Raw genomic sequence first — 55644 nt, forward strand, 5'->3', positions numbered from 1 at the left:
TTTTCAAGCCATGTTATAGATTTTATATCTAAATGGTTAGTAGGCTCGTCTAGTAACAGAATATCTGGATGTCCAAATAAAGCTTGAGCTAAAAGCACCTTAACTTTTTCTGAACCATTTAAATCCTTCATTTTTTTACTGTGTAAATCTTCAGTTATTCCTAAGCCCATTAATAAAGTTGCAGCTTCACTTTCAGCTTCCCAACCATTAAGTTCTGCAAATTCCCCTTCTAGTTCAGAAGCTTTTATTCCATCTTCATCACTAAAATCTTCCTTTGCATATAATGCTTCTTTCTCATCCATAATTTCAATTAATCTTGCGTGACCCATCATTACTGTTCTTAAAACTTCTTCTTCATCAAATTGAAAGTGATCTTGCTTTAAAACTGCAAGTCTTTGTCCTGGAGTTATAGATACATCACCTGTATTAGGCTCGATTTCTCCAGATAATATCTTTAAGAAAGTGGATTTTCCTGCTCCATTTGCACCAATTAGTCCGTAACAATTTCCTTCTGTAAACTTAATATTAACATCTTCAAAAAGCTTACGTGAACCATATCTTAAACTTACGCCTGTTGTACTTATCATTTTCTTCCCTCCATATATCAAGAAAAAAGTTTTACCTTTTATTAATAGGTAAAACCTTTATATATCTCTTTAGTTAAACACATAGTTCTTATTATAACACAAAACTTTATATTATACTACAATAATCTTAAAAATTATAAATCAATAATTTTTCAACAAACTTTTATTTTAATTTGACTTTTTAGGTTTCTTTTGAAAATTAGTGTTTGTTTTTCTATTATCTTTCCTATTTTCAGCATATGCTGGTCTAGTATTTTTTTTATCTTTACCCGCTTCAAAATTTTCTGTTTTTTTTCTTTGTTCACTGGAATTGCTTTTGAAAGAAGGTTTTTTGTAGTCTGTAGACCTAGGCAATGAGCTATCGCCAGCTTTATATTCGCCATCAAATAATCTTCCATAAGAAAGTTCTTTATAATTAATCTTTATATTAAATTTATTTTCAAAGCTTTTAATTATGGGGATTTCTTTTTCAGTAACAATTGAAATAGCCATGCCTTTATTCCTGACTCTTCCTGTCCTTCCACTCCTATGTAGATAATCTCTAGGATCCTCAGGGATATCTATATTGAAAATATGAGTAACCCCTTCAATATCAAGACCTCTAGCTGCTAAATCTGATGCCACTAATAAATTTATTTTGCCACTCTTAAAATCTTCCATAACCTTTTTTCTTTCATTTTTAACAAAAGAGCCATGGATTCCATCTGCTTTTAAGCCATGATATTTAAGTTTTCCAGATAAAATCTCAATTTCATCTGTTTTATTAATAAATGCTATTGCCTTTTTAGGTTTTAGTGCAGCCATAAGCTTTCTTAAAAGCAGTACTTTATCTCTTCTATCGCACACCATAAAAATATGATTTATATTTTCATTTACTACAGAAGCTATCTTTTCTTTAATAATTTTAGGTTCTTTCATTAACTCTTTTCCCTTTACAATTACTTCTTCAGTAACTGTAGCGGAAAACATTAGAAGTTGTCTTTGCTTCAAGGTAGTTTTTATCACAGCTTTAATGGTTTCATAATTGTTTTCATCAAGCAATCTATCACATTCATCTATTACAATAGTTTTAACAGTATGAGCGGATATTTTTTTAAGTTTAATTAGTTCCAAAATTCTTCCTGGTGAACCAATTATAAATTGAGGTTTTTCTTTAAGATTTTCAATTTGTCTTTTTATATTTACATTCCCAATTATTACTGCTGAAGTTAGATTAAGTTTAGAATTTTCTCTAATAGTTTCTATAACTTTATTTACTTGAATAGCTAGTTCATGAGTTGGGGTCAACACAATAATTTGGTTTTCTCTTTTTTCATATTCTATCTTTTCTATTAGTGGTAGAAGATAGGCTAAAGTTTTACCACTTCCTGTTTCTGACTCTCCAATAATATCAGTCCCTTCAAGAACTAATGGTATAGCAGAGTTTTGAATTTTAGTTGGTATTTTAATATTTTGCTTCTCAAGGGCTTTAACTATTTCATTATTTATATTTAAGTCCAAAAAACTGGTCATCTTATCATCTCCAAATTTTATATTTTAATAAAATTATCTTTAAGTGCTTTATAAGAAAATTATTTGCATTTTTTAATAGTTTTATTAAGTAAGTATTTTGTTCAATATATTGTCAATAATTATAAGTATAGAAGAACATTAGTTTGATATCAACCATAAAATATGGTATAATTTATTTGAATGAGAGGTGTTTTCATGATTGAAATAAAAAGTAATAAACAAAGCGAAATATATGAATTCATTAAGCAACAAGTTTCCTTAAAGGGATACCCTCCTTCTGTTAGAGAAATTTGCGAAGCTGTTAATTTAAGTTCTACTTCTACCGTTCATGGCCATCTTTCCAGATTGGAAAAAAAAGGTCTTATTAGAAGAGATCCAACTAAGCCAAGAGCAATTGAAATTCTTATGGAATCTCCAATAAAAAAAGAAATGGTAGATATCCCTATAGTAGGAAAAATTACAGCTGGGGAGCCAATACTTGCACAAGAGTCCATTGAAGATTTTTTCACACTACCTCTTAACTTTGTAAAAAGCACTGCTGAACTTTATATGTTAAAAGTTTCTGGTGAAAGCATGATTGAGGCAGGTATCTTTGATGGTGATCTAGCAATTATTGAAAAAACCTCTACTGCTTCTAATGGAGACATTGTAGTTGCACTGATTGAAAATGAAGCTACTATTAAAAGATTTTTTAAGGAAGATGGATACATACGATTACAACCTGAAAATTCTTCTATGACTCCTATTTTAGTTAAGGATTGCAAAATTCTTGGAAAACTTGCAGGGTTATATAGAAAATATTAAGAAGCTATTAAATAGCTTCTTATTTTTCTATACCCTAGTTATTTTTAGTTATCCATTTAGCACTTTTGAAAGAGAAATTAAAATTCCAATCTTAGCATGATCGAAAGTTAAACCTCCCTGAAGGTAAGCAATATAAGGTTCTCTTATAGGTGCATCTGCTGAAAGTTCTATAGAAGACCCTTGAATAAAAGCCCCTGCTGCCATTATAACTTGATCATTATATCCTGGCATATCCCATGGCTCACACTCTACAAAGGAATCTATTGGAGAACCTGCTTGAATTCCTTTGCAAAACTTGATAAGTTTTTCTTTATCCTTGAATTTAATAGCTTGTATAATATCACTTCTTCTATCATCATGTTTAGGTAACACTTCAAAGCCTGCAAGTTCCATTATTCTAGCGCAGAATATGGCTCCTTTTACTGCTTCAATTGCAACATGAGGTGCAAGAAATAACCCCTGATAAAAAGTTCTCATTACACCAAAGGTAGAACCGCACTCCCCTCCAATTCCAGGTATAGTAAGTCTATAGGAGGCTTGAGTTACATACTGCTCTTTTCCTGCAATATATCCTCCCGTTGGAGCTATTCCTCCTCCAATATTTTTAATCAAGGAACCAGCAATTAAGTCCGCTCCAACATCAGTTGGCTCAATAGTTTCTATAAATTCACCATAACAATTATCAACAAAACAAATTATATTTTCATTTATGCTCTTAACTGCTTTGATAATTGGTTCTATGTCCTCTACTAGAAGAGATTTTCTCCAGCCATAACCAGTAGATCTTTGAATATGTACTAACTTTATACTTTTATCTTCTCTTAAAATTTCCTTCATTAACTCTATATTAACTCTTTGCTTCTCATCTAATTCAATTTGTCTGTAGTTCACTCCATATTCCTTAAGAGAACCAATATTGGTATTTCCACTAATACCAATTATGTTATGAAGAGTATCATAAGGAGTTCCACACACACTTAACATAGTATCATTCGGTCTTAAATTTCCAAAAAGTGCAGCTCCTATTGCATGAGTTCCATTAACAAAATGGGGCCTAACTAAAGCAGCTTCTGCATGGAAAATCCTTGCATACACCTTATCTAAAGCATCTCTTCCTATATCCCCATAACCATAACCAGTAGAATTAGTAAAGTGCATATCACTGATTCTTTCTTGTTGAAAAGCACTTAATACTTTTAATTGGTTGTATTCTCTAATACTATCCAATTTATTGAATTGCTCTTGTACATCTTCTATAGCTCTTTCATACAACTTTAGTATATTATCATTTATCTTATATTCTTTTAGTAAAAACTCTTTAGTTAAACTTAACATTTCACTTACTCCTTTTGTAGAATTTCTTAAATATACTATCATATTACAGTACATTAATCAAATTATAAAGAAAAACTTAAAAGTTAATTTATATAACAATAAAAAATACACCAAAAGGTGTATTTTTTATTTAAACTTATTCTTCACTTTGCTCATTCGTGTTATTGAATAGTATTGGTCTTAATGGTGTAATAGTAGAAACTGCATGCTTATAAATAAGCATTTGTTGTTTTCCGTCTCCATTAGAAGTAACGTTTAAAACTACTGTAAAACTGTCAAAGCCTGATACAGTACCTTTAATTTGAAAACCATTAGTTAAATGAATTGTAACAGGAATTTTATTTTTTCTAGCACCATTTAAGAAAATATCTTGTAAATTATTTGTAGATTTACTCATACCCGCACCTCCAAAACTATAATGAAATTATTCTATAGATGATGAAAAAATCCTCTTTATTTTGAAATTATTTGTATATTTTCCAGAAAATCATTATATATAAAATCCACAATAGCATCTTCATCGGAAAATTCATCTTTATTTACCCATTTTACTCTTGGATCTTTTCTAAACCAAGTAAGCTGCCTCTTAGCATAATTTCTACTAAATTGCTTTATCATCTCTATAGATTTTTCCAAAGAAATTTGCCCATCTAAATAATATAGTATCTCTTTATAGCCTATACCCTTCATAGATTGCATATCAGAAGTATATCCTTCTTTTTGTAATCTTATAACCTCATCTATTAAACCTTTTTCTAACATGATGTCTACTCTTTTATTAATTCTATCATATAGCTCCTCACGATTCATGTTAAGTACATAATAGTGAACATTGTAAGGAATGTTATACAAATCTTCTTCCTTTGCAAACTGTGATATTGGCTTTCCCGTAACCTTGTAAACTTCTAATGCTCTTATGACCCTTTTTAAATCATTAGGATATAGCTTATTATAGCTATCTAAATCTATATCCTTAAGAAGATTATGCACATAGATGTTCCCTTTTTCTTCTGAAAGAGTTTCAAGATGTTTTCTATATTCTTCATCTCTATTTGTATTAGCAAAATTATAATTGTAAATTAGGGAATTGATATAGAATCCAGTTCCCCCAACTATCATTGGAAGATTTCCTCTACTTTTTATGTTCTCTATGTCTCTCTCTGCTTTTTCCTTAAACATAGCCACGCTAAACTCTTCCTTAGGATCCACAACATTAATCATATGATGAGGTATTCCCTGCATTTCCTCTTCTGAAATCTTGGCAGAACCAATATCCATTTTTTTATAAATTTGCATGGAATCCGCTGATATTATCTCTCCCTTAAGTTTTTTAGCTAGATTAATTGAAATATTGGTTTTTCCCACTGCTGTAGGACCAGCTAAAATAAAAATATCTATCATAAAACTACCTCACCTTGCTTTATTGTATTCTTTTAAATCTCTTCTCTAGTTCTTGCAGCCCTATTTTAATTATAGTGGGTCTTCCATGAGGACAAGTGAAAGGGTCATTAATATATCTTAATTCTTCGATTAAAGTCTCCATTTCTTTTTCTGAAAGCTTATTATTTGCCTTAACAGCTGCTTTACAAGCAAGGGATGCAATTTTGTCGTATTTTACATCTACAGTTCTTCCTGTGCCTAGAACTTTAAGGTTTTCAATAATATCATAAAATAGCCCCTTAACATCAGGTTTTCCCAGGAGCATTGGAACTTCTCTTATGGATACTGAGTTTCCACCAAAATCCTCAATAGCAAAGCCACAGGAAGTGAATACATCCTTATTTTCTATATAATAACCATAATCCTCAAAGCCTAATTCAATAACTAAAGGAGTTAGTAGTATTTGACTTACTACCTGTAGTTTCAGTATAGCTTCTCTATACCTTTCAAAAAGTATCTTTTCATGAGCAGCATGCTGATCTAGTAGGTAAAGTTCATCTCCATATTCACCAAGAATATAGGTACTATTAAATTGTCCAATTAATCTAAGGCTAGGAAACTTAGGAACTTTTACTTCCTTAAACTGTTGCTGGACTTTTATTTCTTTCGCATACTCTATATTTTCATTAGGCTTTTCATATATTTCTATACTTCTTCTTTGAGGAGCTTCCTCTTCATAGCTAGAAGTTTTTGCAGCTTCTTTATAACTTTCCTTTTCTGTAACACTATCACTAACCTCATTATTTATGGCAAAGCTATTTTTATTAATAGCTTGAAAGTCTATAGGAAATTCTACAGCAGAAATTTGCTCTACCTTTTCCTTTGAACTCCTATCAGTATATATGTCTTCTTCAATATCAAAGCTATTTCTTAAGCTTTCCCTCAAGACCTTGTGAACTCCATCAAATACTAACTTAAATACAGCCTTTTCATCAAAAAACTTAATTTCAGCTTTAGTAGGATGTACATTAGGATCAATGAAATCTGGAAAAATATCAATATAAACAAGAAAGAATGGAAATTTATTAACAGTTATAAAGGACTTAAAAGCATTTTCAACTGCAGCAGTAATTAAACTACTCTTTATTAGTCGCTTATTAACAAAAATACTTTGTCTATTTCTACTACCTCGGCTTATTTCCCTATTTCCAATAAATCCATAAACTGATATTATATCGCTATGATTTTCAAAAGGAATTATGTTATTGTATACTTCTTTTCCATATACAGCTCTAATTGTATCCTTGGAATTTTGTGTACCTAAACTTGCGAAAACCTCTTTCCCATTACTATATAATTTAAAGGTTACTCCATGGTTTCCTAAGGCTAGTCTTAAAACTAAATCATTTATTATACTATTTTCTCTTTGAGGAGATTTTAGGAATTTCTGCCTTGCTGGTACATTATAAAATAGGTCTCTTATTTCAATAGTAGTACCAATATTAGCTCCTATATCTTTTATATATTTAATTTCTCCACCCTCTAGATACATTTCTTTTCCATATTGAAACTCTTCAGTTTTTGATACAATTCTAACCTTGGAAATAGCAGCAATACTTGCTAGAGCCTCTCCTCTAAAACCAAAGGTGTTAATAGCAAAAATTTCTTCAATATCACTTATTTTGCTAGTGCCATGGGGCATAAATGCCTTTTCTATATCTTCAGGATGAATTCCATCACCATCATCACTTATTCTAATAAGACTAGTTCCACTATCTTCAATCTCTATGATTATATTTTTACCATTGGCATCAATACTATTTTCCACTAATTCTTTCACAACGGAGCTTGCACGTTCAACCACCTCACCAGCAGCTATTTTATTTGCAGTATCCTGTGATAATAAGTTAATACGTTTCATAAACCCACTTCCTTTTATAAAGGATTATAAGGCTAAATTTTTTTAGCCTTATTAATTAGTTCATATAATTTATTAAACCCTTCCATTGGTGTCATATTTAATACATCAACAGCTTTTATTTCTTCAAGTAAATTTTTTGTAGCAATATCTTCAAAGCCAATTTGAACTAGCTCTATTTTCTCTTCTTTTATAAGTGTAGTTGCCACTTCTCTCTCTACCTGTGCACTGTGTTTATTATTTTTCTTACTTGATTCTATGTTAAAGTTATTATTTGAGCTATAAGTTGTTGTCTCTTGGGTTTTAACACCAGCTAATAATTCTATGTGATTTGACGATTTATCAATAGTATTACTCGAAGTTTCCTTATTATTTTCCTCAAGAGTTAACAGAATTTCTCTAGCTCTATGAATTACCTCCATTGGAAGTCCTGCTAACTTTCCAACTTCAATACCGTAGGACTCATCTGCTCCTCCCCTTACAATCTTTCTTAGGAACACAATGCTATTATCCACTTTTTTTACTGCAATGGAATAATTCTTAACCCCTGAGATTTCTCCCTCTAGTTTTGTTAACTCATGATAATGAGTAGCAAATAAGGTTTTGCATCTTATTGATGAAGTTTTACAAATATACTCTATTACTGACCATGCAATACTAAGACCATCATAGGTACTTGTTCCTCTACCAACTTCATCTAAAAGCACTAAGCTTCTTGTGGTAGCATTTTTTAAGATATTTGAAACTTCCCACATTTCTACCATAAAAGTACTCTTACCGCCAGCCAAATCATCCGATGCTCCGATTCTTGTAAAGATTTTATCACAGATAGATATATTAGCAGATTTTGCTGGAACAAAAGAACCTATTTGAGCCATAATAGTTATTAATGCAACCTGTCTCATATAAGTGGATTTACCAGCCATATTGGGCCCAGTTATTAAAATTAACTGATTATCCTTAGTATCCAAATCAATATCATTATCTACAAAAGTATTTACCGGAAGCATTTTCTCAACTACAGGGTGCCTTCCCCCTTCTACTGAGATTATTCCCTCATTATTAATCTTAGGCTTACAATAGTTGTTTTCCTTTGATATTATAGCTAATGAATACAAACAATCTAGTTCAGATATTAGTTTTGCTGTAGTTTTCATTCTATGATTTTGTATTTCAACACTCTCTCTTATTTTCACAAACAAATCGTACTCAAGAGCCATTAATTTATCTTCTGCTCCTAAGATTTTATCCTCCATTTCCTTTAACTCTGGAGTTATAAATCTTTCTGCATTGGATAAGGTTTGTTTTCTAATATATTTTCCTTCTGGAACAGAAGAAAGATTCGCTTTAGTTATTTCTATAAAATATCCAAAGACTTTGTTATAACTTACCTTTAAAGATTTAATACCTGTGGCAATTCTTTCACTATTCTCAAGAGCTGCTATCCACTGCTTCCCATTTGTTTTAGCCACACGTAATTCATCTACTTCTTTATTATATCCATCTTTAATGATGTTTCCTTCCTTAACAGAAAGTGCTGGATTTTCTAAAATTGAAGTCTCAAGTAACTCATATACATCTTGTAAATCATCTAAAGTGCTATGAATATTTTTTAACAATTTGCAATTAGTAGAACTTAAAAGCTCTTTTACTGATGGTATCTTACCTACAGATTGCTTTAAAGCCACTAACTCCTTTGCATTGATACTTTTTGAGCTTATCTTCCCTACAAGTCTCTCAATATCATATATTTGTTTTAAAACTTCTTTTAAATCTTCTAATAGGGGCAGATCATTAACTAATTCTTCAATTGCCTCTTGTCTATGCTCTATTTCTTCCTTCATTACTAGAGGCTTTTCTATCCAATTTTTCAGCCTTCTAGCTCCCATGGAGGTGTTTGTTTTGTCTAAAATCCAAAGTAAGGTTCCTTTTTTAGATTTTTCTCTTAAACTTTCCGTTATTTCCAAGTTTCTCTTAGAATTTATATCAATAGTTAAGTAATCGAAAATGTTATATAATTCAATTTCATCAATATGTGTTAGAGGAATCTTCTGAGTTTCTAAAATATAATTTAACAATCCGTTACAAGACTTAATAGCTGGTACTCCTAGATTTATATCCTGAAAGTTTTTAAACTGAAGTTTTAGATTATCAATGTTTGAGTTAAACTCCTCACTATGAAACTTGGAAAGAGAAATTGAAAATCTTTCTTCTATAGTTTCAGCAATACTACTATTAAAATTGTGTGGAATTAAAATTTCTTTAGGCTCAAACTTACAAACTTCATCAATAATAATATTTTCTTCAAAGTTTGTTTCACTGCAATAAAATTCCCCAGTAGAAATATCACAAAAGCATATACCTACCTTATTATCATCACTTATAAACAGTGACATTATATAGTTATTTTTAGTTTCTTGTAAGAAGCTACCTTCAGTATATGTACCTGGTGTAACAATTCTTATTATATCTCTTTTTACTATTCCTTTTGCAGTTGCTGGATCTTCAACCTGTTCACAAATAGCAACCTTGTAGCCTTTAGTGATCAGTTTTGATATGTAGCCCTCAGCAGCATGAAAAGGAATTCCACACATAGGCGCTCTATTTTCTAACCCACAATCTCTACCTGTTAAAGTAAGTTCTAATTCTCTCGAGGCAACCTTAGCGTCTTCAAAGAACATTTCATAAAAGTCACCCAACCTAAAGAACAAAATGCAATCTTTACATTTTTCTTTAACCTCTAAATATTGTTGCATCATAGGAGTTAAAGCCATGTTATCTCTCCTTTATATAAATATAGACTAGTTTGTTTTATAAAAAAAGCGACAAAGTCGCTTTTTTATACTGTTTTTTATTATACAATGCTAATAAATTCTCTTTTATTAGCTACGTTATGAGGTATATACTTACCCCCTTATTATATAACTAAATTTGCTCACCTATAAGTGAAAAGGACTGAGCTTTAGTAATTTTAACATTAACTAAATTTCCAATACTAGCTTTATCTCCAGTAAAATTAACTAGTTTTCCTGTTCTAGTTCTTCCTGTAAGCTTAGTTTCGTCACTTTTGCTTACCCCTTCAACAAGCACTTCTACCGTTCTGCCATCATACTCTTTGTTTTTCTTTGCACAAATCTCATTCACTGCTTCAACTAGTCTATTAAATCTTTCTTTTTTAACACTCTCACTTACTTGGTCAAGCATTAAGTCAGCTGGAGTACCTTTTCTCTTAGAATATAGGAAAGTGAAGGCTGAATCGTATTCGACTTCCTTTACTAAGCTTAAAGTATCCTCAAAATCCTCTTCTGTTTCTCCTGGGAACCCTACAATTATATCAGTAGTCAAAGCTACATTTGGAATAGCAGCTTTAATCTTCTTGATTGATTCTAGGTATTGTTCTCTATCATAATGTCTATTCATCTTCTTTAAAAGTCTTGAGGAACCAGATTGTACTGGCAAGTGAATTGATTCACAAAGCTTATCACATTCAGCAACAGCCTTTATTACATCATCGCTTAAATCCTTAGGATGAGAAGTCATAAACCTCACTCTTTCAATTCCTTGAATTTCATTAATTCTTCTTAGAAGCTGTGCAAAATCTATAGCAGGTTCCAAGCCTTTACCATAAGAGTTAACATTTTGCCCAAGTAAGGTTACTTCCTTATATCCAGCAGCAACCATATCCTGTATTTCCTTTATAATTTCTTCTGGTTTTCTGCTTCTTTCTCTTCCTCTAACATGTGGAACTATGCAATAAGTACAGAAGTTGTTACAACCATACATGATAGTAACAAAGCCTTTAATGGTGCTAGCTCTATCAATTACAGCTCCCTCAATAATATCAGCTTCCTTATCCCAAACCTCAACAATAGGTCTTTCTCCACCTAAAGCTTTAGTTAAATACTCAGTGAACTTATAAGCGTTATGAGTTCCTATAATAATGTCCACAAAAGGGAACTTAGATATTATGTTTTCAGCCATACCTTCTTGTTGCATCATGCAGCCTGTAATTGCGATAACAACTTCTGGTCTTTCCTTTTTAAGCTTTTTTAATGCCCCAAGATTTCCTTCAACCTTTTGCTCTGCATTTTCTCTAACACAACAAGTGTTAAAAATTATTATATCTGCATCTTCTTTAGAAGTTGTTCTCTTATATCCTAATGGCTTTAAACCGCCTGAAAGTTTTTCTGAATCTTCTTCATTCATTTGGCAACCCCAAGTTTCTATATAGTACTTTAAATCTTTTTTCATTAGCAGTTCCTCCTCCATTTTAATTATAACCATCTATTTATTATATATAATATTCATCAATATTCAAAGTTTTTTTTGTTTTTTCAGAGGATTTTTTCATTTTCTTATAATGTAGCCACAATTTCAAATTTTTTTTATAACTTAATATATATTTCGCCTAAAGTAAAACTATATTTAACTTTTTAAGACTTTGTGTATTATTCACTTATAAAGGTAAGTAAAAATAGCAAGAATATTTTATTAGGTTAATGAATCATCACATAAAACCTATTCTTTAAGGTAAAAATATATAAAAAGAGGAGGGTTTTCTATGTATGATGCTAAAAAAGGAAAATTAGATGCTACTGAATGCCTAAAAGGAGATTGTATAAAAGATCGTAGCTATTTTACTAATATAGAAAACACCATTTCTATGGGCATCAAGTCATCCTTAGTTCCTATAGAAAATTTAATACAGGACTTCAATAGTAATTCATAGGAGGATTATCACAATGAAATTTTCAAACAGAATTTTATCAATGGAATACTCACCAATTCGTAAACTTGCACCCTATGGGGATGCAGCAAAGAAAAAAGGTATCCATGTTTACCACTTAAATATAGGTCAGCCGGATATCGAAACTCCTGCACAGTTTATGGAAGGTGTTGCTAACTACAAAGATGCAGTATTAAAGTATGCTCAATCCCAAGGATTAGATGAAACAATTGAAAGCTTTATAAAATATTATAAAGAATGGGACATAAATTTTGAAAAAGATGAACTTATTATCACTAATGGAGGATCAGAAGCAATATCTCTTGCACTTACTGCAATTTGTGATATTAAAGATGAAGTAATAATCCCTGAGCCATTTTATACAAACTATGTTGGGTTTGCTCACACAGTTGGTGCAAAAGTTGTACCATTTATCACTAAAGCTGAAGAAGGCTTTCACTTACCTGCAAAAGATGTTATAACTAGCAAAATCACTGATAAAACAAGGGCTATCATGATTTCCAATCCTGGTAATCCAACTGGAGTTGTTTACACTAAGGAAGAAATTAGAATGATTGCTGACATTTGTAAAGACCATGATTTATACTTAATTGCTGATGAGGTTTATAGGGAATTCGTTTATGATGGATTAACTTATACTTCAGCACTTTACATGAAGGATATTGAGGACAGAGTAATCTTAATTGATAGTATTTCTAAAAGATATAGTGCTTGTGGTGCTAGAGTTGGTCTAGTAGCTTCAAAAAATAAAGAATTAATTGCTCAAATCATGAAAATATGCCAAACAAGATTATGTGTTCCAACAATTGAACAATTGGCAGCAGCTAACTTGATAAACACTCCTAAAGAATACTTTGAAAAGGTTTTAGCTGAGTATGAAGCCAGAAGAAACATACTTTATGAAAAACTTTCAAAAATTCCAGGAGTTGTTTGCAAAAAACCAACTGGAGCCTTCTATGTGGTAGCAAAACTTCCTATAAATAATGGAGAAGATTTTGCTAAATGGATGCTAACTGATTTTAGCCACAATAACAAAACTGTTATGTTCGCTCCAGCAGAAGGTTTCTACGCTACAGAAGGTTTGGGCATAGATGAAATAAGACTTTCCTACTGCTTAAACACTGAAGCACTTGCAGATGCCATGGATACTTTATCTATAGGCTTACAAAAATATATGGAACTTCATAAATAAAAGAAATAGCAAGGTTTTTCCTTGCTATTTCTTTTATTTACAAATTCTAAATTATCTTTGTTAAAATAATTACTAGATTGTTTTGAAATTTCATAAAAGCACCCTTAGATACAAAATAATGTATCTAAGTAGTGTATATAAGTTTCAATATTGATTCGAAACTATAAGAAAATTTAAACAATTCATATTAAAGAGAATGAAAAATAGAATTAGATATATTTATAGAGTATTTATATCGCATTCTATATATTAAAATTAATTTATTTTATAAAGCTCATATATTGTTTGATTTTTTACAAATCCCATTGATTTATATAATTCCAAAGCTACTATGTTATTTTCATTACATTTTAAATATATTTCCTTGTAGTTCTGATTATAAGAAAGATTTAGAAGATACTTTAAAAGTGTTTTTCCAAACCCCTTACCTCTATATTCTTTCAGTATTCCAAAGTTTACAATATAAGCTTTACAATTATCTACTATAATTTGTCCATAACCAATAACCTTTTCTTCATATTTTACAAAAATACAACCATCCTTAATATAATATTTTTGATTCTCTTCAAAATATATATCTCCTTCATTAATAGGATACCTGCTTATGTCAGAAAATACTTTGTTTTGAACTTCACACCGTAGTCTTTCATCCTTATTTTTTGTAAATGTAAAAAATGAAATTTTTTGAGCAGTTTCCAAGTCATATAAGCTATTCAACTGTATTTTCATCTCTAATATGGTTTTTCTTTGCTCAAAGCCTAGATTTCTTAAAATATAATACTCAATTTCTGAATTGGCACAATTATAAGTAATGATAGATTTTCTTTTAATAACACTTAAAAGCATATTATAATATTCTGCAGTATTATAGTTATTCAATACTTTAATAGAATTTATTTTGTATCTATTTCTATCTAATTTATCAAACCATATAAAACCTACATATTCATTTTCCACTTTTAAGAATTTAATATTTTTCCAAAACATTAATCTTTTTAATAGACTATTAGAGTTAAAAAGGCGAACTAAATTATATTTCCACCTATATTCATCATAAACCTGAAGATTTTCTATTAAGTTCATATTTATATTATTTAAACCTTCCAACTTATACATAGATTCCTCTTATTAAATAAATATTTTAGTCTATATATATTATACTACAATTATGTAAATAATAACCATATTCTATGAACCTTATTTAAAATCCTATTCTTAGAAGGTTAAAAATAATATCCTATCATCACTTGTTAAAACACTTATTTTCTCTTGTTAGACTTGTGAATCTGGTCTAACAAGAGAAAAATAAATATTTGATTTTATTTTAAAAGTGAAAATAACTTATTCAAAATAAAGAAGAAAACTGTGTATTCACAAGCCCTTTTAAATAAATAGCAACTACGTACATTTTTCATACATTCTCTGAAATCCAATATTCCCAAGTCATTTCAGATGCTTTTTTCAGAAAAAAAAGTTGAATTTCCTGTACAATAAAAAAAGCCATCAAAATGATGACTCTTATATATTTGATGCTTTAACAGAAACAGGATGTTCAAAAATCCCTCTTTTAACTTCTGTAGCAGTCATGTTCTTTGCATTTAATAACTCTGTTAAATAATTGCATGCATCCCAAGGATTTATTCTATCTCCACAAGTAAATACATCAACAGCTGCATATCCAAGTTCTGGCCATGTATGTATTGTTAAATGTGATTCAGAAATAATTACTACCCCACTCACTCCTTGTGGACTAAATTTATGAAAGGCAACCTCTCTTACTTCAGCTCCAGCTTTTAGTGCAGATTCTACCATGTTTTTTTCTATTAACTCTTTATTATTTAATATTTCAGCATCGCAACCATATATTTCAGCTAAAATATGGCGTCCTAGTTCATTCATCAACAGTATACCTCCCTTTACAAATTTAAACAGATAAATAAATTCTATCAAAAATACACAAAAAGTCAATATTATTCAAAAATCCTTAAATAATCACGTGTTTTTTGGCAATTTAAATTTTATTATGTTGCTTTAGCTACATAGTTATGATGTATTATAAAAGTAATAACTTAATGCTATTACTTTCATAATACTATTATGCACAAAGAGAAGCTATTAAATTTCTTCTAAAGCCTTAATACTTAGGGATACTTTTTTCTCATCTTCATTTACATCTATTATTATTGCTTTAATTTCTTCCCCTACTTTTAATACATCTTCAGGTTTTTCCACTCTATTTTTACTTATTTGAGATATGTGAACTAATCCGTCAATTCCAGGTTCTAATTCTACAAAAGCTCCAAACTTAGCGAATCTTACAACCTTACCTAACACTATGTTACCAACTGGATATTTTTCTTTAATATTGCTCCAAGGATTTTCAGATAACTTTTTCATACTTAAAGATAGCTTTTTATTTTCCTTATCTATACTTAGAACGTATACCCTAACTTTTTCTCCAACCTTTAGTAAATGACTTGGATTGTTAACCTTATTCCAAGACATTTCAGAACTATGAAGTAATCCATCAACTCCATTGATTTCTACAAAAGCACCAAAGTTGGTTATTCTTCTTACTAAACCTTCAACTACTTCTCCTTCTTGAAGATTATTCCAAGTTTCAACTTCTTTAATTTCCTTTTCGCCTTTTAAAATGCTTCTTCTAGAGGCAACAATTTTCATTCCATTTCTTTGTCTTTCAAATTCAACTAATTGTACTTGAATTGTACTTCCAATATAAGCTTTTAAACTATCAACTCTATTTAATTCTATATGGGATGCTGGAATAAATACTCTTATTCCTTTATAACTTCCCACTAATCCACCTTTAACTTCTTCTTTTACTTGAATTTCAATAATATCTTTATTTTCAAAAGCTCTGCTTAAATCTTCATAAATTTTTTGTCTTTCCACTTCAATTGTTGAAAGCACTACTAGTCCATCTGTATTTTTTCTGTTAATAACCTTAGCTTTTATCTTATCTCCTACTTTAAGAAAGTCTTTTAATGAAGCATTTTCCTCTTTAGTGTATTCACCTAAAGGTAAAATAGCTTCAGATTTAGTGCCAATAGTTAAATAAGCTTCTTTTTCATTTACCTTAAATACTTCCCCTTCAAGGATTTTACCTACACTAATATTTACATTATCCCTTGAGTATTGCTCATAAAGTTCCATTTCTTCGCCGTTTACATTTTTTTCATCTCTCATTTTTTCAATAGCCTCCTTAATTATCCAGTCAGGTGTTGACGCCCCCGCTGTAACTCCTATTTTTTTTATATTTTGATTTTTTAAAATTTCACTAGGTAACCCTTGTAAATTTTCCACATGATAGGTGTTCTCACAATTGTTTTTACAAATTTCATATAATTTAGTTGTATTTGAGCTATTATATCCACCAATTATTATCATAGCATCTACTTCTTTTGATATTTCATCAGCAGATTTTTGTCTAACTTCTGTAGCACTGCATATAGTGTTAAATGCAATTAACTCCTTTGCAAAACCTATAATTTTACTTAATACCTTTTCCCAATTACTTTGTTTTTCAGTAGTTTGAGACACCACACAAACCCTTTTAGGTATATCATGAATATTATCTCCGCTCTTAGAAATAATAGCTGTATTATCACACCATCCATTGATTCCAATTACTTCTGGATGGTTCTCATCTCCAACTATAATAATTGCGTACCCCTCTTTATAATATTTCTCTACCTTTTGCTGTATGTTGCTTACATAAGGGCAAGTGGCATTTTCTATAATAACTTTATGATTCTTTAACTTTTCTATAACGTCCTTTGATACACCATGAGACCTTATAATAATTACATCCTCTGGGCTTAACTTGTCAATTTCCTCTAGTTCAACTGAGTAAATTTCTTTATCCTTTAAAAAATTAACCACATCATTATTATGTATTAATGGCCCTAAGGTATATATAGGCTTATTGTACTTTTCTTTTAGCTTTAAAGCAGAATCCACTGCTCTTTTGACACCAAAACAAAAACCTGCCTTATCTGCTAAGGTTATCTCTTTCATCATATCACTTCCTAGTGTGAAATAGTTTAGGCATTGGAAAATAAATAATAAGTCAAAGATGATAAGTATATTTTGAGCTAGACTATTAAACAGTTTCTATTTATAGTTGGGCTATTAATAGGTTTTGCTGACACAGTATAGCACAAAATAGGCAATCATACTTACATATTTATTTTTTAAAGATGCCTCAATTAATTTAAAATACCATCTATATATGTGGATATTATATCAACCACTCCATTAATATCAATATTAGAAGAATTTATCTCAATGGCATCTGCTGCTTTAGTTAATGGGTCAGCCTCTCTATGAGTGTCCATATAATCCCTTTTAATTATATCATTTAGTATAGTTTCGTAATCAACCTCTATTTCTCTTGTTCTTAACTCCTCATATCTTCTTCTAGCTCTTTCTTCTGCACTAGCTGTTAAGAAAAACTTTAAATCTGCATTGATTAAAACCACTGTACCAATATCTCTTCCATCCATAATAACACTATATTTTCTTGATATATTCCTTTGTAACTCTACTAACTTTGCTCTGATTTCTGGTATAGCTGCATACTTTGATACATTATTGCTAATTAGTGGCATAGTAATTTCACTAGTTACATCTACCCCGTTAACTATTAAATTTTCTTTTTCAAAATGCATTTCAAGAGAATCAACAAGCTCACATAACTCTTTAACCTGATCTGGATTTATTCCCTCATTCATTGCACAAAGAGTAACAGCTCTATACATAGCTCCGGTATTGATATACATTAAATTATATTTTTCACCTACTATTTTCGCTATAGTACTCTTACCCGCACCTGCCGGTCCATCAATGGCAATAGACATTTTCATTCATATCGTCCTTTCTCCTACTGGTTTAAGTCCTTTCTTAAAGATTTAGCATTATTCAAATAAACAAATTTGATCTGGTCCTTATCTTCGTTAGAAAGGATTAACACTCTTATGCATAGCTTTAAATAATTATCTACTTTCATTTCATTAAAATGCATAAGAGAGAGTTTTTTCATATCGAAATATTTTCTAACAAAAGCTCCTGGATATGCCTTTGTTATATCATCTGTACAAGAAAATATCATAGTATGTATTTTTTCTACATTTAAATTGTTTACCCTTATAATTTCATTTATTAATTCAATGGTGTTTTTATTAATTTCTTCCTCTGAATTATTTAAAATAGTTGTAGCACCTCTAATTGAAATCATTTAATCACCTAACTTACTTCCTGCAATATAACCTGTAGATAGCGCAATCTGAACATTATATCCTCCAGTATAAGCATCTACATCTATAACTTCTCCAGCAAAACTCAAGTTTTCAATTATTTTAGATTTCATAGTAGATGGGTCTATTTCCTTTGTGCTCACTCCTCCAGAGGTTACTATAGCCTCAGCCACTGGTCTCAATCCTTTAACTGTAAGAGTCAAGTTTTGGGTCAAATGAACAAGGTTTTTTCTCTGTTCTCTGGTTATGATGTTAACCTTTTGATTTTCATCTATTCCGCTTAATCTAATAATAACTGGTATAAGTTTACTTGGAAAAAGATCATTTAAAGAATTCTTAAAATCCTTATTAGCGTAAAGTTTGAAATCTTTTTGTATTCTCTTATCAAGTTCTTCTTCTGTTAATCCTGGTTTTAAATTTATGGTTACCTTATAAGGACCTTGTTTTTTAACTGCACTACTTGCGCTTAACACCAAAGGACCTGAAATACCGAAATGTGTAAAGACCATTTCTCCTAAGTCTTTAAATACAGCTTTATTACTTTTATTCTTTAAAGATATTTCCACATTTTTCAAAGAAAGACCCTGTAATTCCTTAACCCAAGGCTCTTCGATTTCCATTGGCACTAATGAAGGCTTCAATTCAACGATTTTATGTCCTAAATCCTCTACGATTTCTAACCCTTCCCCAGAGGAACCTGTTTGAGGGTAGGAAACACCACCGGTACATAAAACAAAGTGATCTCCATAAATTTTTTCACCATTTTCCAAAATTACAGACTTTATTCTATTATCTTTTTCCTCAAAGTTCTTTATTTTTGAATCTAATATTATTTTAACATTTTTGCTTCTTAATTCAGACTCCAGAACCCTAATAATATCTGAGGATTTATCTGATTCAGGAAATACTCTATCTCCTCTTTCAACCTTTAACTTAACACCGTTTCTTTCAAAAAACTTCATTGTATCTTCATTTGTAAAAGTATATAGTGAGCTATATAAGAAACTAGGGTTAGTTGGTATATAATCAAAAAATTCACCAATATCTTTACCATTGGTTACATTACATCTACCTTTACCAGTTATGTACAGTTTTCTTCCTAGTTTATTATTTTTTTCAACTAAAATAACTTCATTGTTATCACTAGCAGTGATTGCCGCCATCATTCCTGCAGGACCTCCACCAATAACTATGACCTTTGACATAAAATCACCACCTAATATTTATAAATCCTATTTTCAACCAATTCCCTATATTATAATTTAATACAAATTCTAGAAATATTCAACTTTTAATTACTTAAAATGTATAAATACAAATAGCATCAACACTATAATAGTATACATCAATATGGTTTTAGTAATGTATTAAACTTAAAAAAAGAGAGAATTCTAAAGAACTCTCTCTCATTTATTTAATTAATTAGGATTAGTAATTTCCTTGTGCGTGCATAGCTTCAGCAACTTTAACAAATCCAGCTACGTTAGCTCCAGCAACTAAGTTGTATCCAAAGCCATAAGCTTCTGATGCATTTTTACAGTTGTTGTAGATGTTAATCATGATTTGGTGAAGTTTTGCATCAACTTCTTCAGCAGTCCAAGCAATTCTCATACTGTTTTGTGACATTTCAAGAGCAGAAGTAGCAACTCCACCTGCGTTAGCAGCTTTAGCTGGTCCTACAATAACTCCGTTGTCTAAGAAGTACTGAACAGCTTCGTTTGTACATGGCATGTTAGCAGCTTCGCAAACATATTTAACTCCATTAGCTACGATTTGTTTAGCATGCTCTAATTGAACATCATTTTGAGTAGCAGCTGGAATTACGATATCAACTTTAACATTCCATGGCTTTTGTCCTTCGAAGAACTCTACGCCATACTTGTCTGCATAATCTTTAACTCTAGCACCTTTGTTGATTTTTAACATTTCAACTAGGTAATCTATTTTCTCACCAGTTATTCCAGCTGGATCGTATATGTATCCGTCTGGTCCTGATAATGTAACAACTTTACCACCTAAGTCAGCAACTTTTTTGCAAACTCCCCAAGCAACGTTTCCGAAACCTGAAACAGCTACTGTTTTGCCTGCAAAATCAGTTCCTTCATGTTTTAACATTTCTTGGCAGTAGTAAGTTACTCCAAATCCAGTTGCTTCTGGTCTTATTAAGCTTCCGCCATAAGATAAGCCTTTTCCTGTAAGAACTCCATTTTCAAAAGCTCCTCTTATTCTTCTATATTGTCCATAAAGGTATCCGATTTCTCTTCCACCAACTCCGATATCTCCTGCTGGAACATCTACGTCTGGTCCGATATGTCTGTAAAGCTCAGTCATAAAGCTTTGGCAGAATCTCATGATTTCAGCATCTGATTTTCCTCTTGGGTCGAAGTCAGAACCACCTTTACCTCCGCCTATTGGAAGACCAGTTAAAGAGTTCTTTAATATTTGTTCAAATCCTAAGAATTTGATTATTCCTAAATAAACTGATGGATGGAATCTTAAACCGCCTTTGTATGGTCCAATAACTCCATTGAATTGTACTCTGAATCCTCTGTTTACTTGCATCTTGCCATTGTCATCCATCCAAGATACTTTAAACATGATTTGTCTTTCTGGCTCACAGAATCTTTCTAATAAGTTAGCTTCTACATACTCAGGGTGTTTTTCTAAAACTGGTCCTAAAGAATGTAAAACTTCTTCTACAGCTTGAATAAACTCTGGCTCGCCACTGTTTCTTTTTTTAACATTTTCCAATACTTGTTCGATATAAGCTTTAATCTCCACGCTTACTACCTCCTAAAAAATTGAAGTTAAAATTTCAATTTATTTTGCTCATGCAAAATAAACTTCTTTTTAATTGTACTTATTCTATGTAGTTGTTGTTTTTCCTTCTTATTCATAAAAAGTTTAAATTTAAAGTATTCGAAGAAGTAAAACGATTTCATAGCTACACATACATAATATTCTATTATGATTTATAAATCAACCTATATTTTAAAATTTATTTTCATCTTTATTTTTATAAGAATAAATCTGATATTCTTGCCAAATTCCCTCTAAATCATTGAAAGTTTGTGAGATTTTTTCCTTTTTCCTTAAACCCACTGCAATAATCAGCGCATTAATAACACTTAATGGCGCAACTAAGGAGTCAACAAAAGATGCCATATTACTTTCAGCTATAAGTGCATAGTCTGCTCTTGCTGCAAGTGGTGATAAAACACTATCAGTTATTGCAATAACATCTGCATTTCTTGACTTGGCAAAAGTTAGTACTTCAACAGTTCTCATAGCATATCTTGGGAAGCCAATTCCTATAACACAATCATCTTCAGATAAATTTAGCATTTGCTCGAAGATATCACTCATTCCATAGGAAACAATCTTAACATTATCGAGAACTAGGTTTAAGTAAAATCCTAAAAAATCTGCTAGAGCTGTTGAACTTCTAAGACCTACTATATAAATCTTTTTAGCATTTACTATACTATCAACTGAGTTCTCAAAGGCTGAATAATTTATTTTCTCTAAAGTTGCTCTAATATTTTCTATATCAGATTTCAACACGCCCTTAAGAGCATTATCTTGGCTTATAAAATCATTAGATAATTCTATTCTTTGTACTGTGGTTAATTTATTTTTTATCAATTCTTGTAGAGCCTTTTGTAGTTCTGGGTATCCCGCGTAATCCAGTTCATTTGCAAACCTTACTACAGTAGATTCACTTACCCCTACACTACTTCCAAGTTTAGCAGCAGTCATAAAAGCAGCTTTATCATAATGCTTTAAAATATACTCTGCTATAAGTTTTTGCCCCTTACTTAACCTTGGGAATTTAACTTGAATTATTCTCATAAGATCAAGATTATTATTTTCCATAGTAACACTCCTTTATAACGGGAAACAAATGAAATCTCCGTTTCATTTGTCATAAAATTGAATCATTCAATTCATTTTAGCATATATTGACATGGTATTCAACGAATAATTCATTTGTTTATATATTTTATACTAACTTTCCTCTTTGTAAATTGACAGAACATGGCTATTGTTTTTTTCATGCATCCCGAAAATTAAGTTTAAACCACTTAAGTTTTTATTTAAAAAGTCAACAATTTTATACATTTCATCATATTCTTTAAATTCCTTAGTTGCAATTAGCTGTAATTTATCCTTCATTTTAATCACCTTTCATGAGTTATTGTTTTTATATACCACTATTTCTTTTCTATTATTATAAGATAGGGAGCTTTAGGATCTCGATTAGCAAAACTATGAATCATTACCCCAAAGGTATTTTTAGGAAGACTAGTTACAAACTTAAGTAAAGCTTCACTTTCCTTTTGTCCTTCAGCATGACCTACATAAACTGCTATAGTAACAAATCCTCCACTTTTTAATAGTTCAAGTGAAGCATTAATACTTTTTAAAGAAGAGTGGCTTTTTGTGGTAATGCTCTTATCTCCCCCAGGTAAAAAACCTAAATTGTACATTGCTACATCAATTTCTTCCTGTATATACTGTTTAACATTTTCGTGAGAATCATGTATTAATGTAACATTAGCCATATTCCTTTTCTTGTAGTTATCAATAGCTTCTTCTTGTATATCAAAAGCATACACCTTTTTAAATCTTTCACTTAAAAAGTCACAATCAAACCCATTACCCAAGGTACAATCTACAGCTATATGTCTTGCTTCACTGTAAGTATTAATAATGTTCTGTGCTATTTTACTGATATCCCCTACATATTTAAACACTGCTCTCACCACCGCTTTTCAAAAACTCTAGTTCTTTCTCACTAAGGAATCTCCACTTTCCCTTAGGTAAACTTCCTAATTTAATACTACCTATTGAAACCCTCTTTAGTGCTATTACAGGGTGACCAATAGCATCACACATTCTTCTGACTTGTCTATTTTTTCCTTCATGTATTATAATTTTTAATTCACAGCTATTATCATATCTTTTTATGATTTCACAGTTCCCTGGCGCCGTTACATAATCTCCAATATTAATGCCTTTCTCAAACCTATGAATTTTCTCATTATCAGGTATCCCTTTTACCCGTGCTATGTAGACTTTATCTATTGCCACTCTAGGGTGAATTATTTTATTATAAACTTCCCCATCATTTGTTAACAAAATTAGTCCAGAAGTATCATAGTCTAACCGTCCTATAGGGTAAACTCTCTCCTCTACTTTCACTAAGTCTAAAATTGTATTTCTATCTTTCTCATCCTTAACGGTTGAAACATAGCCTTCGGGTTTATTTAACATGATATATACTTTGTTTTCTTCTGGTTTTACTATTTTATCATCAACGCTAACTACATCAATTTTACAATCTATTTTAGCACCTAGCTCATTTACAACTATATCATTAACCTTTACTCGTCCAGAAGTTATAATTTCTTCACATTTTCTTCTCGATGCAACTCCGCATCTGGCCATATATTTTTGTAGTCTTTCTTCCAAGATACCACCTCAAAATAATTGATTATGCATAAACACTTAATAATCTAAGTTAATAACTTTCGTGTCCTATTTATATAGTTTGCATAATTGGAATTATAATTATAATTGGAATAAAAATCAAATAATTTCTTATAAAAGAAAGTACACCTTTAAGATTATGAAGGAATAACCTGAAAGGTGTACTTTTTTACACTACTATATTTAGTTATCTAAACTGATTCACCTTTGTGCTAGGATGCTTATGCATGTATCCATTTTCTAAACTTCCTTTTGGCTGTGCAGTATCATTAATAGATGTAGCCTTAGATTTCTCTTGACCCTGATTTTGTAATTTTTGTTGCTGCTTTTGTTTGTTTTGTGGCATATGAATCACCTCCCTTGTAATATAATTATCTATTTGAGAGAAACTATACTTATAACATCTTACAAATTATTTCCATGGAAATAATTTGTAATTTTCCCTCATTGAGAAATTTATCCAGTGATGCTATATTAGGTTTAAAAGAATATTGCCCTATATAGGCTCCATTAGTAGTAGGATTTTAACTTCTTAGAACTCAGCTAAAAATACTTGTTAATGTATACTTCCCTTTAATGGGTATTCCTATTACTAAACTAAAAAGGAAGTCTATAAATATATAAATAAAGGAGACATTATAATGAAAAATTCAATTTTTTATATGCCTACTAAAATCATAACGGAAAAAAATGCAATAAAAAATCATAGTGCCGGTCTATGCCAATTAGGTAAGCGCACATTAATTATAACGGGGAAAAATTCTTCCAAGAATAATGGATCATTACAAGATTTAGTGGAAGCTCTGCAATCACTAAATATATTTTATATGGTTTTCGATGATGTGGAGGAAAACCCATCTTTAGAAACCGTAGACAAAATCACCGTCTTAGGACGAGAAAACAACATTGATTTTTTAATTGGGTTAGGTGGAGGTTCTCCTATTGATGCTGCCAAAGCAGCTGCAGTTTTAATTAAAAACCCATCATCATCTATTGAAGACTTAACTTTATCACCAATGCTAGCCTCCCTACCTTTAGTTGCAATTCCAACAACTGCAGGCACAGGAACTGAGGTTACACCCTATGCAATATTAACTAATCACAAACTACAAACAAAACATGGTATAGCTCAAAAGGTATTCCCTATTTTAGCCTTTTTAGATGCAAGTTATTTAATTAATACACCAAAAGATGTGACTATTAATACTGCAGTAGATGCACTTTGCCATTTAATTGAGGGTTACCTTTCAGCTAATGCAAACATTATTAGTGATGGGTTAGCGGAAAAAGGATTAAAATTATTTGGAGAGTGTATTAATGAACTTGAAAAGGATGTTCTTGACTTCAATATAAGGGAAACCTTACTTCTAACTTCTTCTATTGCTGGAATTGTCATAACTCAAGCAGGAACTTCCCTTCCACATGGCATGGGATATGCTTTAACATATAATAAAGGAATTCCTCACGGAAAAGCGACTGGAGTGTTTCTAAAAGCTTACATGAATTTTTGTAGTGATAAGGCTAAGGTTAAAAATATCCTTAATCTGCTTAATTTTAATACCTTAGATGATTTTGGTGATTTCCTGCAAAGAGCCTTAGGAGAACCTATAGCTTTAAGTGATGAGGAGCTATATAATTTTGCTTCAGCCATGAGTAACAATAAAGCAAAACTTAAAAGTCATCCATCGCCTGTTACTGCAGATGATATATTAGATATTTATAGAAGTAGTTTAGGAAAGATTTAATATGAGAATAGCATTAATTGGTTTTGGAAACGTAGGTAAAGCATTTTTAAAATTACTTAAAGAAAAGCAAGGAAATATTGAAAATAATGGTATTTCCCTGGAAATTATTTCAATCATTAATTCAAAGGGTGGTGTTTACAATAACCAAGGGATTTCACTTGAAGTTTATGCTCAGGACCTGAATATGAATAAAGAGTTAAGTGAGTACTTACATTTCTCCCCAGATATAAATATAGATTATGTCATTGAAAATGGTAACATAGATGCTGCTGTACTTTTAACTCCAACTAATAAGGATACAGGAGAACCAGGCATAACCTATATAAAAAAGCTTCTTACTAAAGGAATAAATGTAATTACAGGTGATAAGGGCCCAATATTATTACAATATGAAAGTTTAAAAACCCTTGCACAAGAAAATAATTGCACCTTAGCCTTTGGCTGTACCACTGGGGGAGCTCTTCCTTCTATAAACGCAGCCTTATTTGATCTTGCTGGCTCTGATATTTTAGAAGTTAGAGGCATACTAAATGGAACTTCCAACTTTATAATTAATGAAATGGAAGATAATAATTTCACCTTTAAGGATGCTTTAAAGAAAGCCCAAGATTTAGGAATTGCTGAAACAAACCCAACCTTAGATATTGAAGGTTATGATACTGCAACTAAACTTATAATAATTTGTAATGCAATTTTTAATAAAAGTCTTTCCCTTAAAGATGTAAACCTCAGCGGAATATCTAACTTAACTATAGAAGAAATCCAACGAGGAAAAACTTTAGGCTACAAATACAAGCTAATAGGAACTGCAAAATTCCTAGATAATTCCTTAACCCTTTCTGTTGGTTTAGATAAAGTTTATAATAATGATCCTCTATTTAATGTGGACGGTAAAAACAAAGCTGTGAAGTTTGTATCCGACACTTTAGGTGATGTTACTGTAATTGGCGGAGCTTCTGGCACTACCCCAGCTGCAGCTGCTATTTTAAGAGATATTATAAATATAGAAAAAGGGATTAATTTCACTAAGTTTTAGGTTCTACACTTCATATTTTACTAAATAAAATGTGTTCAATCTCCTATGTTGAATTATGTATCATCATTGTATTCTAAATAAACAAATATAAAAAGATGAACTACTTACCCTTGAAGAATTTCTAAAGTTACCTTTGAATTTGTCCATAAGAAATAAAAGGATGAACTGATACTTGCAGCTCATCTTTTTGTTTTCTTCAATATATATAACGTTTATCACTTCTAACTTAGTTATCTATTTTTAAGACTTCTTAAATCCTCAATAAAACTCTTTACTGCTTCTTCCTTTGTTGCCCAAGAAGTTACTAGTCTTATTGCAGAGTTATTCTCATCAATTTTCTGCCATATATAAAATATATACTTTTCTTCTAATCCTTCAATTATTGAATTAGGCAGTATTGGGAATATTTGATTTGATGGCGAATGAGTTAAAAAAGAATATCCTTCCTGAAGTACAGCTTCTTTTAATAATTCTGCCATACTATTTGCATGGGTAGCTAAATCAAAAAATAAGTTATCTTTAAAAAGCTCCGAAAATTGTATTCCAAGAAGTCTTCCCTTTGCAAGTAATGCTCCCTTTTGCTTTATATGAAATCTAAAGTCCTCTTTTAAGGAATCTTTGCAAATTACAAGAGCTTCCCCAAGTAGAGCCCCATTTTTTGTTCCTCCTATGTAAAAGGCATCCACTAAATTAGCTAAATCCCCAAGATTAATATCATTTTCTTTAGAACATAGTGCTGAGCCAAGTCTAGCACCATCTACATATAGAAAAAGTTCATTATCTCTACAAAAATTACTTAAGGCTTCTAATTCCTTTTTTGTATAAATAGATCCAATTTCTGTAGGGTTGGAAATATAAACTAATTTTGGTTTTACCATATGCTCATCAGTATGTGCATCTATTGCTTCTTTAACCTGTTTAGAGTTAATTTTTCCATCTTTCACTTCTATAGAAATAACTTTATGACCTGTAGCCTCTATAGCTCCAGTTTCGTGGACAAGTATATGACCAGTATTTGCTGCAATGGCTGCTTCATGAGGTCTTAAAAAAGCAGAAATTGCCGTTAAATTTGTTTGAGTACCTCCTGGGAAAAAATGAACCTCTACATCTTCCCTACCTAATCTTTCCTTAATTAATCTAATAGCTTCAATAGAATACTTATCTTCTCCATAGCCTTCCATCTGCTCCATATTAGCTTCCATAAGTGCATTTAGTATCCTAGGATGTGTCCCCTCACTATAATCATTTTTGAAACTATACATTATAAACATCCTCCTTTTGTGTATCATAATGAAATTATATCCTAATTTTATATTTTTATCAAAATTATAGTGGATTTTTGTACTTTTTCCTTTACTATATTTACTTCTTGAAACATTGAAAAAACTTAATTTTAATTAAAGCTATTACCTAGTATAACTATAAGTAGCCACAGTTAAAACTTAACTTTTACATGGGTCCTATGCTGGGTTTGTTAAAGGTTATGAACGCCTATAATTTATATTCAATGATATATCTCAATAGAGAAACCACTTCAACATTTAATCTATATCTTCTAGGAAGTGGTTTTTAGAAAAAGCTGAGCATAAAAAACAACCTATAAAATAGACTCTTTTCATCTGTCTACTTTATAGGTTTAATTTTACTTGCCTTACCTTGTAATACTTCTACTAGAGAGTATTACAATTGAAAAATATCTTTACTTAGGTTTTATAAGGTCAGTAATTGGTACAGTATTAATACCATATGCCATTATAACTATTCCTATTAATATCATCAATCCTGAACAAACACCTGCTACAATATTGATTTTCTTTTCTTTTTTCTGTTTCATAATAGCATCTTCAACTTCATTTCTAGCTTCTCTTCTATGAATTAATCTTGATCCGAATAGTAAAAGGAAAGGTACTACTGCTCCAATAATGAAATAAGTTGCAATTCCATAAAGCATCATTCCTGAATTCATATCCACTGCTGTTGGCTGAGATTTTGATGTAAAAGATATTAAGGTTGCTAATCCATTGTTTACGAAGTGAAATATAATAGGTAAAATCATATTTCTTGTTTCAATCATAACATAAGACAGTGCCATTCCTAAAATAGCTGTAGGAATAAAACGAACTGGGTCTAAATGAAAAATACCAAAAATAATTCCCATATAAAGGACCCTAAGCCATTTATTATTTACAGAACCTAGAGAGGAAAGAATAAGTCCTCTATGCAAGGCTTCCTCACAAATAGCTGGCATAACTGCAATAATAATAAAGGCAATCCACATAGGTACACTAGTGAATACATTCTGTAATCCACTACTTACTTCTGTAAGTCCTTGCGGAAAAAAATATCCAATAATTAAAGTTATAAGTATTACGGCAACATAACTACCAGCCCATATAAGTAAAACCCCAAAAATTTCACGAAGTAAAGGCTTCTTTAAAGGAAATATTTCTTTTAAATTTGCTTTAAAAAGTATTGCTGGAATTATGGCTACTAACAATAGTATAACCTCTGTAAGTGCTACACCGTACATCCCCAAGGCCATTTGTATAGGTGCTGCTACAAAAAGCATAACTAGAATAACTAAAATAAACACTCCTATACCCTGATGTGGTTTTAACTGTTTGCACTGTTTTGATTGTTTTGAATTAATCTTTGTTAACATCTAACACTTCCCCTTTATAGATTAATTATTAAAAGTATATTTTACTTTTGAATTAGATCTGTTATCCCCTCCAAATCTAAATCATTACCACTATATTCCATTATACCATAGTTATCTACTTTCTCACTATAGGTTGAATTTGAAGTTTTTATAAATGAATATTATGAAACACGTTTCAAAGGTATAGAATGCAATAAAGAAACTACACACATAATAAACCTACTTTTTCATTGTCTTTCCTATAAGTTGCTTTTAATTTATTAAGTAATGTAGCAATACTGTTACAACTTATATATACAAGATCTATAGAAGTTCCTCCTTGATATTTTATTATAAACTAATACTTTTAATAGATATAATGGAATTAACTTTTTCAATTAGGTATATTATAGTATAATTACCATGTTGAGGGATTGAATTTTTAGATAAGTAATTAATAATTAACAAGCTCATTTTGTAGTGTAACTTTGTTACGCCAAAATAACTTCACTAAGCTGAGTGGCTATAGATTCAATAAGATCGTAGATTAGAAACTTCCATATGCTGTTATAGTTCTACTAAAAATGAGATCCGTTATACGAAAAATTATCTGATGTGTTTCAGGAAAGAGGGATGTTATGACTTTATGTGTTAAGAATTTGACAAAAAAATATGGAGACAAAGTTGTTGTTAATAACTTAAGTTTTCAAATCGATAAACCAGGAGTATATGCTCTACTAGGAACAAATGGAGCTGGAAAGACCACAACTCTTCGTATCATCTTAGGAATGCTTGCAAAGGATGAGGGAGAAGTACAATGGAAGGGTCAGCCCCTTGATCCCTTGAAAACCAATGTAGGTTATCTAGCAGAGGAACGTGGATTATATCCAAAATATACTTTACTTGATCAGCTTTTGTATTTTGCAAAGCTTAGAAATGTACCTAAAAAAACTGCTATGAGTCGTATCGAATACTGGAGTGAGAGATTATCTGTAAGTGAGTATGTATTCCCACCTAAGGTAAAAGGTAAAAAAGCTCCAAAGCCATATCGCGCAGAGCAATTATCTAAAGGAAATCAACAAAAGATTCAGCTCATGTCTACTTTAATTTCTGATCCAGAATTAATTATTCTAGATGAACCTTTAAGTGGACTTGACCCAGTGAATACAGATTTATTTAAATCAATTATTAGAGAAGAAATTTCTAAGAACAAATATCTAATTATGTCTAGTCATCAAATGCCTACTATTGAAGAGTTTTGTTCTGATATTACCATATTGAATCATGGCCAAGCAGTCCTTCAAGGAAATTTGAATGAGATTAAGAAAGGTTATGGGCGAGTGAATCTTTTTGTTAAAAGTGATGTAGACATTTCTTCTTATATTGCCTCCTTTAAACTAGACATTGTAAATAAAACCCCAAGTGAGTATCATTTAAGAGTTCATAACGAAGCTCATGCTATGGAGTTTTTAGGAAAACTTATTGAAGATAAGATCCCAGTTATTAAGTTTGAACTTCGTGAACCCTCCTTGCATGAAATATTTATTGAAAAGGTAGGCGACATTAATGAAAAAGAATAGTCTTACTGGTTGGAAGGATGTCTTCACCTTTACCCTTGTACAAACATTAAAAAGTAAAGCCTATATTATTTCATTTGCCATACTACTTGCATTAATGCTGATTTCTATGCCCATTGTAAGTGCACTTACTTCAAAGGATAGTTCTGGCTCAACTTCTCCTAATGCAGTGAAAAAAATCTATGTAAATAATAAAACCAACATTTCGGCATTAGATTTTAAAGGTTTCCTTGAAGATGAAAGTTTAAAGCATATTTCTTTTGAACCAATGAAAGATGACTATACAGTGGTATCAGAAAGAATTGAAAAAAGCGAACAAGAATCTATAATATTAACTATTAGTGAAGTTCAAGATAAGTATTCTTTAGAATTTGTAAGAGCTACTAAGGGGCCAGTTAAAGAAAGCAACTTAAATGCCCTTTCAGATTCTATAAAAAAGGAATTTGAAACAATTAAACTTAATGCACTTGGGGTAAATAGCACCCAGTTAGATATGATTAATGCAGAGGTAAAAACTGAGGTGTTTATCACTGATGTTACTGGTATAGAAGTTGTAAAAGAAGATACCTCTCTTTCAGGTGGCGAGTACGGGTTCATTTATGGAATCCTATTTATAGTTATGATGGTGAACATAATGGCAAGCACACAAATTGCTTCATCTATACTAACAGAAAAATCCACTCGAGTTATCGAATATCTACTAACTTCTGTTAAACCACTAGCAATAATGGTTGGTAAAATCCTTGCCATGCTTACCGCGGTACTGTTTCAAGTTATATCTATGATAGTAGCATTGTTTATTTCCAATATGATTTCACGTGGTTTATCTTCAAGCAGTGGAGAAAGCATACTTTCTCAGTATCTTCCAAAGAATATTTTTCAGAATTTAAATATAACTAATATTATTCTTTGTTTAATACTCATTGGAATTGGAATGATTATATATGCAACCTTAGCAGGCCTTGCAGGAGCCTCTGTAAGTAGGCTTGAAGAATTGAGTGAAGGGCTTACCTTGTTCACCATGATTAACTTAATTGGAGCATATGTTGGAATGGGTGCGGCTGGTGTATTAATGGCTTCGGGAATTAATGGCTTTGTTATATTCTCTTTCTTATTCCCTTTGTCCTCAGTTTTTATATTGCCTGGTGCCCTTTTAATTGGAAAGGTAACTCTACCATTTGTAGCAGCTGCTATTGCACTTCAAATAATAACTATAATCTTATTATTTAAATTTGTGGCAAAAGTTTACGAAACACTAATACTCCATAATGGTAATAAAATTAAACTTAAAGAACTTATTAAAATTTCAAAGACGGTGTAAAAGGGGGAAGGAAAAATGAAAGATAATTTTAGAGGATGGACTTCAGTGTATGCCTTTACCCTTTCACAGGCTACAAAGGGCATTGGGTTTAAACTTGTTACTACCTTAGTTACCTTACTTATAGTAGGAGCATTAGTAGTGGTAAATTTGGTAGTGGCTAAACCTGATAAGGAGAATAACAATGAACCCTCTCCAATTAAAACTGTATATGTATTAGACAATAGTGGCTTACAGCCAACCAATTACAAGGATATAATTTCACAGACAAATAAAAATGAATTTAATGAAGCTGAGTATATAAACGTTATTGATAAATCTAGTAAAGAAGCTGTTAAAGCTGCAGGAGAAAAGTCTTCTGAGGCTATAGCTATAGTTATTACAAAGAAAGACTTAGGCTACGAATTAAAAGCTCTTATACCTGAAAATTCAAAGGTCTCAAAAGGTGAAGCAGAATCCCTACTTAGCTCAATGTCCTCTGCTTTTGAAACAAACAAACTCCTACAGGTAGGATTATCCTCGGAGCAACTTGTTGGAGTACTTAAACCAGCAGTAGTATCCTTTTCAGAAATTGGTGAAAATTCTAGTGTAGTAACCAAAATAATTAAAGTAGCAGCACCTATGGTATTTAGCTTTATAATGTACTTTATGCTCCTACTTTATGGTCAGACCATCAGTAAATCAGTATCTACAGAAAAAACCTCTAAACTCATGGAGGTGTTACTAACGTCAGTACATCCCTATGCTATGATAACTGGTAAAGTACTTGCAGTTACCTCCATGGCATTGGGACAATTTGTAACTTGGATTGCAGCAGGCGCTGTAGGATTATATGGTGGCAATGCTATTGCTCAAAGTATTTATCCTAACTATGAGAATTCTGCAATTACCATCATAAACTTTTTAAAGGATAACTTAGGAGAAACTGCCTTAACCCTTCCAGCGGTGCTACTTGCAATAGCCTTCTTTTGCTTTGGCTTCTTGTTTTATTGCATTATTGCTGCTGTTGCCGGCTGCATGGTTTCAAAACCAGAGGATGTGGCCTCTACTCAAGCAGTATTTCAAATGCCAGTAATTATAAGCTGGTTAGTTTGTTACTTTGCCCCAATCCTTGGTAAAGAAGGTATACTCTCCGTAGCTAGATATATTCCCTTCACTTCTCCCTTTATAGTGCCAGCTGATCTTATTACAGGCACCATGGGTATGGCATCGGGATTCATATCAACAGCACTACTCCTAATTTTTTCTATGTTAACCATAATGCTAGCAGCTAAAATTTACAAAGGACTTGTGTTATATAATGGGCAAAAGCTTAGTTTTAAAGTAATAGGTAATATATTAAAGACTAATAAGTAAGGTTTTTAATATTAGGTTTATGAATAAAAAGCAGCTAAAAGTATTTTAAGTCATACTTTTAGCTGCTTTTTAAATATTTGTCGAAAATATTTATATATTTTGAATATTATGTTATTATATAATGTAATAAGTAATTTAATATCATTATTTCCTAAAAATTACTTTTACAGAGAAACTTTTTATATACCGCATATAGGATTTCTTCGTGAAATCTTGGCTTACTTTTTTCCAAAGGTCTTAGGAAAACAAGTTGGCTCATATATGGGGTAAATCTTCACTTTGACTCTCTATATGTAGTATTATGGTTTAAGTTATCTTTATATAGCAGAAATACACTTAAAGGTAAACTTGCTTTTCTTAAAGTTTACCTGGCGAAACTTTATCTTATTCATCTTTAAAAAAGCCTTAAGGGAACCAATGTAGCTTCAATACTAAGTTAAGTCTTCGCTTTGGTTCCATATATAATAAAAACATAAAGGAGGGTCTTATGGCTAAAGAAAAAAACAAAACTATGTGTGCACTTAATCGTGCAGAAGAATTAAAATCAAAAATTGAGGATTATACAAAGATTAAGGATACTATACCTAAGGGGTTATCCAATACTGCAGAAGCTAAAAATCAAGAAAAAAAGAAAAAAATTCTGTCCCTACTTAATGGAACAGAAGCTGATTGGAATGATTGGCAATGGCATATAAGAAATAGAATTCAAGATGTAGATTTACTATGTCAAATTGTAGAATTGGATGACTCTGAAATTGCAAGTATAAAAAAAGTTCAAGAAAAATTCAGATGGGGAATCTCACCTTACTATGCCTCTTTAATGGATGATAATAAGCTAAATCCAGTAAGGCTTCAATCTATTCCTACTATTTTAGAATTAAACCAGCATGGCTCTATTGATCCCATGGGAGAAGAATTTACTAATCCAGCTGGTGCTATTACAAGGAGATATCCTGATAGACTAATTATTAATGTTACAAATCTTTGCTCATCCTTTTGTAGGCATTGTCAAAGACGAAGAAACATTGGCACTTTTGACACCCACAAAACTAAAGAAGTTCTCCAAGAATCCATTGACTATATAAGAAATAACCCTGAAATACGTGATGTATTAATCACTGGTGGCGATGCTCTTATGTTGTCTGATGATACCCTCGATTGGCTGCTCGGAGAAATATATAATATACCAACAGTAGATTATATTCGACTTGGTACTCGTACCCTTGTGAACTTACCTCAAAGAATTACTGAAAATTTACTTAATATCTTTAAAAAGTATTCACCTATTTATATAAATACCCATTTTAATCACCCTTTAGAAATCACAAAAGAAGCAAAAGAAGCCTGTGATAAATTATCTAATATAGGAATTCCCCTAGGAAATCAGGCAGTACTATTAAACGGCATAAATAATGATAAGTTTGTAATGCGACTTCTAAATCAGCAGCTTTTAAAATGCAGGGTTAGGCCTTACTATATATTCCATGCTAAAAGTGTAGTTGGAACCACCCACTTTAATACATCTATAGATGATGGTATTGAAATAATGGAATATCTCAGGGGTTATACCTCTGGAATGGCAATCCCAACTTACATTGTTAACGCTCCAAATGGAGATGGAAAAACTCCAATTTTGCCTCAATATATCATATCTAGAGGTAAGAACTATGTTAAAATCAGAACTTGGGAAGGCAAAATATATGACTATCCTAATAATTTCACACAGGACTTAGGGAGTCTACTAAAAGAAAATAATGCAAATTAACATAACCCTAAGTATTTTTACTTAGGGCTTTATTGTGTAGTTTTTTCCTATAGGTATTAATACTTATTATTATATTGTTAAATTTAAATATTGTTAACAATAAAAAAAATATAGCAATATATAGTGTTTATGCGGGTTTTACCGGATTTAACCTAAGTTAGTCCTACTTATATACCCTGAAAACACTAAGAAGTGCATGTGTTTATGCTGATAAAATAATAAACAACTTAAGTAATAAATTATCTATTACTTAAGTTGCTTCTCTATAAATCTAATGATGAATAAAACTCACCTTCTAGATTTCATTAATATTTTTACCCTTTAAATTATCTCCGTAATATGATGTTAAAGGAGAAACTTCAATTTGATTTTTTTCTAACTCCTCCTTATTAAATCCTGCGTCAGTGAGCCATTTTTTATGTAAATTTAAAATTAATTTCTTTGCTGTTTCAGGACTATCTTCTCCCTCTTTATTTTTTACTGGGGCAAATTCCTCTTCTCTTTTCACTTCTAAGGCTGCCATGTCCTCCAATTTTTCAAATATATCAAATAAGAAATATTCAAACTTATAACCATTAGGTTCTGTAGGTAATACTTTCCTTCCATGACTATCTAAATGTTCAATTTTTTTATGTGCAATATGTAGTGGTAAAGGTTCCTCTATTATTTTTTCTATGAATTTTATATTTAATAAATGATTTAATATATTTGCATTTGAATAAACGAGTTTTCCTTCTGAATCAACCTCACTTGCAATTATATTTTGCATCTCAGAATATTCAACAATAGCAGGTTTATTATTCTTATAGCACAAAACCCCTACTTTTTCTTCGGCATACTTTTTCTCTACTACTTTACTAGCTGCTAACTGCTTTGAACTTATAGTAAATCCAATAAAAAGTGGATCAGCTACTCTTACTAAGGCGTTATCAATTCCATATATAAACAACCATTCAACTCCTTTAGATTTCATATCCTCAAGAGCTCCTGATTCTTTTAAAGCAAGAAAGCAACCGCCATTTCCATTAGAACTCATAACAATTCTACCCTTATCAGACAAAAGTATCTTTCCATCTTCACCTACAGCAGGCATGGTTCGCTGTTTAAAAAACATTATCATACTTTTAGGATAACCAAAATAATTATGTTCTTCAAAAAAGCTTACTGTATCTTGATGATTATCAACACTTGTCATGATATATAATGGAATATACTTTTTACACTCTTTTGATAGATAAATTAGCCTCTCACATTGAAGTTGAAACAGTGATTTTCCTGATGGTAAACCTATACTGAATGTACCCTTTGGTCCTTTATGCCCAAGCCTAGTGCCTTGCCCACCTGCAACTAAATAAACAGCAACCCTGCCCTTTGTTAGTGCATCCATTCCAATATTATATAAGTTAACTCTTTCTTCTTCTGTGTACAATTTAAGACTCTTTGCTTTAAGTGGCTTAAACTCATTATCCACTTTTTCACTATCATCACATTTCACGCCATTATATGTATCTTGCACTAAATCAAAATCTATTGAAAGTATTTCGTTAATTAATTCTGATTTCTCCTCTTCACTTAAAAAGCTATAGAAGTGTAGTAAATGCTCCTGATCATATTTCTTTAACAAATCCATAGTTTTATCTAAATCTTTTCTCATTAAAAATCATCTCCATCATAATTGTTATTTATAAATATGAATTCCCCTAAACTGAAAGGTAATACTTCTCTTTAATAATATTTTACCATAAACAAACTTTACATACAGGGCAATTTTCTTCTGTAATATCTAACTATAATAAAATCTTAATTATATACAATAAACACACTGCATAAATTTAACTAACTCTCTTTGCATTCTCTTTAATATAAGTAGCCTATAATTTCTCTCATTGTAGAAATTATAGGCTACTTACATATCCCTCTTATTCTCAATGTAGATTGACTATAATATGGTAAATGTACTCATGTGAAATTATAACACTTTATCACACTAACTAATTATTAAAAAGCCTCTTGTTTTTTCTTTTGTTCTTCTCTATGTTTGGTTAAAAAAATAATAGGTTTAATTTTAATTAAATTAGAAAAGTAGTTTAAATTACTATCATATTTTTAACATATAAGGAAAGGGTATACATTTGTGCATACCCTTTCCTTATTAATGATGGTTCCCATTATGGTAACACCATATTGCTATTTCTGCAATAAGCTGGAGTGGCAACTGCTTGCTATAGGGAAACTGCACTGCACCTTTACTTGTCTTGTATTCACTTAGTCTTTCAGTGAAATGCACTACAGCCTCAGGTCCAGGGTACAACCCAATGTGATTTTTAAATGCCGCAAAATGAATTATATTTTGCTTATTCCAGTAAGTTGGCATACTCCACGAGATACGTTCTTGTGCATTTGGGAGTGCTGCACGAAGTGTATCTCTCACTTGATTTAGTAGTGGTCTAACCTCTTCAGATTGTGCATCAATATAAGCCTCAATAGTCTTCGGTGGCTCACCGCAGAAATGATCTTGGTCTGTATTCTTAAAATTACGTCCGCATTTAGGACATTGCCACATAGCATATTCCCCTCGCTCTCTCTATAATGGTCACTTTTATTGTAACTGTGACCTCCAAATTTCTAAGTTAAATATTAACTGTTACATTGTAAGTAGTTATTTCTATTATACTTTAAGTACTACTCCTCTGTAATCATTTATTTGCTACATAATAGCCATACTTTAGCATATAAGTTGCACTATCATTTCTACATTATAAAATAAGTTTTAGGCAACTTATTTTAAAGACAATGTAAAATACAATTAGACATATTAATGTAATATCCTTGTTATATTTTATTATAATGATTATTTTTAGTAAGCTTCAGTATACCCTGTAGTGTCTTTTTTCATCTCTTTATCATCTATTGGTATATTTAATTTTATAAAAGTGGTTTCTAGTTCAGTTGTTGTCTCTCCATTTTCATCATACCATTCCATCTTTAATATTATACCAGTATTTTTTTCCACCCAAGCCTTATATTTTGTTGAATCAAATTTAACTGAATAGTAATTATCAAAGGTGCCCTCAATTACCGCTGCATCCAGCTCTAAATACTTTTCTACGGCAGATATAGACCACTTTGATTCATCTTTTAAAATTCCAACTGCCAAGTTTTGATTAAACAAACTTTCTTTTGCATAAATTAAAAATAAAGGGTCAGGTCTTAGATAGACTTCACTACTACCATCTGATGCAGTAGCGTATTTATTTTCTATATTATTCCTTGTGGTACCTCCTTTAGATGTGGATACCTCACCAGATCTATAGGTTTTTGTATTGTTGTCAAATATAGTCTTCATATTTCCATTAAGAGTTGCTTCAAGTATATTTCCATCTTTTGAAGTTTCTTTTTCATAGCTTGATGGGGTATCTTTAAGTTCCACCTTGTAATCTACTGTAACATCATTATTAAACCTTTTCTGGTTCCATCTAAAGCTTCCTTTTGCACTTGTGAAATAGTCTACACTATTGGCAATTTTATTACGTAAATCTCTTTTAGAGACTTCTTTTGATTCCTTTGTTAAATCCTCTGTTTCAATTAATGCCCTAAGATCATCTGTTGTTTCATAATGCCAGTCCTTTAATCCAACAATATCTATTTTGTTTATATCCTTATAATAATATAATCTTAGCTCAGCCTTATCTTTATAATTAATGCATATCATATATTGATTTTCTACAGATCTCTTTCCACTGAACTCTTTATTAATTGGTTTAGAGGTTTCTAATACAGATAAAAACTTCTCTAAATTATTAGTAATAGTGGTTCTCTTTTCTACACCTAGGTTTCCATCACTTCCATTTGTAAATTTAATTAGTTCAACACTTTCTATATTTTCAAACTTAAAGGTTGCTGGTTCAAAACCCTCAGGTCTAACCTGACTTCGGCTATTTATTGGAAATATTCCTGGATCATACCCATCGTAAGATAAGCCCCCCCCTATTAATTCGTTTTTATCATTATAGTATAAAACAGCGCTTATACTTCCATTGAAGTTATACTTTGATTTTTCCCTTAAGGCATAAGTTACTTGCTTAACTTCCACATGCTTGTATTGTGCTAAATCAAGGCCTATCTCCTTAGATGCTTCTATTTCTAAATTTGACCCAAAGGATTCATTTATCACAATTTGCTTTTCACTAAGCTTCTCCTCTATATGATAATTGTACTTAAGAAGGATATTTTTAGATTTTTCATCTATATCCTCTTTCTGTACATTTTCCTTTTGCACTCTAGCTATATTATTGTTCTTTAATTTACCTACTAAATTAAACTTTTCATTAAACATAGGTATACTTATTACTGCAAAAGCTAGCACTGCTACTGCTGTGCACTTTGCAACTGTCCTTCTACTTCCAATTATTTTATTTAGGTAAAAATACTTTTTCCTTGAATATAAGCCCTTGTCTATTTTACTCATCACAGTAGCTGCAAATCCTGAAGGTGCATGAAGTGGAGTTTCACTAATACTTTCCATAAGCTTAAAGGCATTTAAAACTTCTGTGCATTTTTTACAAACTCTAATATGCTCTTCAACCATTTTTAAGTTTTCATCATCAAGTTTGTTTTCAATATAATTATATAAGTTTTCTTCATTACACTTCATTTAAAATACCTCCCTCTTCTAATTCATCTCCACTTGAGAAATATAATTTTTTCTTTGCTCTAAAGGCCTTCATTTTAACCGTATCTTCATTAATTTTAAGAAATTCTGCTATTTCCTTATAAGAAAATCCATGGACAAATTTAAGCAAAATAATATTCTTTTGATCTTCCTTAAGAATGCTCAATCTTCTATGTAGTTCTCTCTCTTTCTCCTTTAGCTCTAGCATATTTTCAGGATTGTATTTATCATCGGATTTTAAGTTTTCAAAAGACTCATCAAACTCCACAGTGGATTTTTTCCTCTTTTTTAAATGAGTGTTCATTGTATTAATTGTAATTTTGAATAACCAGTGATAAAAGCTAGACTTATCTTCGAGTTTATATAAATTTTTATAGGCTTTTAAAAAGGCTTCTTGCATGATATCTTCACTATCCTCTTTATCCAAGTTGTTTTTATATAAAAAGCCGTAGATAGTATCTTGATACTTCACAATAAGAGTTTCATATGCCTTCTCATCACCTTTTAGAACTTTCTCTACCAACAAAGAATCTGTACTCAAAAACTCTTCACCCCCTAATATATCTTCTCTAAATACCCTATAACTATAAAGACCTTATTGATTTTAAAAAAGTAACACTTTGCTTTAAACTTTCTTTTTCTATTGATCAGTTTTTCTAAAACTCAATTTTTGTTTTAATTTTTTTAGATTTAGCATAAGGCATCTTCAAAAATAAACAAGTCAGTATTTTCCTCTAACTACTGTTATACTAGGTCAACAAGCTCCTTGTCAGCACAAGCTTGCTCGTGAACTCAAAATATTTTTCACTTGTCATTTATTTTCAGATACCTAATGAAACACTAATTAATACTTTGCTTCAATTCTTCAATATTGCATTTATGTAAGAAAAAAGTAGCTAAGAGTATTTTTAACCATACCTTTAGCTACCTTCTAAACCAATGAATGATATATTATTTATCTAACATGTGAGCACTTCCAATTTTACATATTATTTTAAAAGAACACTTGCTATTAGTTTATCAAACTTACGTATATCCACATCTTTGTTTAAGTTTACTTTTATATGCCCTGCCCTTGTCCAAAGTTCAACTTCAGCATTCATATCAAATAATTTTCCTGCATTTTCTGTAGACCACATGTTAATTGATGAGTATGGTAGTGAGTATATCTCTACTTTTTTTCCTGTAAGTCCCTGTGAATCTCTTACGATTAATCTCTTATTAGTAAATATAGCACTATCGCGGAAGGTTTTATAAGCAGCAATTGCTACCTCCCCTTCCACTAGTAAATCCTTTGCATCATTAGGAATTGGGCACTCTGATATTAATGTCCATGATAAAATGTTATTTGATTCTGGCATTTTATTGTCCTCCTTAAATTTTATAGTGTTTCATAGTTCTCCATTAGATTACTAAATCTACTTTTAGAATAAATATTTATAACTTTATAATATCTCTTGACTTCTGTTTATTCATTATCAAATATCGAAACTATTTATCTAAGTATATATCTCTATTATACTTTAAACAAAGGTTGAATTCCAACATTTTCAAGAGTAGTTTTAAACCTAATATCTTTTCCATATAATTAGCTATATTTCTCTTGAATGAATTGTAAGCCTGCTATTTTATAAAAAATTTGCATTGGTCAAATTGAACAATGCAAATTGTTGAAAGTTCTTAGTTTTAAAAAAGTTTATTAATTAGCAAGTAGAATACATACCTTACTTTATTTTAATAGTAAATTCTTCGCCAACTTGCTTATAACCATTATCTAACTTTTGATTTTTGCCTGGAAAGGCTACTTTTTTCTCAACCTGCTTCAAGTCACTATTGAAAATTCCATTACCCTCTGAAAAAGCCGCTGCATATGGTGTTAAGGTTATCTCTATTGCCTCATCACTGATTTCTTCACCTAATGCAGTTGATAGTTCAAGAATACCTTGGTCTGCACTCATAATTCTTGGTTTAAACACAATTTTATTTCCACAATTATCATAGCCCCTTAACTGTATATCATAAACAGTCTCAGATTTATTTGTATTATCAATATCTAAAAATAACTTTGTACTAACTTTATTGCTTACATAATTTTTTAGTGTTACTATACTACCATTTTCCAAAGTAAAGTTATGATTTATTGGAAGTTTTATAGTGTCTCCAGCTAATTTATCCCCATTAGTATTAAATTCAAATTCATAAGGTTTTATATTAGTTACTTCTCCATTTAACAATATTGATGGATAAACTATTTTTACTGCTAAGTCCCCTTTTAGTTCATTGTCCTTAAGACTATAGGTCACTACCTGCTGAAATGTGGAATCCTCAGTAATTTTTCCAACTCCACTGGAGGATTCTGATAGCTCTACTCCATTTATAAATACTTCTCCATGGACATCAATACTTTCAATTTTTAAATCACCTTTCTCGTATTTAATTGTGGTTGACACTACTAATTCATTTCCATTTAGTATAACTTCATTTAATTGGACACTTATAGCCTCACTACTTTTACTTTGATCAACTACAGTTTTATATCTACCTAAATCCTTATTAGTGCCTAAAAATAATCCCATATCTGCTGTTGCTAACTTAATTGCAGCAGCTACAGAAGTTCCAAAACCACTTCCAACAGTTCCTACCGCAATAGCAATTACAATAGCTGCTGCCATTATTCCCTTCTTTATGTTCTTTTTCTCATTTTTTTTAATAGACTTTTTAAATCTAGCTTCTATTTGTTTTTTTTCAATAGGATTAAATCCTTCTCTATCTAATCCTTCTAAATCAATATTGTTATCATTTAACATATCATATATATTATTGCCCATTAGATTACACCCTGCTTTCATTTGTATTCAGTACATTTTTAATCTTCTTTTTTGCTCTTGATAGCCTGTTGTAAATAACCTCTCTTTTCATACCCGTTTCAAAACATACCTGATCCATAGCTTTTTCCTCTAAATATAGCTTTAGAAATAAATCTTTGTCCTCTTTCTTTAAGCAGTTAAGCATGGAATCTAAATCTTTATTAAGCTCATTATTGAGTATTTCATTCAATGAGTTATCTTCTACACTGATCTCTAAATTGTCAACATCTTCATGACCTAAATTCTTCAAATACTTTCTTTTATAATCTATGCATTTATATTTTGCTACACCAGCTAGCCAGTTTTTAAATTCACTTCTACTCTCATCAAAGCTATGGATGTTGTACCAAACTGCCATAAGTATGTCATTTATACATTCACCTTGAAGACTTTCTAAATTATACAGATGTTTTTTTACAGTAGATTTAATAATCCAACCATATTGCTCTAAGATATAACTTAAAGCTTCTTCATTTTGCAGCTTTAATTGATGAATAAAATTTTCTTCAGAAATCTCCATAATTAACCTCTTTTCTATACAAGCTCATTTTTAAGTGTTTTTCTATTCACCTAATACTTCGTTGAATTTTCACTATTTCTATCAAAAATAAAAATAAAGGATGGTAATAAACAAATAATTCATTACTATCCTTACTTCACATAGTTCTACAGATATTTATTTTTATTATATTTTAAGCCTAAACATAATGCTAGCGCTTCTAGTAGCTGTACAAAAATTTATAACTTTAGGCTGAATAGCTCATTTTAGCCTTAGCCTATTATACATAAAGTTACTTTATTCTTTCATTAAATTTTTTTAAATCTATTCTGTTCAATCTATTCATTTTTCTTCCTCAAACTATACCTTAATCTATTTTTATCATCATACCTTCATGTGAAAACAATTCAATTGCACCTTCATTTATCATGTTTCTATAATGGATATTATAAGTATAATTGGTGTAAATATCTTTAAACGCTTCTACACCACCACCGGTTACTACTATTGAACTATCGTCTCTCCAGAATACACTTAATCCCCTTGAACCACCATCAGGAATTTCTATTATTTCTTTTTTAAAAATAACACAAGTTCTTTTGTTAATTTTTAAATCTGTAGGATAAAGAAACTGACTTACACTTTCTACTATTACTGTATTTTTATTATTTGGCGATTTGTATGAACGATATGAACCAGTGTAACTACAAAATGCAAATATTAGATAAATAAGTACAAGTGGCCCTAGCCAATTAGAAGTTTTATTAGTTACTAAGGCATAAGTTACTGAAAGCCCTAGATAAATAACTAAATATATGTATACATAGGTATTATTCATAAGTGTGATTCCATTTTTCTCTAAAACTATCATTAAAATTGGTAAAAAGATTAAAAGCATCAGCAAAATGTTTTTAATTGTTATATCCTTACTTTTCATATTTAACCTCCATTATGCTATCATCGTACTTTATTAAAAATTAGAAGCCTATATTTATTTTTTCCGTAATGTTTGTGTTGTAGCTTTAAAATTACTACATCCTATTTTCAAGTGTATTATTCTTCTCTACTTATATTTTACCATAAATTAACTGAATGTTTTACATATTTATACTTTTACAATAAAAATAGGCCTAGCTTTACAGTTATAAAACTAAGTCTTAACTTATTATTAGGCATCTGAAAATAAATAACAAGTCAAAGATGTGAAGGATATTTTGAGTTCACAAGCAAGCTTGTGCCGACAAGGAAACAGGTTCCACAGATAGTTGCGCTATCTAAGGGTTCTGCTGACGCAGTATAACTAAAATAGACAAACATACTGACTTATTTATTTTTTAAGGATGCCTTAATTAAATAGTTCTGCTCTTTTCTAAGTAATCTTTATATTTACCATCATATTTGACTTCTCCTTTATTATTTATATTTTATAATTTGCTAGTACATGCCTACTTTCTTATACATATTTCAAGTAAACACCATTTGTTATATTTGGGCATCAGCTTATTAAGCTTGCTTTGTTAAGCAAAAAAATCAACCTCTGCATTCTTACAGAGGTTGATTAGTTAAATTCATATTCTTTTATAGCGGAACTAAAGTCAAATCTTACATTATTCTATGTTTATCAGAATTCCTTCAGTAAAAATTAATTCAATTGTACCTTCATTTATCATATTTTTATAATGATTATCAAGACTACCATTCTCATAAGAATTTCTAAAACTTGCTATAGGAGTTCCAGTTACTATTACAGAGCTATCACCTTTCCATAATATTTTATAGTCTCCTGAGCCAGCGGCAGGAGTTTCTACTAGTTCTTTTTTTAATATAATAAAAGACCTTTTATAAACCTTTAATTTTTCTGCATGAGGAAACACATTTATATATTCTACAATTACAGTATTTTTATTTTTTGGAGATTTGTATGATTCATATGAACCAGTGTAAGTACAAAATTCAAATAGTACATAAATAAACACATATATCCCTAACCACTTAGAGTTTTTATTAGTTCCGAAAATAAACTTTATTGAAATTGCTGCATAAATAATTAAATATAAATTTGCATAGGTATTATTCATAAGAGTGATTCCATTACTTCTAAAAATTATCATTATAATTGGTAATAAGATAAAAAATATAAAAGGGATGTTTTTTATTATTTTATTATTATTTTTCATATGCAACCTCCATTATGTTATCACCAAACTTTCTGAACCTTTGAAATTAAACAATCATCCTTGTGCTTTAAATTATAAGGATTTCACTTTATATTTTTTCCCTATTCCTTTGATATCTTGTCCATCAATAATAATCCCTGACTCCTCATATAAAATGTATAGCTCATTATCATAAAAATTAATTAACTCATCATCTTCTTTCTTATAATGACACCAAACATCCTTATTATTTAAAAGATTCAACCCTTTTGTATCCATTAAATTAACTATATTCTTATCTGCATATTTTGCTGAATCAATTGTTTTTCCAAATATAATAGCTCCAGCAGAACCTCCATAAACAACACCACCATCACTTAAAAAGTTAATAACTTCTTTATCAAAGTTTGTATCTTTCATGATCTTTAGTAGCTTATAAGTATTTCCTCCTCCAATGAACACTCCTGCATGTTCACTAGATAGTTTCTTTCCCTTCAAATCAGTCCACATCTGAATTTTATGAATTCCATATTCCCTATAAGTTTTTGAAAACCACTCATAGCATTCCTCATAAGTAAAACTCGATTCCTCCATTGCAACGGGAATATATATCAACACTTTTTCTTTATTTATTTTACTGTCAAAAAAATCATCAATTGGCTTAACTTTTTCTGGATCTCCCCCACCTGATAATATCAACATATGTAATCACCCCTTAATTTAACCCATCACTATTTTACCATATAATTACTGTAATAATATACCTCCAACTTTTGCTTAGTTTCTCATTTGCACTACACTACCCTGAAAATATTATTAATCTTACTAAAGCAAGAATTATTCTAAATCAAGGGCATATACATACTCATCATATATAATGTCGGTGCCAGATTTTTTGAAAGTACCTTCTTTTTCAATATAAAAGTTAAGCTTTTTTAGCACTGCATTTGAACCCTTGTTTTGTTGTGCCACAGGAGCTGTTATTTTCTTAGCACCATTATCATGACAAAAGTCAATTAATGCTTTTATCATTTCCGTTGCATAGCCTTGACGCCAGTAGTTTTTATGAATGGCATATCCTAAGTCCCATTGCCTTTTGTCTTCACTTGGAATTGCACTACAGGTTCCAATGCAATTTCCAGTTTCCTTTGAAACTGCAATAAAATAATAACAACCATCATAAAATTCTACATTCTCTTTCCATTCCAAATAGATATCATTTGCTTTTTCACGAGGTGGGTCTGATAAGTATTTCCCCATTTCCTCATCTAACCATATATTTAAGCAAAAATCCGTATCTTCTTTCCTAGTACTTCTAATTATTAACCTATTTGTTTCTAAATTTTTTAACCCCATATTCAATACCCCTTTACTATTATTATAAAATAATCTAACATAGGAAAACACTATGATATAAGTTTCATTTTACCATATAATTACCATAACAATATACCTGTAGCATCTGAATATATTTTTAGCAATAAAAAAAACACATCTATGCCTACTAAAAGACTTTTAAAAAAGCAAATATTAATTAAGCATTATCTCCTAATCCTTAACAATTATATTCAACTCCCCTGCTCCATTTGAGATGAACATTACTAAGAATCATTAAGACACCTCTTGATAATCAAGCAATGCAGCTAGTGAAATTTAGGGTAATAATAATGTTCTTTGAAAACTGAACAATACAGTGTTAAAAAATAATATATAAATACTCTGTAATTTATTAGTTATATGGAATCAATTACCCTTAAATGATATGATTATAAGTAATCGTGGCAAAATGGTATGATAAAATGTATTAAAATATAATTGAAAGAAGTGAAAACAATATATGATTAAAGAAATTGAAATGCGTAGAAGCATAAGAAAATATGCTGACAAGCCAGTTGAAGATGAAAAAATAAATGGGGTACTTGAGAGTGGAAGACTTGCGCCATCAGGTAATAATACACAACCTTGGCGCTATATAGTAGTAAGGTCTGAAAAAATGAGACAGAATGTAATGGAGGCTTCTCATAATCAAAAATGGATGCTTACAGCTCCTGTTTTTATTGTATGCGTTGCAGATATACGTTGTAGAATAAAAGAAGGTATAGATGTTTATTTGGATGATAATAGTCCCGATGATGAGGTGAAACGAATTATTAGAGACACCTCAATTTCAGCAGGATATATGTTGCTACAAGCTAATAATTCAGGACTAGGAGCCTGCTGGGTTGCTGAGTTTACGCAAGAAGAGATTAGGCCAGTTTTAAATATACCTTCTGACAAATATGTAGTTGGAGTTATAACTATTGGCTATCCTGATGAAACTCCAAAACCTCGTCCAAGAAAGAAACTCGAAGATATAGTATATTATGAGCGTTGGTAATATTAATCATGTAAATTAAACATGCTAATTCCAAGTTTTCTTATTTAATAACTAAAATTAAAAATCTAATAACTTCTTAATGCCGTATTATTCAGAAGTGAATTTTACGGCATTTTTACATTCTAAATCAAATGTTTAAGAAGAATACCTATGGATATTCCATAGGTATTCAAATTTGTTTATTTTCTTAGAACTTTAAGAGCATCTGCTACTTTTCTTGCAAAATCTAATGGAAAAGGTATAAAGATTTAAGGATAATATAAAATTTATAACAAAGTCAGTACACTGAGAGTTATCCCCAGTGCACTGACTCCTTATCTCATACTATAGATTATTTTTTAAAAATAGAAATCGTGCTTCTTAATATTATAATTAATCTCCAAATTTTAGTTTATTAGTTTTATCCAACAATTGGGCATGAAGGAACTCTAACTAAAACTAGCTCATCTGTTGTGTTGGTTTCAACGTCAAATACTAAGAATATATTCTGACCAAATGCAAATCCGCAAATAAGATTTACTTCTCTTCCAGGTGCTTGGGTTGGAATTTGATTTACTATTCTACAACGACCAACTTGTGGTATTAACACAGCTGCTTGAGCTGGTGTTAATCTTATTATGAGCACTTGTTCAATATCTGGACCTGGAACTTGCACTTCTATTTCAACAAGCAAAACAAAGACGTTATTCTCTAGCTCAGCAACACAAGCTGATCCAATTGTTACAGGACTGTTTTGAGTTATTAAATTATTAGCAACTTGAGATTGAAATTCTGTTCCAAACATATATTCATCACCTGTTTTTTATTAGAGATAAAAAGCTTGTCCCATCCCTAATAATAGGATATTCAATATTATGATAATGGTGCTATTTTTATATGAAAAAGAGATGTCTTTTTTATAACCTATTATTCAAATAGAATTTTATAATGTCTTTATTTCACAATTCAAAAAACTAGGTTATCTAATTCTATCCTCTTAAATTGAACCTTACTAAGACTAAGCATACCACTTGCTTTGAGCCCTATACATCTCTGCATATTTCCCATTTTTACTCATAAGTTCTTCATGGGTACCTATTTCGCTTATTCCCCCATTATCCAGCACCACGATTCTATCTGCTATCTTTGCTGAGCCTAATCTATGAGTTACAATTATGGCAGTTTTACCTTTAGACATGTCTACAAATTTATTATAAATTTTAGTTTCTTCTATTGGATCTATGGCAGCAGTAGGTTCATCCAAAACAATGGTGTGATAATTCCTATAAAACCCCCTTGCAATTGCTATTCTTTGCCATTGACCACCAGATAAGTCTATCCCATCAAACTCTCTTGACAGCATGGTGTCATAGGAATCTTTAAACTTTTCTTCATCTATAATTAAATCTGCTTTATTTAAGGCACTGCTTAATTTCTCTTTATTATCTCTATTGACCTCACTATTGCCTTTAAAGTCACTTATAGTAACATTTTCACCTAAAGTCATTTTGTATCTTTGGTAGTTTTGAAATACTGCAGATACATTTTTATATAAGGATTTCATAGAAGCTTTAGAGGTTTCCACCTTCCCTAAAGTGACACTTCCACTGCTTGGAGAAAATAGTCCTATCATGAGCTTTACTAAGGTACTTTTTCCTGCACCATTTTCACCAACAATCGCAATGGTTTCTCCTGGCTGAACTTCTAAATTGATATTGCTTAGTGCTTCTTTATCTGCTCCTGGATATTTAAAGGAAACCTCTGTGAGAGTTATTCCAGTAACCTCATTTCTATCACTATCTTCTCCTTCTCTTTCAGGCATTTCTAAAAGCTTTATTAGCCCTTTTACATTACCTAAGTTTTCCGTAATGGCACCCACATGTCTACATACTATTTCCTCCATGATGTTAAACATACTGCCAATAGATGCAAATACTGCACCGAAGGCTCCTACCGTAATGTCCCCCTTGATTAGCGCAATTACAAGTAAATATAAAATGACCAAATATCCTAAAAGTGTTATTGCCTTCATTGTAAGCTCCATGATTCCAGAGGTCTTTTCTGCCTTCCAAATCTTCTTATTTAGTAAATCAATAGCTAACAAATATAAATCCCTAAAATATTTAAAAGCCCCAAGAAGTCTTGTTTCTTTAAAGTATTCCTTATCAATAATGCATTTCTCATAATACTGAAATTCTCTTCTTATAGGTGCTGATTCATCAGATAACTTTGTAAATACCTTTAGCCTTAAAAGCTGAGTAAGAGCTACTGGTATAAATATAATTACAAGCGATATTGCTAGTATTGGTTTTAAGCTATAAAGGTAAATTCCCATTACTAAAAAGTATGGAAAGTAAAAGGTTAAAATAGTTGAAATTATAAATACTAGATACATACTATTAAGTAATCCCTCATTAGCCTTGTTTATAGCATCTAAATTTGAAGGAACTTCAAAGGTTAATGCATCAAACTTTCCTGCCTTTTCATTAATTTTGCCTCCAATATTACCTTGAACTCTAAAACCTATATCATCAGGAATAAAATTAGCAACTCCGTTTAATATTTGATTGATTACTAATGTGGCTCCTAAGGCCAATACCATTAATAGTACTTCTTTAAAACTCCCTTTGTTACTCACTGCATTAGCAATAGCATCGAAAAACTTTTGAGTCATAATAACAGTAACCACATGAGATACTCCATGAATAATTGATAATAAATTATAAAGAGTAAAATATACTGGACAAGTTTCAAATATCATAGGGAGTATGTTTTTTAGTATTTTATAAAGAGATATATTATTATTCTTCTGGCCCATCATAAATACCAACTCCTTTGACTTTCATACATTTTCTCATAGACCCCTCTTTTCTCCATAAGTTCCTCATGGGTACCCTTTTCTATGATGGTGCCATTTTCAAGGACAAAAATCTTCTGGGCTAGCTTTGTGGACCCAAGCCTATGACTTATAAATACAGTTGTGCCACCCTTACTTATTTTCTCAAACTCCTCATAAATTTTGCTTTCACTTATGGGGTCTAAGGCTGCAGTCGGCTCGTCTAATATCCTCAAAGAGGCCTTACTTATAATTGATCTTGCCATGGCTAATCTTTGCCATTGTCCTCCTGAGAAGTCTTGACCATTGCTTTTTATCTTTCCAAGTGGTGTATTTAACTTTTCAGGAAGTTCCTCCACAGCGGCTTCAAGACCCATTATATTAATGGAATTTTTTATACTCTCTTCTTCACCTTCTTTGCCTAAGTGGTTCACATCACCCAAGGAAATATTATCTTTCATGGAAATATAATATTTAGCAAAATCTTGATACACTACAGAAAATAAAGACTTAAGCTCACTATGCTTGTAATCTTTAATACTTGTACCATTTATTAGAATATCACCTTCAAATTCCTCATATAACCCTATAATAAGCTTAGTTATTGTAGTTTTTCCTGCTCCGTTAGCTCCAACAAAGGCATAGTGAACTCCCTTTTCAAGTTTAAAAGATAAATCCTTTAAAATATAATAATCAGTACCTGGGTATTTAAAGGACACCTTCTTAAATTCTAAGGTCTCAACTTCAAATTCACTCACTGATGGCAAATCAACAGCTCCCTGTAATTCCTCTAAACTTTCAAAGCTGCCTAAATCCTTCAAGTACTCTTTATTTCTTGCTAGCTCTCCTACATATTCACTTAACTGCCAGGACATCATTTGAACTAGAGAAAAAAGCCCATTAACAATGGAAATAAACATTCCCACAGACATTAAATTATCTAATACTGGTTTTATTAAAACCGTAGTCATTAATATAGTTATTATTGCTGTAACTATGCTCCCAAGCTTTAACTTTACAAAGAATTTAAGGTCTGCTTTAAAAACAACTCTTCTTGTAATTTCATACTGTTCCTTCCACTTTTTATTAACTTCTTCAGTAAATCCAAAAAGGTTTCTCTCAAGAGCTCCCTCTCTACCAGTCAGCACTTCTCCTAGGTATTCATATCTTCTTCTATGCTTAGATATTTCCCTACTAGCATCATAGGTTTCCTTTCCACTTTTCATAGCTAAAATTACAAGTGGTATGCTAATAAGTAAAATTGTGAGTCCTGCCCACCATACTTGAGTTATTAAAATAACCAATACTCCCACAATTCTTAGTAGCATGGACAAAAATGATAAGGTGTTAATATAAGCTTTTTTAAACACAATCTCAGGCTGCTTTGACACTCTAGAAATTAAATCCCAAGTTTCTTGATTTTCAATATGCCTGTACTGAAGCTTGGCTACTTTTTCTGTAATACTAACTCTAAACCTTTCCCTCAGTTTAAACTCAAGTTTACACTCCACGAACTTAATAATTTGGCTAGATAACCAAGTGTAAGCAATGAAAACTCCTATTAAAATCAAAGGTAATATTATTTCTAAAAGGTTGCTTTTTCCATTTGCTATCCCCATGGCAACATCTAAAAACTTTGCCGTTATTAATATTTGTATACTTGGAACAATTCCATCTAATATCTTTTGTAATGCTATTAAAAAGGAATAACCCTTTGCACATCTGAAAGGAATCCTCCCTAGGTTTAAAATGTTATATTGTTTTTTCCCCATATATCTAAATCCCCAATCAAGCTAAATTAAATTCATCGTAAATTATATGTTTTCCGTGGTCTTATAATGAATTTTGATACTTCTATTAAATAATGAACAAGTTCATTTTGTAGATTTGCTTTGAAAGGAGATTTAACTCCACCCGTGAAGAGGATGGAGAGAATTATCCTTCCATAACATTTTTAAAGAATAAAGACACTTTACAGCTAAGTCTTGATTGTAGTGAAATCTCTAGTTGTATAATGCCTAATTGCTATTTAATTTTAAGTTTTATAAGATACAAAAACAAACCACTTAGAAAAGTATCCTAGGTCGTCAATTGCTTGAACATTTTCTCTAAGTGTTTATTTAATCATCTCAATATATCAGGCCATATACTAAAACCATAACTTTATGTGTTGTAATTAAGTGACTTTTAAGAAGATTACGAATTATCATGTCCTGCTATACTAAGCACAAATTACATAATTGTTGGATCTGCACCAAACCATGTTTGTAAATCATTCTCATCAGTACATTCATTAATCCAGGCTATACCAAAAACGAGTTCATGCGATTTAGTTGTTGGTAATATACTATATCCTATACCATTATTTAAATAAATACTATCATAATCATAGTTACCAATTCTTTCACCTGTATCAAAATAACCAGTATCACATTCTATTCCTATTGATAATTTTACCTTATCTTGATAAAATGCTTGACACTCTAATCTTTCCCCAGATTCAGGATAGAGTTTTACTCTACTGAAGTCTATGTCCTCAATGACACAACTAATAAGGTGTGGTAAATTATCACTTTTATACGCAATTACTATTTTATATCTACCATTAATATCTGGAAATATAACTAAATCATTATTTAATTTTATTGCATTATATTCTACCTGACAATTATCCTTATATATTGCCACTATACCTAATGAAGTTATCAATTTTCCCATTAACATCACCTCTCAAATTTACTGACCACTTCTGTTTCTTAATATACTACAAGTATGACTTTCCCACTTATTGTATTTTTCCATGAATTCACTGACATTTCGTGTACCTTGTTTCACTAATTTATTACTTGAAATTTGAACCATTCTACATACACTTAGATTCAATGAAAAAGTATAAATTAGAGAAACTATCACTAAACCTTAATGCAATACTTAGTTACTTAAGACCTTACTCTTTTTACTTAAAGAAGCTGGAAGGTACTGCCTTGCTATCCTGCTCTCTGGGTTTTTATCGAAAGCATAAAGTACTACCAAGAAGAACCACTCCAAAGGTTTCATCAAAATATAGACAATATCAGCACTCCAAGCTGTATTGATATGACGGGATAGAGGATAGCCATACTTATCATAAATGTAACGTATAAGCCTATGAGTTCTAGGAACCTTTTCCTCAATTAATTGCTCAAAGGCATTGGCAATCATAAGCTGCCTGTTTACAACGATCTTATCATTTCTACGAATACCATACCTTAAAGGTTTTACTAGTTTTTTATGTCCTCTTAAAGAAACGGTGCAAAGATAATGGGAATCCACTTGAACTGGCGGAGGTGAAATTTTTGTAGATAAAGTCCAATCGCTGGTTTCTGTAAAGGCCTTTATAAGGGCATCTGGCTGTTGTCCTAAGAGAATGAGTATCAGCATTAATATTATAAGAACAGGAAGCATTAAAGCCACAGCTACCCCTACCCAATTCTTGCTTTTTAATAGAAAGTTGTAAATCCAGTATAAAACTTTGTTGTTATACTGATTTTTCTTTTCTGAAGTATCTAATATATAGTTTTTAAGGATATAATTCATAAGTGTAACTGAACAAAGAATAAAATTTAGTGGAAATAAACCTAAAAAGAAAACCATAGCATCTTTAAAAAGATTATTTGAAAGTTGAATAATCCATAACAAGCTTACAAATATCCCCACAAACATAAAAGAAAACATCAATACAGTTAAAAGAGGTGGTAGAGAGGTTTTACTTATCCTGAGCACTGCATATCCTAAAATTCCAATGGCTAATAAAGCTATGATAGTTAGTGAATGCCAAGAAGCTATTGGAGCATGAAAAGACGAAGTATCGTTTGGTATTTGTAGTGCCTCATTATAATCCCTAAAGCCTGTCATTAAAATTAAACTACATGAATAAAATATGCCACAAGTAAAAGTAAAAAAGTCGGTGACATTATAAAACTTTTCCTTTACAGCTTGGTTATTAAAAGAAAAAATCATTCTTACTATATTGGCTAAAGTTAAAAAAATAGGAACTCCAATTAATAATAATAAGATGAACATAAAAATAATTATCCCCATAATTTACATCTCCTAATAAATTATTGCTTAATCTCATTTATAATCTAAAACATTTCCTAGCTAACAACTTAAACAAACGCAAATGTTACAAGTTTAAATCTACCTTCTAGTTTATATTATTCATATGTAGCATTTTTATAATTCTGTCTTTACAATTGATTACATTTTACCATAAAATAACTAAATGTTCATTTATTTTCCTTAACAACTACTACTTTGCTGAAATTTATACATATTATTTTTTAATACTTTTGTATTATAATTCTTAAAACTGCCCTACTGTTACTGATGATCTATGTAATTTTTTCATTCAAAAAAACTCAGTTTAACTCCAAACTCTTTTTATTAAATTTATAAGGCATTTCTACAAGTCCTTATTGGGCAACTATTCAAGAGACCCAGTTTCTATGGGTTCGCTTAAATGGTAGCCCAACAAATAGGTTACTATTTTTCTCCAGCCATGAAAAATTAAAACGTTAGAGTATAATTTTTGTAG

General features: G+C 30.8%; 48 protein-coding genes (1 of these 48 only partly in view). 10 read left to right on the forward strand and 38 right to left on the reverse strand.

All coding sequences use genetic code 11. The features are described from left to right. Nucleotides 1-587, reverse strand: partial view of an ABC-F family ATP-binding cassette domain-containing protein gene (locus tag B3040_RS09190; RefSeq protein ID WP_291572460.1) — the start only. Its footprint begins 1030 nt before the window's first position; the window shows 587 of its 1617 coding nt (coding positions 1-587); it begins with the start codon at nt 585-587; its stop codon lies off the left edge, out of view. Between the two features lie 168 nt (nt 588-755). Further along, nucleotides 756-2099 carry a DEAD/DEAH box helicase gene (locus B3040_RS09195; RefSeq protein WP_291572463.1) on the reverse strand — a complete coding sequence of 448 codons (1344 nt, stop codon included), beginning with the start codon at nt 2097-2099 and terminating at the stop codon, nt 756-758. 195 nt (nt 2100-2294) lie between these two features. Between B3040_RS09195 and lexA the strand changes: the two genes are divergently transcribed. Beyond that, entirely contained in the window at nt 2295-2903 is a 609-nt protein-coding gene (lexA, locus tag B3040_RS09200; protein WP_017415957.1) for a transcriptional repressor LexA, read from the forward strand. A gap of 48 nt (nt 2904-2951) precedes the next feature. On the opposite strand, the gene B3040_RS09205 is transcribed toward lexA, so the two are convergent. The 6 genes from B3040_RS09205 to miaB form a co-directional block, all read right to left on the reverse strand. After that, entirely contained in the window at nt 2952-4238 is a 1287-nt protein-coding gene (locus B3040_RS09205; RefSeq protein WP_291572466.1) for an aminotransferase class I/II-fold pyridoxal phosphate-dependent enzyme, read from the reverse strand. 136 nt (nt 4239-4374) lie between these two features. Further along, nucleotides 4375-4635: an RNA chaperone Hfq gene (gene hfq, locus B3040_RS09210; protein ID WP_291572468.1), complete on the reverse strand. Its 261-nt coding sequence runs from the start codon at nt 4633-4635 to the stop codon at nt 4375-4377. A 56-nt stretch (nt 4636-4691) separates the two neighbouring features. Then, a complete protein-coding gene (miaA, locus tag B3040_RS09215; protein WP_291572470.1) occupies nt 4692-5639 on the reverse strand; it encodes a tRNA (adenosine(37)-N6)-dimethylallyltransferase MiaA in 948 nt (315 codons plus the stop codon). Nucleotides 5640-5658: 19 nt separating this feature from the next. Beyond that, nucleotides 5659-7539, reverse strand: coding sequence for a DNA mismatch repair endonuclease MutL (mutL, locus tag B3040_RS09220; protein ID WP_291572471.1), 1881 nt, complete (start codon nt 7537-7539; stop codon nt 5659-5661). A 32-nt stretch (nt 7540-7571) separates the two neighbouring features. Then, nucleotides 7572-10310, reverse strand: a complete 2739-nt coding sequence (gene mutS, locus B3040_RS09225) for a DNA mismatch repair protein MutS (RefSeq protein ID WP_291572473.1) — start codon at nt 10308-10310, stop codon at nt 7572-7574. A 151-nt stretch (nt 10311-10461) separates the two neighbouring features. Continuing rightward, nucleotides 10462-11805, reverse strand: coding sequence for a tRNA (N6-isopentenyl adenosine(37)-C2)-methylthiotransferase MiaB (gene miaB, locus B3040_RS09230; RefSeq protein WP_291572474.1), 1344 nt, complete (start codon nt 11803-11805; stop codon nt 10462-10464). A gap of 292 nt (nt 11806-12097) precedes the next feature. Here miaB and B3040_RS09235 point away from each other — a divergent pair, with 292 nt between their 5' ends. Together B3040_RS09235 and B3040_RS09240 are read left to right on the forward strand one after the other, a co-directional pair. Next, nucleotides 12098-12265, forward strand: a complete 168-nt coding sequence (locus B3040_RS09235; protein ID WP_291572475.1) for a hypothetical protein — start codon at nt 12098-12100, stop codon at nt 12263-12265. 13 nt (nt 12266-12278) lie between these two features. Beyond that, complete coding sequence (locus B3040_RS09240; protein WP_291572477.1) at nt 12279-13475, forward strand: pyridoxal phosphate-dependent aminotransferase; 1197 nt, start codon at nt 12279-12281, stop codon at nt 13473-13475. Between the two features lie 255 nt (nt 13476-13730). On the opposite strand, the gene B3040_RS09245 is transcribed toward B3040_RS09240, so the two are convergent. From B3040_RS09245 to B3040_RS09300, 12 genes are all read right to left on the reverse strand, one after another. Then, complete coding sequence (locus B3040_RS09245) at nt 13731-14591, reverse strand: GNAT family N-acetyltransferase (protein WP_291572479.1); 861 nt, start codon at nt 14589-14591, stop codon at nt 13731-13733. A gap of 402 nt (nt 14592-14993) precedes the next feature. Then, nucleotides 14994-15374 (reverse strand): adenosylmethionine decarboxylase, encoded by a 381-nt coding sequence (gene speD / locus B3040_RS09250; protein ID WP_017415947.1) that lies wholly within the window; start codon nt 15372-15374, stop codon nt 14994-14996. A 216-nt stretch (nt 15375-15590) separates the two neighbouring features. Continuing rightward, a complete protein-coding gene (locus B3040_RS09255; RefSeq protein WP_291572558.1) occupies nt 15591-17513 on the reverse strand; it encodes a bifunctional 4-hydroxy-3-methylbut-2-enyl diphosphate reductase/30S ribosomal protein S1 in 1923 nt (640 codons plus the stop codon). Nucleotides 17514-17704: 191 nt separating this feature from the next. Then, complete coding sequence (cmk, locus tag B3040_RS09260) at nt 17705-18361, reverse strand: (d)CMP kinase (RefSeq protein ID WP_291572480.1); 657 nt, start codon at nt 18359-18361, stop codon at nt 17705-17707. A 17-nt stretch (nt 18362-18378) separates the two neighbouring features. Continuing rightward, nucleotides 18379-18732: a chorismate mutase gene (aroH, locus tag B3040_RS09265; protein ID WP_291572482.1), complete on the reverse strand. Its 354-nt coding sequence runs from the start codon at nt 18730-18732 to the stop codon at nt 18379-18381. Continuing rightward, nucleotides 18733-19956: an NAD(P)/FAD-dependent oxidoreductase gene (locus tag B3040_RS09270; RefSeq protein WP_291572484.1), complete on the reverse strand. Its 1224-nt coding sequence runs from the start codon at nt 19954-19956 to the stop codon at nt 18733-18735. It lies immediately after the preceding gene. 223 nt (nt 19957-20179) lie between these two features. Beyond that, on the reverse strand, nt 20180-21526 hold the full coding sequence (gene gdhA / locus B3040_RS09275) for an NADP-specific glutamate dehydrogenase (RefSeq protein WP_291572560.1): 1347 nt from the start codon (nt 21524-21526) through the stop codon (nt 20180-20182). A gap of 216 nt (nt 21527-21742) precedes the next feature. Next, a complete protein-coding gene (locus B3040_RS09280; RefSeq protein ID WP_291572486.1) occupies nt 21743-22627 on the reverse strand; it encodes a MurR/RpiR family transcriptional regulator in 885 nt (294 codons plus the stop codon). A gap of 132 nt (nt 22628-22759) precedes the next feature. Next, complete coding sequence (locus tag B3040_RS09285; protein WP_291572488.1) at nt 22760-22927, reverse strand: YpmA family protein; 168 nt, start codon at nt 22925-22927, stop codon at nt 22760-22762. Between the two features lie 38 nt (nt 22928-22965). Then, nucleotides 22966-23508 (reverse strand): tRNA (mnm(5)s(2)U34)-methyltransferase, encoded by a 543-nt coding sequence (locus B3040_RS09290; RefSeq protein WP_291572491.1) that lies wholly within the window; start codon nt 23506-23508, stop codon nt 22966-22968. Further along, nucleotides 23501-24226, reverse strand: coding sequence for a pseudouridine synthase (locus B3040_RS09295; protein ID WP_291572493.1), 726 nt, complete (start codon nt 24224-24226; stop codon nt 23501-23503). The genes B3040_RS09290 and B3040_RS09295 overlap by 8 nt, the downstream gene beginning before the upstream one ends. Nucleotides 24227-24431: 205 nt before the next feature. After that, nucleotides 24432-24590 carry a hypothetical protein gene (locus B3040_RS09300; RefSeq protein WP_291572494.1) on the reverse strand — a complete coding sequence of 53 codons (159 nt, stop codon included), beginning with the start codon at nt 24588-24590 and terminating at the stop codon, nt 24432-24434. Between the two features lie 295 nt (nt 24591-24885). Here B3040_RS09300 and B3040_RS09305 point away from each other — a divergent pair, with 295 nt between their 5' ends. Continuing rightward, the gene (locus tag B3040_RS09305; protein ID WP_291572496.1) at nt 24886-25989 is read left to right on the forward strand and encodes an iron-containing alcohol dehydrogenase family protein; all 1104 of its coding nucleotides are present in this window, start codon (nt 24886-24888) and stop codon (nt 25987-25989) included. Between the two features lies 1 nt (nt 25990). Next, nucleotides 25991-27025: a homoserine dehydrogenase gene (locus tag B3040_RS09310; RefSeq protein WP_291572498.1), complete on the forward strand. Its 1035-nt coding sequence runs from the start codon at nt 25991-25993 to the stop codon at nt 27023-27025. Between the two features lie 230 nt (nt 27026-27255). Here the strand turns inward: B3040_RS09310 and B3040_RS09315 are convergent, their stop codons facing one another. Continuing rightward, the gene (locus B3040_RS09315) at nt 27256-28287 is read right to left on the reverse strand and encodes a threonine aldolase family protein (protein WP_291572500.1); all 1032 of its coding nucleotides are present in this window, start codon (nt 28285-28287) and stop codon (nt 27256-27258) included. A gap of 437 nt (nt 28288-28724) precedes the next feature. Next, the gene (locus B3040_RS09320; RefSeq protein WP_291572502.1) at nt 28725-29687 is read right to left on the reverse strand and encodes a CPBP family intramembrane glutamic endopeptidase; all 963 of its coding nucleotides are present in this window, start codon (nt 29685-29687) and stop codon (nt 28725-28727) included. A 617-nt stretch (nt 29688-30304) separates the two neighbouring features. On the opposite strand from B3040_RS09320, the gene B3040_RS09325 reads away from it, so the two are divergent. The 4 genes from B3040_RS09325 (at nt 30305) to eam (ending at nt 35682) form a co-directional block, all read left to right on the forward strand. Next, nucleotides 30305-31246, forward strand: coding sequence for an ABC transporter ATP-binding protein (locus B3040_RS09325; protein WP_291572504.1), 942 nt, complete (start codon nt 30305-30307; stop codon nt 31244-31246). Further along, nucleotides 31233-32564, forward strand: coding sequence for an ABC transporter permease (locus B3040_RS09330; RefSeq protein WP_291572506.1), 1332 nt, complete (start codon nt 31233-31235; stop codon nt 32562-32564). The genes B3040_RS09325 and B3040_RS09330 overlap by 14 nt, the downstream gene beginning before the upstream one ends. Before the next feature lie 15 nt (nt 32565-32579). After that, nucleotides 32580-33917 (forward strand): ABC transporter permease, encoded by a 1338-nt coding sequence (locus B3040_RS09335; protein ID WP_291572507.1) that lies wholly within the window; start codon nt 32580-32582, stop codon nt 33915-33917. Between the two features lie 487 nt (nt 33918-34404). Continuing rightward, nucleotides 34405-35682 (forward strand): glutamate 2,3-aminomutase, encoded by a 1278-nt coding sequence (eam, locus tag B3040_RS09340; protein WP_291572509.1) that lies wholly within the window; start codon nt 34405-34407, stop codon nt 35680-35682. A 295-nt stretch (nt 35683-35977) separates the two neighbouring features. On the opposite strand, the gene B3040_RS09345 is transcribed toward eam, so the two are convergent. The 11 genes from B3040_RS09345 to B3040_RS09395 form a co-directional block, all read right to left on the reverse strand. Next, complete coding sequence (locus tag B3040_RS09345; RefSeq protein WP_291572511.1) at nt 35978-37336, reverse strand: UDPGP type 1 family protein; 1359 nt, start codon at nt 37334-37336, stop codon at nt 35978-35980. A gap of 498 nt (nt 37337-37834) precedes the next feature. After that, the gene (locus B3040_RS09350; RefSeq protein WP_291572513.1) at nt 37835-38245 is read right to left on the reverse strand and encodes an iron chaperone; all 411 of its coding nucleotides are present in this window, start codon (nt 38243-38245) and stop codon (nt 37835-37837) included. Nucleotides 38246-38539: 294 nt separating this feature from the next. Then, nucleotides 38540-40336: a DUF4830 domain-containing protein gene (locus tag B3040_RS09355; protein WP_291572515.1), complete on the reverse strand. Its 1797-nt coding sequence runs from the start codon at nt 40334-40336 to the stop codon at nt 38540-38542. Further along, nucleotides 40326-40895, reverse strand: coding sequence for an RNA polymerase sigma factor (locus B3040_RS09360; RefSeq protein WP_291572517.1), 570 nt, complete (start codon nt 40893-40895; stop codon nt 40326-40328). The genes B3040_RS09355 and B3040_RS09360 overlap by 11 nt, the downstream gene beginning before the upstream one ends. A 448-nt stretch (nt 40896-41343) precedes the next feature. Next, on the reverse strand, nt 41344-41715 hold the full coding sequence (locus B3040_RS09365) for a PH domain-containing protein (RefSeq protein WP_017415924.1): 372 nt from the start codon (nt 41713-41715) through the stop codon (nt 41344-41346). A 363-nt stretch (nt 41716-42078) separates the two neighbouring features. Then, nucleotides 42079-43182: a DUF4179 domain-containing protein gene (locus B3040_RS09370; protein WP_291572519.1), complete on the reverse strand. Its 1104-nt coding sequence runs from the start codon at nt 43180-43182 to the stop codon at nt 42079-42081. A gap of 4 nt (nt 43183-43186) precedes the next feature. Then, complete coding sequence (locus B3040_RS09375) at nt 43187-43741, reverse strand: sigma-70 family RNA polymerase sigma factor (RefSeq protein WP_291572521.1); 555 nt, start codon at nt 43739-43741, stop codon at nt 43187-43189. Between the two features lie 346 nt (nt 43742-44087). Beyond that, the gene (locus B3040_RS09380) at nt 44088-44657 is read right to left on the reverse strand and encodes a hypothetical protein (protein WP_291572523.1); all 570 of its coding nucleotides are present in this window, start codon (nt 44655-44657) and stop codon (nt 44088-44090) included. A 670-nt stretch (nt 44658-45327) separates the two neighbouring features. Then, nucleotides 45328-45897, reverse strand: coding sequence for a hypothetical protein (locus tag B3040_RS09385; RefSeq protein ID WP_291572525.1), 570 nt, complete (start codon nt 45895-45897; stop codon nt 45328-45330). A gap of 72 nt (nt 45898-45969) precedes the next feature. Next, entirely contained in the window at nt 45970-46578 is a 609-nt protein-coding gene (locus tag B3040_RS09390) for a Type 1 glutamine amidotransferase-like domain-containing protein (protein ID WP_291572527.1), read from the reverse strand. 135 nt (nt 46579-46713) lie between these two features. Next, nucleotides 46714-47232 carry a GNAT family N-acetyltransferase gene (locus B3040_RS09395; protein ID WP_291572529.1) on the reverse strand — a complete coding sequence of 173 codons (519 nt, stop codon included), beginning with the start codon at nt 47230-47232 and terminating at the stop codon, nt 46714-46716. A 481-nt stretch (nt 47233-47713) separates the two neighbouring features. Here B3040_RS09395 and B3040_RS09400 point away from each other — a divergent pair, with 481 nt between their 5' ends. After that, nucleotides 47714-48253 carry a nitroreductase family protein gene (locus B3040_RS09400; RefSeq protein WP_291572531.1) on the forward strand — a complete coding sequence of 180 codons (540 nt, stop codon included), beginning with the start codon at nt 47714-47716 and terminating at the stop codon, nt 48251-48253. Between the two features lie 400 nt (nt 48254-48653). On the opposite strand, the gene B3040_RS09405 is transcribed toward B3040_RS09400, so the two are convergent. The 5 genes from B3040_RS09405 to B3040_RS09425 form a co-directional block, all read right to left on the reverse strand. Beyond that, nucleotides 48654-49037, reverse strand: a complete 384-nt coding sequence (locus B3040_RS09405) for a hypothetical protein (protein WP_017415916.1) — start codon at nt 49035-49037, stop codon at nt 48654-48656. A gap of 213 nt (nt 49038-49250) precedes the next feature. Then, nucleotides 49251-51053 (reverse strand): ABC transporter ATP-binding protein, encoded by a 1803-nt coding sequence (locus B3040_RS09410; protein WP_291572533.1) that lies wholly within the window; start codon nt 51051-51053, stop codon nt 49251-49253. Next, on the reverse strand, nt 51050-52840 hold the full coding sequence (locus B3040_RS09415; protein WP_291572535.1) for an ABC transporter ATP-binding protein: 1791 nt from the start codon (nt 52838-52840) through the stop codon (nt 51050-51052). The genes B3040_RS09410 and B3040_RS09415 overlap by 4 nt, the downstream gene beginning before the upstream one ends. A 460-nt stretch (nt 52841-53300) precedes the next feature. Continuing rightward, a complete protein-coding gene (locus tag B3040_RS09420) occupies nt 53301-53786 on the reverse strand; it encodes a hypothetical protein (protein WP_291572537.1) in 486 nt (161 codons plus the stop codon). Between the two features lie 213 nt (nt 53787-53999). Then, nucleotides 54000-55148 carry a DUF6688 domain-containing protein gene (locus B3040_RS09425; RefSeq protein WP_291572539.1) on the reverse strand — a complete coding sequence of 383 codons (1149 nt, stop codon included), beginning with the start codon at nt 55146-55148 and terminating at the stop codon, nt 54000-54002. Nucleotides 55149-55644 lie beyond the last annotated feature (496 nt).

The organism is Clostridium sp. UBA4548 (assembly GCF_002387895.1).
In the GTDB taxonomy this organism is placed as follows: Bacteria; Bacillota; Clostridia; order Clostridiales; family Clostridiaceae; genus Clostridium_J.

Bases quoted from the DNA above. Each gene is read 5' to 3' on its own strand.
- B3040_RS09415 (WP_291572535.1), bottom strand. From the start codon at position 52,840: ATGGGGAAAAAACAATATAACATTTTAAACCTAGGGAGGATTCCTTTC.
- B3040_RS09330 (WP_291572506.1), top strand. From the start codon at position 31,233: ATGAAAAAGAATAGTCTTACTGGTTGGAAGGATGTCTTCACCTTTACC.
- B3040_RS09400 (WP_291572531.1), top strand. From the start codon at position 47,714: ATGATTAAAGAAATTGAAATGCGTAGAAGCATAAGAAAATATGCTGAC.
- miaB (WP_291572474.1), bottom strand. From the start codon at position 11,805: ATGGAGGAGGAACTGCTAATGAAAAAAGATTTAAAGTACTATATAGAA.
- B3040_RS09310 (WP_291572498.1), top strand. From the start codon at position 25,991: ATGAGAATAGCATTAATTGGTTTTGGAAACGTAGGTAAAGCATTTTTA.
- B3040_RS09245 (WP_291572479.1), bottom strand. From the start codon at position 14,591: ATGTATAAGTTGGAAGGTTTAAATAATATAAATATGAACTTAATAGAA.
- speD (WP_017415947.1), bottom strand. From the start codon at position 15,374: ATGAATGAACTAGGACGCCATATTTTAGCTGAAATATATGGTTGCGAT.
- B3040_RS09365 (WP_017415924.1), bottom strand. From the start codon at position 41,715: ATGCCAGAATCAAATAACATTTTATCATGGACATTAATATCAGAGTGC.
- eam (WP_291572509.1), top strand. From the start codon at position 34,405: ATGGCTAAAGAAAAAAACAAAACTATGTGTGCACTTAATCGTGCAGAA.
- hfq (WP_291572468.1), bottom strand. From the start codon at position 4,635: ATGAGTAAATCTACAAATAATTTACAAGATATTTTCTTAAATGGTGCT.
- aroH (WP_291572482.1), bottom strand. From the start codon at position 18,732: ATGATTTCAATTAGAGGTGCTACAACTATTTTAAATAATTCAGAGGAA.
- B3040_RS09380 (WP_291572523.1), bottom strand. From the start codon at position 44,657: ATGAAAAGTAAGGATATAACAATTAAAAACATTTTGCTGATGCTTTTA.
- B3040_RS09355 (WP_291572515.1), bottom strand. From the start codon at position 40,336: ATGAAGTGTAATGAAGAAAACTTATATAATTATATTGAAAACAAACTT.
- B3040_RS09350 (WP_291572513.1), bottom strand. From the start codon at position 38,245: ATGTGGCAATGTCCTAAATGCGGACGTAATTTTAAGAATACAGACCAA.
- B3040_RS09375 (WP_291572521.1), bottom strand. From the start codon at position 43,741: ATGGAGATTTCTGAAGAAAATTTTATTCATCAATTAAAGCTGCAAAAT.
- B3040_RS09305 (WP_291572496.1), top strand. From the start codon at position 24,886: ATGAAAAATTCAATTTTTTATATGCCTACTAAAATCATAACGGAAAAA.
- B3040_RS09235 (WP_291572475.1), top strand. From the start codon at position 12,098: ATGTATGATGCTAAAAAAGGAAAATTAGATGCTACTGAATGCCTAAAA.
- B3040_RS09420 (WP_291572537.1), bottom strand. From the start codon at position 53,786: ATGGGAAAATTGATAACTTCATTAGGTATAGTGGCAATATATAAGGAT.
- lexA (WP_017415957.1), top strand. From the start codon at position 2,295: ATGATTGAAATAAAAAGTAATAAACAAAGCGAAATATATGAATTCATT.
- B3040_RS09285 (WP_291572488.1), bottom strand. From the start codon at position 22,927: ATGAAGGATAAATTACAGCTAATTGCAACTAAGGAATTTAAAGAATAT.
- mutL (WP_291572471.1), bottom strand. From the start codon at position 7,539: ATGAAACGTATTAACTTATTATCACAGGATACTGCAAATAAAATAGCT.
- B3040_RS09405 (WP_017415916.1), bottom strand. From the start codon at position 49,037: ATGTTTGGAACAGAATTTCAATCTCAAGTTGCTAATAATTTAATAACT.
- B3040_RS09385 (WP_291572525.1), bottom strand. From the start codon at position 45,897: ATGAAAAATAATAATAAAATAATAAAAAACATCCCTTTTATATTTTTT.
- B3040_RS09370 (WP_291572519.1), bottom strand. From the start codon at position 43,182: ATGGGCAATAATATATATGATATGTTAAATGATAACAATATTGATTTA.
- B3040_RS09410 (WP_291572533.1), bottom strand. From the start codon at position 51,053: ATGATGGGCCAGAAGAATAATAATATATCTCTTTATAAAATACTAAAA.
- B3040_RS09280 (WP_291572486.1), bottom strand. From the start codon at position 22,627: ATGGAAAATAATAATCTTGATCTTATGAGAATAATTCAAGTTAAATTC.
- B3040_RS09255 (WP_291572558.1), bottom strand. From the start codon at position 17,513: ATGAAAGAGATAACCTTAGCAGATAAGGCAGGTTTTTGTTTTGGTGTC.
- B3040_RS09300 (WP_291572494.1), bottom strand. From the start codon at position 24,590: ATGCCACAAAACAAACAAAAGCAGCAACAAAAATTACAAAATCAGGGT.
- B3040_RS09395 (WP_291572529.1), bottom strand. From the start codon at position 47,232: ATGGGGTTAAAAAATTTAGAAACAAATAGGTTAATAATTAGAAGTACT.
- B3040_RS09205 (WP_291572466.1), bottom strand. From the start codon at position 4,238: ATGTTAAGTTTAACTAAAGAGTTTTTACTAAAAGAATATAAGATAAAT.
- B3040_RS09240 (WP_291572477.1), top strand. From the start codon at position 12,279: ATGAAATTTTCAAACAGAATTTTATCAATGGAATACTCACCAATTCGT.
- cmk (WP_291572480.1), bottom strand. From the start codon at position 18,361: ATGAAAATGTCTATTGCCATTGATGGACCGGCAGGTGCGGGTAAGAGT.
- B3040_RS09270 (WP_291572484.1), bottom strand. From the start codon at position 19,956: ATGTCAAAGGTCATAGTTATTGGTGGAGGTCCTGCAGGAATGATGGCG.
- B3040_RS09315 (WP_291572500.1), bottom strand. From the start codon at position 28,287: ATGTATAGTTTCAAAAATGATTATAGTGAGGGGACACATCCTAGGATA.
- B3040_RS09390 (WP_291572527.1), bottom strand. From the start codon at position 46,578: ATGTTGATATTATCAGGTGGGGGAGATCCAGAAAAAGTTAAGCCAATT.
- B3040_RS09345 (WP_291572511.1), bottom strand. From the start codon at position 37,336: ATGAGAAAAGATTTAGATAAAACTATGGATTTGTTAAAGAAATATGAT.
- B3040_RS09425 (WP_291572539.1), bottom strand. From the start codon at position 55,148: ATGGGGATAATTATTTTTATGTTCATCTTATTATTATTAATTGGAGTT.
- B3040_RS09320 (WP_291572502.1), bottom strand. From the start codon at position 29,687: ATGTTAACAAAGATTAATTCAAAACAATCAAAACAGTGCAAACAGTTA.
- miaA (WP_291572470.1), bottom strand. From the start codon at position 5,639: ATGATAGATATTTTTATTTTAGCTGGTCCTACAGCAGTGGGAAAAACC.
- B3040_RS09335 (WP_291572507.1), top strand. From the start codon at position 32,580: ATGAAAGATAATTTTAGAGGATGGACTTCAGTGTATGCCTTTACCCTT.
- mutS (WP_291572473.1), bottom strand. From the start codon at position 10,310: ATGGCTTTAACTCCTATGATGCAACAATATTTAGAGGTTAAAGAAAAA.
- B3040_RS09195 (WP_291572463.1), bottom strand. From the start codon at position 2,099: ATGACCAGTTTTTTGGACTTAAATATAAATAATGAAATAGTTAAAGCC.
- B3040_RS09325 (WP_291572504.1), top strand. From the start codon at position 30,305: ATGACTTTATGTGTTAAGAATTTGACAAAAAAATATGGAGACAAAGTT.